Here is a 57,671-nt window from a genome sequence, read left to right on the forward strand (position 1 = left end):
AAATTACTCCAGTCTCAGGACAAGTTGGAACTTCAATTATCACTTTAAAAATTAATGATGATCAGGGTCTTATTACAACAGCTAGTTTTGAAGTTGAAGTATTGCCTTTAAGTATAATTCACAATGGTTGGGCAAAGATTAAATCAGTTGGTATAAAAACAGATAAGTTTGGTTTACCACTTGAAAAAAATACGACTTGTACTTACTCTTTGGATAAGTGTAATAATGGTTCGGCCTGTATTTCGACTTCTAGTGGTTCGCCTTCTGCGTCTGCAGACTTTACAGGTGTTGTTTATAAAACTTCGTCTGGCTGTTATGTTTCAACGGCACCAGGAAAAAATTCATGGTCTCCAATTAATTCAAGCTGCGCATTCTCTTCAAATCTTTGTGATGGTGGGGGAACGTGTTTTAGTTCAAGTTCTGGATCACCTTCGGCATCTGCGGATATTGCAGGCGCAATATACCAAACAGCTTCGGGATGTTATCGTTCACTTTCTTCAGGGTCGAGTTCATGGACAGCGATTCCTGCGACAAAATCTTTTTGTAATATTACTGAAGTTAAAAGATATGATGCTAACTCAATTGCAAAATGTACTTACTCTTTAAGTTCTTGTAATAGTGGTGGGGCTTGTGTGTCTAACGATGTTTATGCCGATCCAGCACTCCCAACAAGTGTAAGCGCTGATTCAGCAAATGCTATCTTTAGAGATGGGGCAGGAAATTGTTTCAAAGCAACAGCAGCAGGAACTTCAAGCTGGACCAGAATTTCTTCTTCATCTGATGCTGATCTCGATGATAGTACAAATACATGTGATACCGCACTGGGGGCTGCTCGTTCTGCGAGTTGTACATCAAACTTATCATCGACTACAGAAACAGATCTTATCGCAGAGCTAGATGCACTATTAGTTCCAGCAAATAATAAAAATGTTTATTTTTATAATACTTCTAGTCTCGCTCAAGATAATCAGCGTTGTTGGTATTCAGATGGAGCTAGCTGGAAGCCATATTCTTCAACTACTGAAATCAGTATCGAGTGGGAACCATTCCAAGTTTCTGGAAGTGGTACTGTTACAGGATACTATGTCTATCGTAAGGCATCAGGTGAAACATTTGACTATAAAAACCCTTTAAATAAAACTGTAATCGCGGCCAATGTCTTTGAGTATATTGATAATGGGACTAATTCTCATATCCCTCCTGCTCCAAATAGAGTCTATACTTACGAAGTAAGACCTGTTGTGACAGATGGAACAAATGTTGTAGAAGCGACTTCAAACTCGAACCTAAGTAAAGTTAGAATTATTTCTCCTCCTAATAACACGGTATTTGCACACCGTTGGATGATGAATAAGAAAATCTGTGATTACTATCCATCAACGACAAAGTCACCAGAACTTAATTATATATGTGAATATGTCGGTTTTGCAGATAGAAAGACAAGTACGATCTTCACAGACTCTGGTGGAACAATTGAGGCCTATCCTACAATTAGTTCTTCTACTGAGACTGTTTACGATATTGAAAATGATCTTATTATCAATCGTTTCGAAATGGGATGTCCTTATACTTCTAGTGGTTGTTCAACAACTGATGGAAGTTGTATTGATGGACGTGCTCCAGTTGATGGTTCTGATGGAATTGATGGGGATTACTTCTATGATCGAAGTACAGCAACTTGTTATTATAAAGATGCTGGAACTTGGGGAGAGGCCAATAGTCTTGCTACTAATGAAGGTCTGTCTGGTCTTGGGCAAGTGGCCTATCTACCTCCATTAACAAGAGTCGATAGAGATTTTGCTGCTAATTCTTGTGCTGATATTAGTTTGGAGCCAATAGCTGGACTTACTGGAGCTTCTATTACAAAGTCCCTGCCTACTAAGAAAGAACAATTTGTTTACTCTCAGTGGGAAATTACTTCAACTTTTACAAATAGTATTGCTTCTCAGTATGAACAAGGTCAGTCTTTAAATTCACAAAGTAAGTGTAACTCTTCAGGTGCTCATGGTATCACTTACGGATATACAGATAATCAACTTCCTGACTCATTTACATTCTATTCAATTCCTGGGACCGCATCTTCATCGATTCGTTCTGTTTATACAGGATCTCTACAAACGGCTGCATGTGTGTCTATGTTTGGAGTGCAAGATAGTATAGGAAACGTAGGGGAGTGGTTGAGTGCTTCCGATACATTTACTTACAATCAAACTGGTGATCCGTTTTATACATTTACTTCTACTTTTGCCACTGAAGATATTAATGCTTTTGGAGGTGGTGGATCGGCCGTGTCTTATGCTTTTGATGAAGCGACACAAACTGGTCCATGTAACAATATCGATGGATCTGTAGATAACTCTTGTGAAGGACTTATTGATGAGTGGCAGATCCAAAATCAGACCTATGATGCTTTAAAAATTGATATGGGAAGTGGACTTCCAATAACTAATGAATTTAGTACGTCTACTGATAACGCGTTTGCTTATATGCTTGCGGTTAATGATACAAACCTAAGCTTTAGAAATGATACTATCAAACTAAATATGTCAGTCTTTACACTTGGTGCAAGTGGTGCAAGTGCTGGAATTGTTAGTGGAGGTGGTTATACTGATAAGGAAGCGGCGGGGGTTTTCCACTTTGAGTTGGTATCTCCTACTAGTGCAGCACGTACAGACATAGGTTATCGTTGTATCGCAAGAATTCCTTATTATGAATACGATGCTGATTAAATCCTAATTTACCTTAACATAAATTTAGTGTTATCATATGACTTCCAATGGAGGTCATATGTTTTTCAAGGCTAAGACAGAGCAAAAGAAAGTAATCGCATTTTTGAATCAAAAAGGTGGAGTTGGTAAGACAACCATGTGCTTCAATAGTGCCCATGCTTTGGCCAGAAAAGGACATCGTGTTCTTTGTATTGACTTTGACCCTCAAGCAAACCTTTCCCTACTTTTTAATGTTGAAACTGAAAATAATATTCATCAATTACTTGTGAACTCTGTCCGTGAACTGAAGGCACTACATCGACCGTTACTTGTTGATGAAGTTCTTGTTAAAACAGATTCAAATGTAGATCTTATTCCTGCAGGACAAGAACTCTCTGGCTTTGAGCTTACTATGGCGGCGGTGAATGTACCTCGCCAATTAATACTTAAGAGATTTATTGAAAAGAATGATCTTTTAAACCGTTATGATTATATCCTCATCGATTGTCCTCCAACCCTTGGACTTCTTGTTATTAATACAATTTGTGCAGGCCATGGAACTATTGTTCCTTTTAGACCAGATGACTTTTCGAAGAAGGGTCTTCATAACTTCTATGAAATGCTTGAAGATGTTAGGGATATGGGGATTGTCGACGTTCCTGAAGTCATCGTTCATATTCCAAATCTTATGGACACGAGAAGAAAACAGGAAGAGTATGATCTTAATGAGATTGCGGACATGATTGAAGCTCGTTTTGGAAAGAGAAATATTCTCACTCCAATTTATAATAAGGCGCAAATTGTAAAGGCCCAAGCATCGAAAAAATCAGTTTATGACTACCAGGCCCAAGAGTTTTCACAAATTCATCAACAATTTAATGAAATTGCCGATATAATAGAGACATGGAATAGTTAAAAATTTTGGAGTTTATATGAGTTCAGCAAAAGCAAAAAATCCACTTTATGTTGTAACAAACGATGGTAAGGATGTTGAATCTGCTACTGGAGTATTTGATATGCTTATTAAAAAATTTGGTCTTGAGCCGCTAATGACAATTTTCCAATCAATTCTCGACATGATTTCTGGTCAGGTGGGGAACTACGGTTTCTTTTTATTCTTACAAGATCTTGTTGATCAATTTGTTGCTCTTCTTGAAGATATCAGAAACAAAGTCTCGCTCTTTGTTCCTGGCCTAAAATAATTTTCCAATAGGGATCCCAATTGAGATCCCTAGCATTTCTGCATTCTTTCTCTCTCTTGCCCATTTAATATAATTGATTTCCCAAAAATATTTCTTTCCCCAACGAAGCCATAAATTTTTATAGGTCTCATTCGTTTGAGTTGATAGAAACATTCCATAGGTAAAGTTGAAGTTTTTTATCCCAAGGGCATGATTGAAGGATGCCTCAAAGCCCTGAGGGTAGATAATTTTATTTGTTGTACTCGATCTCGAATCAAACTTATATGTCAAAATCTGCGCTCCAAGGAGAGGAACAATTTGAACTTTATTATCAAAGGCCGTAGCTAGCTCATAAGCGAAGTAGAGCCCTGTATTGCTAAAGAGCGACTTCTTATAAACTAATGCCTCAAAAAAACGAAATGAAGAAACATCACTGATATCTAATTTTGAATAGATCATTAGCGCTGGAGCAGCTTCTTCCTTCTCTGCTTTGTCTCCATCATGGGTGTTGAAAGTATAGGGACCTAGCCCTAACGCCAAGTGTACGCGATTGGCCCTTTTTGGAAATTTTGCTTTAAGTTTGACTTGTAGCTTTTCATTTGGATTTTGGAGAGTTGTAATGACAGGTCTTTCATTCATTAAAATTGCAAAATATGGAGCCGATGTATTAAGAGGAGAGCGAAGCTTATTCACTTTTGCAGTGACAATAATTCTATTTCTTTCGCTTCCAATTTTTCCAAGTCTCTCACGCACACACCCTAGTGTCGCGTATTCATTTTCAATTCCTTCGACTTCAAGGCCATAAGGCGCACATGAGTAGTCGATAACGACACCTTCATTATTTTGTGATTTGGCGTTAAACTCAAAATTAACTATTTCAATCAATCTTTCATCTTCAAAAATTTCAATCGGTTTTGGACTGTAAAGATCGATATAGACAACAGTATTTTTTACTCCTTCTCCTTGAGAGAGAAGAACTTGACTTTCATATTTAAGTGAGACCACTTTTGGACTTCTTACTGAAATTGAAACTAGCGCCTTTGGCGAAAGAATATTCCCTGCTTCTCGGGCCCATTCAGTCGAGTTGTTTACAACACGAATGCTCACATCTGGATTCGACTTCTCTTTAACTACCTTTACCTTATCTAGATTAAGAGAGAGACGCTTTTCGCCAAGATTAAGAGTACCAAGAGAAAACGAAAAGTCTTTGGCCGTGATATTTAGACTAATTGTCATTAACAAAATGGGTAGTAGTAATTTTCTTAACATAATATCAGTATATTACGGCATAACCTCCACCTGTGATAGATAGCAATTTTTACGTTTTTCAATAGGGTCTTATTATGCTATAAGTTATTGAATTAATTATTTGAAAATAGGATTTGTGATGGAAATAACAAAGAGAGTAGACAGTTTAGTTGAAGAGTTTTCTCATCTTGGAGATTGGGAAGACCGTTATAAATATATTATTGATCTTGGTAAAAGTCTTGAAGAAATGGAAGACGAGTATAAAACCGAAGCGAATAAAGTGAAGGGATGTCAATCTCAAGTTTGGTTACATGCTAGTGTTTCTGATGGAAAAGTTTATTTTAAAGCAGATAGTGACGCCTCAATTGTAAAAGGAATCGTTTCGGTTCTTGTTAGAATTTACTCCGGTGCAACTCCTGATGAGATCCTGGCAACAAAACCAGACTTCTTAGATACGATTGGTTTAAGACAACACTTATCAATGAGTCGCGCCAATGGTCTATCAAGTATGATCAAACAAATCTCAATGTATGCGATTGCATTTAAAACAAAGATTGAAATGGGGATTAACTAATGAGTTACTTAAATCTTAAGCGCCCAAGAAGAAATAGAAAGAATGATTCAATAAGATCATTAATTCGCGAAAACTCACTGACCACTAATGACCTTATTGCTCCATTGTTTTTAATTGATGGCAAAGATAAGCGTGTTCCTATCGAATCAATGCCTGGCTTTTCAAGGCTGTCGCGTGATCTTCTTTTAAAAGAAGTTAGAGAGTTATGGCAGATGGGAATCAAGTGTGTGTCTCTTTTTCCGGCCCTTGATGAATCTCTAAAAGATAAGTTTGCTACAGAATCAAAAAATCCAAACGGTCTTTTACAGCAAACAATCAAAGATATTAAAAACGCAATTCCTGACATGCTTATTATGACTGATGTGGCAATGGACCCTTATTCAAGCGATGGGCATGACGGTTTGGTTGATGATAAAACAGGTGAAATTCTAAATGATGAGACTCTTGATATTCTAAGTGCGATGGCCCTTAATCAGGCACAAGCGGGAAGTGATATCATTGGGCCAAGCGATATGATGGATGGTCGTATTCGCGCAATTAGAGAGACTCTTGATAATGAAGGTTTTCACAACACTCTTATCATGGCCTATACTGCAAAATATGCTTCATACTTCTATGGACCTTTTAGAGATGCTCTTGATAGTGCACCAAAGTCTGGTGATAAGAAAACATATCAAATGGACTATCATAATGTAAAAGAGGCGATTAGAGAGATTAAGCTTGATGAAGAAGAGGGGGCAGATATTCTAATGGTAAAGCCTGGTATCTCTTATCTCGACGTCATCAAAGAGATGAAAGAAAATACTACGCTTCCTGTTGCTGCCTATAATGTTTCTGGTGAGTATGCCATGGTTAAGGCCGCAAGTGAGAGGGGATGGCTTGATGGCGATATGGTTGCGCTTGAAATGCTAACTTCATTTAAGCGTGCTGGTGCAGATATGATCCTTACTTATTTCATTAGAGATGTGATTAAGTACCTAGCTTGATAGTATACTTATCTTGAATTTGATTTGATACGAACAGGGACCTTTTTAGGTTCCTTTTCTTTTGCAATAGAAGCACCGATAACACCAGCGATGATGCCAAAGATAATTCCTGCTGCGATTACTGATACTTCCATAATTAACCCTTAATTAAGGCCAAAACCTATGTTTTGACCTTCTCTAGTTAATTATACGGCATAAAGTGAGGAAAATGTTAATTCTTACATTTACTTATTCTTGCACTTTGCTAAGGGCTTGATTTTAGGTGGCTGATGAGATCTTCAATAGATTCTTTTGACAATTTTTTAAACCACTTATTTTCTGGATATATCACCGCATGAATACCCTCGTTACATACACCAAGGCAGCCCGCTGCATTTACCCTGATATCTTTTGTATTGAATTCTGTTTTTACGCGGCTTTTTAATTCCATCCGTAAGTCAGATGCATAGTTCAGGTCATCGCAATGATTGTCATTAGTGCACTTTGTGCAAACAAAAATATGTTTTGTAAAAGATGTTTTATTGTTTTCTTCCATAGACGCTTATCCTTCAAGCTTTATGTATTAGATATATTCTGTTAAACTAGTCATATCTTAAATTTACTAAAAATTGGAATTAAAATATGGATTTTTGTCAAATTTTAGAGCCTAAACAAAAGGCCCTACAAATCAATCTTGATAATAAAATATATGGAACCTTTGCTGAAATCGGTGCGGGCCAAGAAGTTGCAAGAAACTTCTTTCAGGCCGGTGGGGCAGCTGGAACGGTAGCAAAAACAATGTCTGCATATGACATGACTTTCTCTGATAGCATCTATGGAAAAGAGAAAAGTGGGCGTTATGTATGCCAGGACAGAGTGATGAAGATGCTTGATTATGAGTATGATCTGCTTGTCGATAGACTTGGCAAAGTTCGTGGTGATGATACTACTTTCTTTGTATTTGCTGATACTGTTGCGGCAAAGAGCTACTCAGGAAAAGGCGAGTGTCACGGATGGTTAGCTGTTCGTTTTCAACACGCTCCAAACGCAAAAGCATCAGAGCTTGTTCTTCACATCCGTATGCTTGATCAGGAAAATGTCCAACAACAAGAAGCAGTCGGACTTATCGGTGTTAATATGATTCATGCGTGTTTCTTTCACCGTGATGATAAGAATAAATTTGTTTCAGCACTAATGGATAATCTTTCAACAAGACGAATTGAAATCGATATGATTCATGTTAGCGGCGAGGCCCTCGATCATATGGATTCAAGAATCTTATCACTTGAACTTGTTAAGAGAAAATATACAAAAGTTGTTATGTTCGATGAGAATGGACACGTATTACAGGCGAGAGATTATCTTTACAAGAAAAATCTTGTTGTCCTGCGTGGATCTTTTAGACCGCCGACTCATGTGAATATGGATATGCTTAAGTGTGGACTTGAGATTTTAAAAGAAGAGGTTGCTGATGGTGAAGAAATCCTAGGACTTCCTGAAGTTTCAATGTCTAAACTAATTGAGCGTGGCGAAGTTTCTAACCGTGACTTCTTAGCAAGAGTTGATCTTCTCACTGCTTTAAAACAAGTTGTAATGATTTCTAATTTTGATAATTACTTCGAAGTTAACGAGTTTTTAGAGTCCGTAAGTCGTCGCAAAATTCTTTTTGTGACTGGTGTTTACAATCTTCAAGAAATTCTTGATATCAAAAAATATGAAGAGAATCCAAGTGGAATGCTGGGAGGATTAGGAGCTTTATTTGGAAAGCAAACAAAGCTTGCTATTTACCCTGCGCTTGATGACGATGATTCATCAAAACTAAATCATATTGACGATGTTAAGTATGATCCAAGCATTAAGAGTATCGTAAATTATTTCTTTGAAAATAAGAGACTAATTAATGTGACTAATTTCAATGAGGATTACTCGGCCATTTGGTCTCGAACTGTTCTTAAAATGATTGAGGACAATGAGAGTGGTTGGGAAGAAATGGTTCCGGAAGTGGTTGCAAATCATGTTAAGGCGAAGAAGTTATTTTCTAAATAGAATATTCTTCCGTCTATAATCTCATTCATATCCATGAAATTATATTAATATGAAAAATATAATTTTATGGATTACCCTATTTTTTAATTTTACAATTTTTGCAACAGAGATTCGTGTAATGAGTTTTAATACGACTTGTGCCTTATGTAATAAAGGTCAGTTTGATAAATTCTCTAAAAGAAAACATTGGATAGTTGATACGATAAAAAGAAATAATCCTGATATAATCTCTCTTCAAGAGGTTCTGACTTCACGCCAATTAAAATGGATTGCGAAGCAACTTAAAGACTACAAATTATTCTATGGTAACTATAGAGTTTTTAAATTTTCCGATTCGGCACTTCTTGTTCGTAGGGATCGTTTTTCTGTTGTAAAAGATGGTGGCTACTGGCTTGGACGCCGCGGAGGTAAGCGCTTTAGCTTTGGTTGGAGTTTCGCTCTACCACGTCGAGTTCAATGGGCGACAATGGTAGATAATAAAACGGGAAGAGAGTTCACTTTTGTTGGTGGACACTTTGACAATCGTACAAAGAATAAAGAAAAATCAGCACAGTTTGTAATTGATACTTTTTCAAAAGAAGCTATACCTATTCTTTTTGCAGGTGATACTAATTTGAAACCAACGACAGAAGGTTATAGTTTATTAAAAACTTTTTTCGATGATAGCTTCGATCTGGCAGATGAATTTTCTATGATTAGAAATACAGACACAGGATTGAACGATGGGTGTAATCTCGAAAAAGGAAAAATTTTTCCAGACTGTCGTGTTGATCATATTCTCTTGTCGAGCCGTGATAATTGGCAAGTTTCTAATTGGGGGATTGATCAATTTAAGTATGATGGAAAGTTTACGTCTGATCACAGGGCCATCTTTAGCGACATCAGTATCGAATAAAAATTGATTTTAATCATCATAATCAATAAGGCCCCTGCTAGAAGGGCCTTGTCTTTATCTCTTTTGCATTGCATTCTTTTATTTGTTTGACAGCTCAAACAACTTTACGCAAAAATAGTTGATCAACACAATTGGACATTTATGAGAACACTATTTTTACTTTTTATTGCAACAGTAACTTTTGCAAATAATACTCTTGATACAGAGCTTGATCGCTATATTAAGAAGTTTAACTTCAAGGCCGTTACTATTCCTTCTGGAAAAAATTCTAAAATTTACGCCCTTGGTGAGGCGCTTTTTTTCGAAGAGGCCATTTCAGGAAATAAGAATATTAGCTGCGCCACTTGTCATGATCCCAATTTCGGAACAAGTGATGCTCTTCCAACTTCAATTGGAGAAGGTGGTTATGGTTTAGGGAATAAAAGAGTTGCAACTAATTCTGAACAAATCGTTCCTCGAAATTCACCAGGTCTTTTTAACGTAGGTTCTGATGAACTTAGTTTTATGTTCTGGGATGGTCGTGTTCACTATAGTAAGCGCCGGTTAGAATTTACCACACCAGAACCAGGACTCAATGGTGATTATCCTGAGTTTTATGAGATTGTAGATGAGCTCGATTCTGTACTGGCAGCACAGGCGTTGTTTCCAATCACTAGTCATGCCGAAATGAGAGGGCTTCCTGGTACTAATGAGCTTGCGAATACTAATTCGAATCTCGAATTATGGGAAGCGGTGATGAAGCGTCTGATGGCAATGCCGAAGTATCAGAAGCTATTTAAAGAAGCTTTTAATATTGCAGACCTATCTAAGTTTAATATCGGTCACTTTGGTCGAGCTCTTGGGCACTATCAAAAATTTGCATTTGTGATCGCTCAAACACCTTGGGATAAATATTTACGAGGTGATAAAGGGGCACTATCAAATGATGAGAAAAAAGGGGCCATTGCTTTTGCTACTTCTGGTCTCTGTGCAAATTGTCACAATGGTGAGTTACTTGGTGGAATTGGCTTTTTTAATGTTGTGGCACCACAAACTGGTCCGGGAAAAGATATCAAACATAATGATGAGGGGTTATTCTTAACAACGGGAACTGATCAGCATAAATATCTTTTTAGGACTCCAATGCTTCGTAATGTTTCCAAAACAGCACCATATTTTCATAGTGGTGCGTACTCTACGTTAGAACAGGTTATCGAGCACTACTCGACTGGACCTAATGCTATTGATAACTATGACTTTAAGATACTCGAACCTTTTGAGAAGAATAATTACAAAGAACAGCTCTTTGTTGAAACAGATCGTTATATGCTCTTCAAAAAGAAAAATACCGCTCATCCTCTGATAAAGAGTCACATGATTCGTTTAACTAGCGAAGAAAAGAGGCTAATTGCTCTCTTTTTAAGAAAGTCTCTTACGGAGTAATCTAAAAATAGAAGAATTCTTTTATGCAAGCGAGAGAAATAATGCACTTATCTCTCGCTGTATTCTCTTATACTTTTTTGTCTTTCTCTATAAGATCTATGGAAGAACGATTCTGGCTCATCAGAGTACGCTCATTCTTAAGTCTATCAACTTGAGCTTTCATGAGATCATAGTTAATCTCGCTCTTTTCATAAACTGGTTTTGCCTCATTTAGTAGATGGAGAGTCTGAGTTGGGAAAGCAAAGTTGACATTCATATCTCTTGCTATTCGCATAATATCGAGAAGCAAATTGTGCTTCTCGCATAACTCTGCTGCAAGATCGGGAACGGCCCAAAATACACTGAGGTAAATATCTAATGAACTTGCTCCAAGATTATTGAAATAAACATGGAAGCTGTCTTTTCTTGTGTGTGGGTGAGCAATGATTACCTGTCGAATGGCCTCGCAAAAGTTTTCAATCGTTTCAACTGGAGTATCGTAGTCAATTCCAAGTGTCGTGATAAAGCGACGGTACTTTCTTTTTCCATAATTATCAATATTCGCGTTTGTTAACGTTCCATTTGGAACAGTTACGAGAGAGTCATATGCTGTCCTAATGCGAGTCGAGCGCAAGCCAACTTCTTCAACAGAGCCTGTGATATCCCCATTTATTACAACCCAGTCTCCAATTGAAAATGGACGATCTATAAGAACAGTGAAAGAGCCAAAGAGATTAGAGACGGTATCTTTTGCGGCAAGGGCAAAAGCAATACCACCGATTCCCATACCGGCAAGGATATTTTTCATATTCAGATCAAGTGCATCGCCTACATAAATGATACCAAAGCAATAGATGAAGAATTTAGCTGTTTTTTTTATGAGAGGTACTAAAACATCATCAAATTTATTTTCTGTTAACTTCGCCTTGCGCTCGAGAAAAACGCAGACAATATCCACAACAGAAGAGATGATAAGTACCATGGCAAATGCCATCCCAATATCTGCGAGCTTAAATAAGATTGAAAGTACTTCCTCATCGAGATTAATTTTTGCAACTAAGAGATTAAAAATAGCGATGAATGTAAATAATCCAAATGGGTAAGTGATTCGTTTTCTCTCTTTACTTGTGAAACTGATATTTTTATTTGCAAGAAATTGGATCAGTTTTGAAGCGATATAGAATCGAACAAGTCTATCAAATATGAAGGCCGTTAATATTATAAATAAGATCGCTATCCATTGATAATTTTTTAAAATGAGATTTTCTCTCTTTGTCCAGCTTGGAAGTTTCTGTAAAATTTCCTGACGTAGACTCTTGTCAGCTACAACATTGGAAATAATCTCTTTTGAAGCAAGAGCAGACTCGTAAAACTTTAAGGAATCATAGGTCGCTTTAGAAAATTTCCATTTACCATCTTCCTTCATCTTGATGATAGAAATTTCCACATCGTTATTTCCGTCTAGCTTTTCTTTTCTAAAGTACCAAATATCATATTCTGTCTTTTCTGGAATTTTGTTTACGTCGACATATTCAATTTTGTCTATTACTTGACTAAGGGAAACAGCAAAATCCTCTGATTTAACCTCTGCAATAGCTTTTGAAAAATGAGCGGTGTCAAGGGCCTTGGTTGCTAGCTTTATGGCCTCTTGGTCACCTAGCTTAAATCCTTTCATTGTTTTCAAAAAATAATTCATTGTATCTCGAGGAGAGCTAAGGCTTGCTTCGGGATACTTTGCTTCTGCGAAAGAAATGAGACAAATGAGTGAGATTATAAGGGCTTTAATTTGCATATTTTAGTCCATTTTTTATAAATTTTAAGCACCTAAAATATCATGGTTTAAAAATATTGGTCAACCAACCTTGACATGATCTTTACAAACACCATCTTATTTTTAGTTAGATGAATATTTGACTGGAGGTCAGTATGAATAAATTTGATTCGATTGTTGCTGGAGCTTTTGATATTGCACAGACGGAAGTATTAAAGAGAAAGAATTCTGAACTCTCAGAATATCACCTCTTACATGGATTAATGGCAAATCCTTCAAGCTTCTGTTCTCGTGCATTGAAAGAATATAAGAAAGATGTAAAAGGTAAAATTGATCAACTTCCTACTGTATCACATATCGATGCTCAAAATATTAGACCAAGCTCAAAATTGTCAGAGTGGCTAACATATGCTTCGAGTTATTCAATTCAAGAAGGACGTCAGGAAGTCATCGAAAAAGATCTTATTCGTTATATTCCACAAGTATTCACTGCGCTAAATATAAATCCAGAGATTTTTACTCAAGCCCATGGAGAAGAAACGGAAGTTCCAAGTTTCTTAACAAACCTTAATGACCTTGCCAATGAAGGTAAGTTAGACCCTGTAATTGGAAGAACAAAAGAAATACGTGCCGTGATGGAGATTTTAGGTCGTCGTGGGAAGAACAACCCTGTCCTTGTTGGTCCAGCGGGAGTTGGTAAAACAGCTATTGTTGAAGGTCTTGCTGAAGCGATTGTCGCTGGTAAAGTACCAGATGTTCTACTAGGTAAAACTGTGTACTCTCTAGATATGGGTGCGCTTATGGCCGGTACAAAATTTAGGGGAGAGTTTGAAGAGAGGCTTCAAGGACTTCTTAAATTTATAAAAGAAAACGCAAGTGACTCAATCCTCTTTATCGATGAAATGCACCAGCTTGTAGGCGCGGGTAAAACTGACGGCGCGATGGACGCTGCCAATCTTTTAAAACCAGCTCTCGCTCGAGGAGAGTTAAATTGTATAGGCGCAACAACGCCAGAAGAGTATCAAAAATATATTCTTGGGGATAGTGCTCTTGATAGAAGATTTAGAAGTGTTCCTGTTGAAGAACCAAGTGTTGAAGATGCCATTGAAATTCTTATGGGAGTAAGAGAAAAACTTGAAATGCACCATGGAATTAAAATTTCTGACGATGCAATTTATAACTCAGTTCTTTTATCTAACCAGTATATTACTGATAAGAATCTTCCTGATAAGGCGATTGATCTTGTCGATGAGGCGGCCTCTGCTTTAAAGCTTTCTGCTGAGGCGATGCCAGCATCTCTTGCTGAGCTTGAAGCAGATATTCGTTCGAAGAAAGTTTATCTTCAGATAGAACCTGATAATAAAAATTTAAAAGAAGAACTTGAGAAGCTTGAATCAGATTTTGCGCAGAGAAGAAGCTCGTGGGAACAGGAGGTTTTATCGCTTAAAAAAGTTTCTGAATTAAAGAACCAACTCGACCGCTACCGCTTTGAATTAGAGCAAAATGAGAGAAATCAAAATTATGAAGAAGCCTCGAAGCTTAAATACTCGATAATTCCAGAGATAGAAAAACAACTATCGCAGTGTCATCATGACTGGGTTTTAAATAAAGAGAATATCGCTCAGGTTATTTCAAGACAAAAAGGAATACCTGTTGAGAAAATTTTAAAATCTCGTCAGGATAAGATTTTAAAGCTTGAAAGCTTTTTAAATGATAGAGTCTTTGGACAGCAAGAATCATTAAAAGAAATTTCAGAAATTCTTCTGACTGCTCACGCAGGACTTTCTGACCCAACAAGGCCACTTGGTTCTTTCTTATTAAAAGGACCTTCTGGTGTAGGTAAAACTGAAACTGCAAAGGCCCTCTCAGAGTTCTTATTTGATACTCAGGATAATATCATACGTCTGGACTTGTCTGAATATAGTGAGAAGCATTCGGTGTCAAAACTTATTGGAGCAGCCCCTGGTTATATTGGATATGAGGAAGGAGGGGTACTAACTGAAGCTGTACGCCGTAGACCATATAGCGTGATTCTATTTGATGAGGTTGAAAAGGCCCATAGGGACTTCTCTGATATCTTGCTTCAGATCTTGGATGATGGACGCTTAACTGATAATAAAGGTCGAGTGATTGATTTTAAAAACACGATCATCCTTCTCACTACAAACTCTAAAGATCTAGAAGGAGACTTCAAGCCTGAGGTATTGGGTAGACTCGATGCTGTGGTTGATTATCATGCGCTTGATAAATCAGTAATGACTAGTCTGGTGACAAAACAGGTGAAATTATTAAACGAAAGACTTGCAGCAAAAAAAATTTCTGTAATCTTAAAAGAAGAAACGATCCAGAAACTTTGTGAACTTGGCTATGATGAACGTTATGGAGCACGACCATTACAGTCGGTCTTTAACCGTGAAATTGTGCGCCCACTTTCTAAGCAGGTTCTCTCTGGAGAAATTAAAGAAGGAAGCGTAAGCTTATAATATTCAATGGGGGGATTCTTCCCCCTTTTCTCGGTCGCTAAATTCCAATAAAATTTATAAGTAATTAAGGAGTTTTTGTGGCCGATACAATCAATCTGAAACCGAATGAATACTTACTTCGTGAAGGTGAAGAAAGTGCAAATATGTACTATCTACAAAGTGGAACTCTTTCTGTTTATAAACGAAAAGGCAATGCTGAACATCAGATAGGTACAATTTATTCAGGTGAGCTTGTTGGAGAAATGAGCTTTTTAGATAAAAAGCCACGAAGCGCATCTGTAAGAGCTATTCAAGAATGCACTCTTGTCATTGTTCCAATTGAAAAATTTCAAAAATATCTTGATAAGCAGCCAGCTTGGTTTGGTGCACTTATTACAACTTTATTAGATCGTTTAAGAAGAGCGAATACGAGAATTAAAATTGATATCTAAAACGTTATTACCTATCTTACTTTTACTTCAGGTTAATGCCCAAGAGATTTGCTCGGGCAAGAATATTGAGTCTTTTGATAGCTCTTGCCGTGAAGAACTCATGCCACTACCACTTGAAGTTTCTGACGATTCATTGTTACCATTAGCTAAATGGACATGGTTAAATAAGAAACTCGAAGATCATAAGGCCCTTTTAAGAGCTGAGCTTGATTCTAATAAAGATCTCTTTCGCTATGTTAGAGATGGAAAAGCTCCTGAAGATGAAAACCTAACTTGGTATGAAAATGAGTATAAGAATTTAGAAAGTGATTTTAAATTTCTGATGAATGTTGTCGAACAGCTAAATAAAATAACGTATCAATTAAATAACTGTATGGGCTGTTCAGCATCTTGGAGAATAGATAAAGAGAAGGAACAGCAATCTCTTCAAAAATTAAAGATTTCTCTACTTTCAAAAAATCCTATATTCGGTGCTGGTGAGTTTGAGAATATAGCATCTGAAGATTTTAATGAAGCAAAATTCAAAAAGGCTTTCGTTGTCGCTAGTTCAAGCTATCTTTCAAATCTTCAGGCCGGAATAAAAGAAGTTTCTAATTATAGTAACAAAGCTCAAAAGCAATATGAATTTCTAATGGCGTCAAGGCCTGCAGTTCAAAAATCAAGACAAGATGAATTTTTTAAATTAGCTTCATCCCAAAGTGAATTGAAAGATGACTTCGTCTCGAGAGTTCTTAGTGGCCTTGATTGGAAGAATGAGTCTGCCGATCCTATCTTTGGTAATATTGCTTGTTCTTATTATAATAAAAATAAAGACTTTGTAGATACTAAAGAGATGAAGGCAATGGCCATCGATGGGACGATGATCGTCGCTCCATTTTTACTTGGTCCTACTTTTAGACTAGGAGTTTGGGGGCTACGTGGCACAGGACTTTTAAAATGGGGAATGAGAAGCGAGGTTTATGAGGCCGCCGTATCAAGCGGAATGAAGGCATTATCTGCGGGATATTTTGTTAATAATCTCTCAGACCTCGAAGATTCTCGTAAAGAGTGTTCTAACTTATTTAGAGATTTCAATATCTCAAAAGATTCAAAAGTTTATGAAATGTATAAGTCATGTGAGAGTGATTTATCTAATTCTATTGCACTCTCACTAGTCGAAGTAGGAGTGAGTTCATTCGCCACATTCAAGTCAATAAGCAAGGCCATCCCTAAAATAAAAAATTATAATTTCACTGATAATATTTACGAAGTTAAGTCTTTGGATGATCTTGGACACCATCTTGTAGCTAATCCTTTAAATGGAGATTCTATTGCAGAGTCGGGATTTCGTTTTCGTTCAAAGGGGGAAGGTGATTTCCTCGCATTAAATCTATCTCATGCTAACACGAAGAAACCTTTTGAAAAATTAAGTGATAATTATTGGGGATTTGTTTCTGATGTATATTCAGAAAGGCTAAAATTAGGGCCCGAAGAAATAAAGGCCTTTATAAAATCTTCTAAAGAGATGGCGCCTCGAACAACTCTTGTTGTTAATACCGCTAAAGCAAGTGATTCAGAATTTCGCGGAGGAGTAGCAATGGTTACCTCTGCAAAGAAAGAAGAGCTCATGCCATTTGAAAAAGCAACAGGGTTTAAGGTTGATAGAATAGATGGGAAACGTGTCGCCGAAATCGTTCGACTCTCTGTTGATGAGAAGTTAAAAGACCCGAAGCTTTCTAAGAAGCTTATTTCAACTTTATTCTCCTCGATCAAAGGTGAAGGAAATATTGATAAGGTCTATGTCTATACTTCTAAATCTCATCAGGTCCTTTATAAACGCCTACGTGTCCCAATGAAACAGATTAAGGACCTTGGGCGAGATGTGGTTTTAGAAATAGATATAAATGATATTCCTTAGGAAGTGTCTAGTTTTTAGACGGCCTTGAAATTTGTACAAAATTCCTGATTATTACCCTTAAAAATTTTATGATAGTGACTATTATTTATCATTTTTCAGGGTTTGCTATGCTTAAATTTTTCAAATTTTGCTCATTACTTTCACTTATGCTTACATCTCCATTTGCTCTGGCCAACGGTACGACTCCAATTGATGAGATCGTCTCGAAAATGACACTTAAAGATCGTGTGGGTCAGCTCTTACTCATTGGATTTCGTGGTGATTCTGTTGAGAACTCAGAAAGTATTAAACGTGATATTCAAGATATTGGGGTAGGCTCAGTTATTCTCTTTGATTATGATGTGGCCCTTAAAGTTCGTGATAGAAATATTAAAAACCCTGCTCAGTTAAAGAAATTGAATCAAGATATGCAATCCCTTGCGAAGATACCTCTTTTTATTTCAGTCGATGAAGAGGGAGGTATGGTTTCACGCCTTAAGAGTCGTTATGGGTTTGAATCAAAACTTTCTCCAATGGAGCTTGGAACTTCTGAGAGTCGAGTTGTTCAAAAAGAAATGAGTAAACTTGCAGGAGAGTTACACGAGAATAATTTTAACATGAATTTCGCACCTCTCGTGGATGTCAATGTAAATCCAGAGAATCCAGTTATTGGAAAAATTAAAAGGAGCTTTTCTGAGGATGAGAATACAGTATCTCAATTAGCTTCTCAAATGATCGATATACAAAATAAGGCCGGAATTGTTTCTGTTCTAAAGCACTTTCCTGGTCATGGAAGTTCTGACTCTGACTCCCATCTTGGCATGGTTGATGTAACTGAGACTTGGCAGGACAGGGAGTTAACTCCTTATCGTGATCTAATTGAAGATGGTAAAGTAGATATGATCATGAGTGCTCATGTCTATCAAAGGAACCTTGACCCCGACTATCCAGCGACTCTAAGTAAGAAGATCCTTGGTGATCTACTACGTACTGATTTAGGATATGAAGGAGTTATTATCAGTGATGATATGAATATGGGGGCCATTAAAGATCATTATGGTTTTGAGCAGGCAATTGAATTAGCACTAAATGCTGGAATTGATATTTTACTTTTTGGAAATAATTTACATTACGACAAGGATACTGCCGCTAAAGCGAGTAATTTAATTATTCGCCTCGTAAATACAGGGAAAATATCAACGAAACAAATTAATGATAGTGTTACAAGAATTCTAAAACTTAAAAGAAAGGCCGGATTATTGTAATCCGGTTAATAGTTAGATTGTAATCTTAAAAACCTGGTTAATACGCAGAACTTCATCCTCATCAAATTGATTTCCATCAACAGAGAGGTGATTGAGCTTTGGTAAATCTTTTAAAAAGTTTGGAAGGTGAGTAAGTCTATTGTGGTCAAGATTTATTCTTCGTATTGCTTTTAACTCTTTTAAAAAATCTGGAAGTTCGCAAATTGCGTTTCCTTGCAGGTCGAGAGTCTCAAGCTCGTGACAAATTGCTAGCCACTTTGGTACTTCTTTTAATTCAAGGTTTGCTAGTTGCAAAGTTTTCAAGACATCAAAATCGTATTCATGGTTATCAAAGTTTATTTGAACGCAATTCTTAATCTTTAAAATTTCTAATCGTAAGCAGCTTCCTAGAAACGAAGGGAGTTTCTTCAAGGCCGGGCAGTTGAGTTCAACTGATTTAATTCTATCGGTTGGAAAATCTGTTGGACAGTTTATTGCTGCGAGGTCATTGGAAAAAATTTCAACGCGTGTGATGAAGTGATAATCGTACTTATCCCAATTTATTTCTGTCACACCTTTTCTAAGTTTTATTACTAAACTGCTCATTCTATAATTTTAATAGATTTAGCAAAAAGATAAAGAAGAAAAGATTTCTGTTAAATTAGAGAAATTGTACGAATTGGTTCTTTTCGTTAACAAGAATCTGTTTTGGTGTAACTGGGCTATCAGAAAAGGTGAAAGAGATGATGATGATTTCATCGCCTTTTTTTACAAGATGTGCTGCCGCTCCGTTTACACAGATCTCACCTGAGCCTCTTTCGCCTTTAATAACGTAAGTTTCTAGCCTTGCACCCGACGTATTTGATACAATAAGAACTTTTTGGCCTGGCCATAGATCTACTAGCTCGAGAAGCTCTTCATCAATTGTTATTGACCCGATGTAACCAAGATCAGCTTGGGTAACGTAGGCCTTATGAATTTTTGATTGTAATACTTCTCTCATAGTGGGCCAATTTATAATATATTTGGCCCATTTTCAAAGAAAAAAGAGGGAAAATACCAAATTTTCCCTATTAAATTTCAATTATTTAAGGCTTCCTGGAATTCCCAAGAAGTAAAGGATTGAGGTCATAGGCCCATGAGACATGTGGTTCTGAGCAGCTTTTTTGACAATGTCTTTAGCGTGGAAAGCAATTCCAAGTCCTGCTTGTGAAAGCATTGGAAGATCATTCGCACCATCACCGATTGCCACTACTTGCTCTAGTGAGATATTTTCCTGTTGAGCAATTAGGCTTACTAGAATTGCTTTTTGATCAGCATTAACTATTGTTCCTAAAACATTTCCAGTTAGTTTTCCATCAATAATTTCCAGTTCATTTGCAAAAGCGTAATCAAGTTTTAATTTCTCTTTTAAGGCATTTGCAAAGTATGTAAATCCTCCTGAGATGATGGCGACTTTGTAACCAAGCTTTTTAATTGTTTGAACAAATTCTTCAACACCTGGAGTTAGTGGAAGTTTTTCGAGAATGTCGTGCATGACTTTTGCATCAAGTCCTTTAAGCATTGAAACTCGTTTTGTCAGCGACTGATTAAAGTCTAACTCACCATTCATCGCTTGCTCTGTAATTTCTGAGATCTCATCACCAACTCCGTGGGCCTTTGCAAGTTCATCAATTACTTCGGCTTGAATGAGGGTAGAGTCCATATCAAATACGATGAGTCTCTTAGACCTTCTAAAAACATTATCTTTTAAAAATGCGATATCAATCTTATGGGTATTAGAAACTCCAATAAGTTCTTCTTTTAATTTCTTATGATCTGTACTTACTGGAACAATCGTCAGAATCTCTAGTGAAGTAAATTCAGTGGGAGACACTTTATCAATTCGAAGAATATTCACGTTAAATTTTGCCAGAGTTGACGAAATATCGCGTATAAAGTGCGGAGTGATATTTACCGGAGCAACACAGTTAAGGATAAATTTCTCTTCATCCTTAGCTACAGTATCAAGCAGGGACTCGACAACTTTATAATCAAGTGTCATTCCCATTTTATATGACTCGAAAAGAAGCTCTTTAATAACATGATCGCTACTTGCACAGTTTTCATCTATTTTTAAAACAAAGCTTAGTGATAGAAGTCCATGTGTAACAGACTGACCAATGTCGAGAACAGGAGTATTATTCTCACTGACGATCTTCATTAGTCGTGCAGTAATACCAGGATGGTCAGGCCCTGAGATTTTGATTAAAAGATTTTTTCCTTCGAAGTTATCTTTTGAAGTTATTGTCATTGTATTCCTAATGCGCTGAATTTTTCTTTTGAGCGCGCGCTGTTTTGATCTTCTGCAATAATCCTCCGGTATAAAGAATCGCCGAATAGACTGAGAAGAAGAATGATAAATAGATAAAAATAGTCCCTAAAAGTGGAAATGAAATTCCATAAGGTTTATCCCAGGCCATGAGCATCGGGATTGCTATCATTTGAAAGGTCGTTTTCCATTTTCCGAGACTGCTCACAGGTACTTTTATCCCACGCTCCATTGCAAGAAGCCTTAGGGCCGTCATGTACATTTCTCTAAGAACTAAAACAACCACTACGAGCACAGGAATGCGGCTAAGATTGTTTAAGAGAATTAGTGAAGAGACAACCAAGAATTTGTCGGCAATTGGATCGAGGAAAGAGCCAAATACGGTAACTATTTTTCTCTTTCGCGCAATATAGCCATCAAAGAAATCTGTGATTGAGGCCGCTACAAATGTCCATGCAGCGACGTAGCCTAGGGTCTTTTTCAGTTCCTCAGACCATGACAGTTCGAAAGTTGTTACATAGAGAGAGCCAATAATGACTGGAATCAAAAACATTCTCAAAATTGTAAGACGATTTGGAAGGTTATCGATTTCCCACTCATCTACGGGAGCATTTTTGTCAAGATTATCAATGTTAATTTGATTTGTTTGATTTTCCATTACTGCCTCAGGGTAGCACCATTGTATGCCCTCGTCCATTTAATGAGAACCATTTTCCTAATATATTCGCTTACTTTTTTGAGTTAAGCTATAAGAAGTTTTAGTTTTTAACAGAAAGGATTTTTTTAATGGAGAGACATCTTAATCTTATCAAAACTGGTCATCAAGAAATTGAAAAGCGTATTTTTCCACGTTTTCCATTCAGCTACCTAGTTTTTAGAGCAAATAGTAACGCAAAAAGTTATCAGGTTAAAGATATCTCTTATAATGGGATGAGCATTGCTCTTAAAGATGGAGAGTCTACTTTTTCCGAAGGAGATAGCATTTCTGGTGAAATTCACTGGCACGGTGTTAAAGTTGAAGTCTCAATGCTTGTGAGAAGAGTATCTGCTGATTCAATTGGTGTGGAGTTTACTGGTGGGCGTTCTACAGAAATTGCTATGAAGGATTTTCTTTCAATTTCTAATATTGCAAAAAGTATGAAACCGATTCATGAATACAAAGATCAAATGGAAATACCATCAAATCTATCTTTCTGGCTTCGTTGTGATGGGCCTTTCGAATTATTTATCTGGAAGCATGCTGATGGTGAAGTGAGTAAAATTCAAATTATTATGATGGCCAACTTCATTGAGTGGAACGATGGTAAAGGCTTAAGCAGTGGAAAAATTCTATCGGTGAGAAATACTGATACGCCACTGACGAATGAGGAAGAGTTTGAATTTCTGATTGATGATAAGTTAGATGAAGAAAAACTAGATTTTGCGAAGGAAATCATCAGAGAAATTAATCATGATTTACTCTCAAAAGAAGTGTATGACTTCATATGCTTAAAACTTAGTGTTTCTTAAATACGGTGCGTCGAAAGGCGCACTATCTTTTTCGCTTTGTCCTTTTAATTTCAAAAAAATATCCCTATAATTTAGCAAAATTAATTAAAAAAAGGATCATAGAATGAACAGAAACCTTGCTCTTGAATTTGTACGTGTTACAGAAATGGCCGCTATTGCTAGTGCGCGATTAATGGGAAGAGGTGATGAGAAGGCTGCAGACCAGGCAGCCGTGGATGCCATGAGAACAATGCTTGATTCTGTTGATTGTCATGCAACGGTTGTTATCGGAGAAGGTGAAAGAGATGAAGCGCCAATGCTATATATTGGAGAGAAAGTTGGTGCTGGTAATGGACCAGAACTTGAAATCGCTCTTGACCCACTAGAGGGAACAACAGTTTGTGCTACTGGTGGATATAATTCTATTTCAGTTATGGCCATCGCTGAAAAGGGATGCTTACTTCATGCTCCTGATACATATATGGAAAAAATCGCTGTTGGTCCGGAAGGAAAAGGCGTGATTGATATTAATGAATCTCCAGCTGAAAACTTAAAGAGACTTGCAGAAGCAAAAAAATGTCGCGTTCAAGATTTAACAGCTGTTGTTCTCGATAGACCAAGACACGAAAAACTAATCTCTGATATTAGAAATGCTGGAGCTCGTATTCAGCTTATTGGAGATGGGGACGTTTCAGCAGCTATCGCTTGTGCGGAACCTGAAAGTGGTATTGATATCCTTTTTGGTATCGGTGGAGCTCCTGAAGGTGTAATCGCTGCTGCAGCACTTCGTTGTGTTGGAGGTGATTTCCAAGGACGTTTAAAACCACGCAATGAAGAAGAAGTTAAGAGAGCACATGCAATGGGTGTGACAGATATTAACAAAGTATTCCAAATTGAAGAGCTTGCTTCAGGGCATGTCATGTTCTGTGCAACTGGTGTGACATCGGGGAGCTTTTTAAAAGGTGTACAATTTAAGTCATGGGGAGCAATTACTCATTCAATCGTAATGAGAAGTCAGTCTGGAACAATCAGAAAGATTACAGCTGAGCACCACTTTGATACAAAGCCGAGGTACTAAGGATGGCAAAGGCACAAAGAACAGAAGTTTTTGAAATTGATATTCAAAAATTCTACAATGTAATAATTGATTATAAGAGCTACCCAGATTTCGTTTTAGGCGTTAATTCTATCGAAGTTCTTGAACAAGATGATAATGGTGCAAGAGTAAAGTATTCAATCGATATGATTAAAAAGCTTACTTATATTCTAAATCTAAAGCACAAAGCACCTAATAGTGTTTCATGGACATTTGAGTCGGGTGATCTCTTTAAGATCAACCAAGGTGGTTGGGAACTTAAAGATCTTGGTAATGGGAAAACTGAAGTTACTTATTCAATCGAACTCGATATCAAAGGATTTATTCCAGGATCGGGAATGATTGTAAATAAACTGACTGAAACTTCACTGCCATCAATGATGAAATCTTATTTTGAGAGAGCGAAATCTTTATGAGTGATCCAAAGAAAGAATCAGGTCTAAGTGATGTCATAAAGAAAGTTGTTTCGATTGGCGTTGGAGCAGCTTTCATGACTGAGGAATCAGTCAAGAGCATTCTGGCGGATCTGCCTCTTCCTAAAGATATCGTGACAGGACTCGTGCAAAACGCGAAGGGTGTTAAGGAAGATTTCGTAAAACAAGTAAGAGAAGAGCTTTCTGAGCACATGTCTAAAGTGGACGTAAAAAGAGTACTTGAAGAAGTTCTCTCACAATACGATGTTGAAGTAAAAGCAAACTTCAGCTTCAAAAAGAAAGAAGATGGATCGCAAACTACTGATTCAAAAAAATCTTAAAAAAATAGAACAAGATATAGCGACTTATAAGCAAGTTGATAATGTCACATTAGTCGCCGTCACGAAGTACGGCGATTACAGTGATGTCGAGCGACTCTACGAGCTTGGCCATCGTGACTTCGGTGAGAATCGCGTTGAGGCCCTTGAAGAAAAGCAAGAATTTGTTAAAAGACTCGGTCACTCTGATCTTCGTTGGCACTTTATCGGAAATCTTCAAAGTAATAAGATTGAGCGCCTGATGAGTATTGAAAACCTTGTGGCCATTCATTCGATTTCTAAGTTCGATCATTTGACAAAGATTTCAAAACATCAAAAACACCCACTCGATATTTTTATTCAAGTTAACACTTCCCATGAAGATGAAAAGAGTGGCCTTGAAAACTTTGAAGAACTTCAAGAATTTTACGAAAGATTTCTAGAGTCTCATTTCCAAGGTTTAATTCTCAAGGGTTTGATGACAATGGGAAGAATTAGAACTGAAGATGTGGCCTTAAGTGCTAAGGAGTGTTTCAGTAAATTATCTGAGATGAAAATGAAACTAGATGAAGGCCTATCTCTCTCGATGGGAATGAGTTCAGACTATATTTATGCCCTTGAAAATGGTGCAAACTATCTGCGAATTGGCTCTACACTGTTTAAATCTATCTAATTTTGATATGATATCCATCTCTTTAATCTGCCTTTCTATGTTAACTTATTGATTTCTAAGAGTTTTGTTATGTATTAGCTCAACTTTATATTTATTATGAGTTTGACTTAAATTCTATTCTCAATTAAATATATTCAAACAATAAAACAACCTTTGGAGAGTAAGATGAACCAAACATTGAGAGAAGTACCAAGCTTGAGCTTGATGAGCTATATCAACGGTACAACTAATGACCAAATTAAATTCGTAGATAATTTAATGTTTGGTCTCAAAGAGTATGGTTTTATCATTCTTAATGATCATACTGTTGATCAAGCGAAAGTTGATGAAGCATATGAAATGGTTAAAACATTCTTCAAACTTCCTGTTGCTGAAAAATTAAAATATGCTGGTGTTGAAGGTGGACAACGTGGCTACACTCCATTTGGAATGGAGCATGCTAAAAATAATCCATATCCAGACTTAAAAGAATTCTGGCATGTTGGTAGAGATCTCGCAGCAACTTCTGCATACAAAGGTATATACCCAGAAAATGTTTGGCCATCAGAGGTTCCGAATTTTAAAGCGGCCTTTCAGTCTCTTTACCAATCAATGGACATCACTGCAAATACGCTTCTTGAAGCGATCGGGAAGGGGCTTGATGTTCCAGCTGGCTTCTTTGAAGACATGATTAATGATGGTAATTCAATCCTTAGAACTATTCATTACCCACCAACAAAGGGTCATGACACTGAAACTTCAATTAGAGCTGCAGCTCACGAAGATATTAACCTTATCACAATGCTTGTAGGTGCTACTTCTTCAGGTCTTCAACTTCTTGATAGAGATGGAACTTGGTTAGACGTTGATTCAAAGCCAGGTCAACTTGTTGTTGATAGTGGTGATATGATGGCAAGGCTGACAAATAATGTTCTTCCTGCAACAACTCACAGAGTAATCAATCCAGATAACGATGGAAGCGAGAGATTCTCAATGCCATACTTTGTTCATCCACATTCGAATGCAAGCCTTGCTTGTCTTCCATCTTGTATCGGAGAAGGGAAGAAATTTGAAGATATCACTGCAGGCGAGTTTCTAACTCAGAGACTTAGAGAAATCGGACTACTAAAATAATTCAGAAATCGTCAAAGAAGAATACACAACAAACAACACAACTACTTCAAGGGGCCAAAATTGGCTCCTTGTTGTTTTTATAAACTGGTCCCGTTAAATGGGGATAAGTTCTTTGTTTTTCCCTGCCATTTTGATTACTTAAGACCTCGGATTGCTTACTGCCGTGAAAGTAAACGCATAAGATAATGAAGTTGTTAAGGAGTTGAGAACGTTGTCCCCATTTAAGTAAGGCAGTTTAAAAAATAAAAAGGCACTCTTTCGAGTGCCTTCATTATTTCTTTTGTATTTAGAAATCTTAGTTAGCCGATGGCTTGTACCAACAAAGTGGTCTTACACCGTCAGTCATACCGTCAACTCTGTTGCAGAAACCGATTTTAGCATCTGTTTGAGAAGCGTCTACTTCGTGGTCAACTGTACAGATCGCTCCAGAGAAGTAAGTATCTAAGCGACACTGTGGCGCAGGGTGATTGTCATCAGTTGTAGTAACAACTCTTGAGTCTGGAGTATCAAACTTAAGTGGAGTTTGAAGGTTTCTTAGAGCGTGGAAAAGGTTTGCTAAAGACATACCGGCCATTGCTCCTCTTTGACACATTGCAATTTCATTTTCAGTTGTAAAAACAGAACATTTCTTTTCTACAGTAGTAGGAATTTCCATTTTTGATACGATAGTCGCGTTGTCATCAAGTTCCATGAATCTTCTTAAACATTTAGAAGTTCCAAAGTAATCAGCTTGACCTTCGTTTGATGCCCATGAAGATGACCAAAAGCTCTTCTTTTTTGGTGCTCCACCAATGTGGTGACCAATTTCGTGACAAATAACTGTAGCAAAACCATCTCTTGTGATTGTCTCGTGACGAGCTAAACCACCAAACATTGCTACTTTCCAGTTTCTTCCACTTTGACTTGCATAAGCGTTAACTGTTCCATCAGTCCAATTTCTTTCAACAGATAGAGTCGCGTTAAATTCTTGAGCAATAATTGGCTTGTAGATACTTTCTACCTTGTCAATAATGTCATTGAATTCTTCTTCTGTTAATCCACCATTACTTTTTTGTCCAACTGGGATGTATAGATCATTCTTTTCTACAATTCCTGTTACACCGTGTTCATCACAAGCGTTCGTAAACGTTGCCATCATCACTAATACTAGTGCTAGAAGTCCCTTTCTCATCTTCAATCCTCCTTGAGATTATAAGCAACTTTAAAAAGTTATATCTAATTAAAATTTTTAAAACACGTTTTGTCTAATTGTTATGTTAAAGTTAAGAAAATGTTAGAAATTGGTTAAAAATAGTGGAGTGTTTTAATATGGTAAAGCTTGTTTTTTATATCCCTAAAAATGAAGAAAAGCCTGTGCTGGACGCTATCTTCGCTGCTGGAGCAGGTCAAATTGGAAACTATATTAACTGTTGCTTCAAGACCGAAGGATTTGGCCAATTTATGGCAAAGGTTGGCGCCAACCCAAAAATTGGTAAAATTAATGAGCTTGAAACAGTTGTTGAGTATCGAATTGAGACAATCTGTCCCAAGAGTAAGCTTGATGACGTTCTCGTGGCCTTAAGGAAGACACATCCCTATGAAGAACCGGCCATTGATGTTTTTGAACTTTATAATAAGATCTAAGAATGAAAGTGATTCTTATCTTTTTAGTTATATATTCTCTTTCTTATGCTCAAGATGACAGTTTCGAGCAGTATAGAAAAATTCGTCAAGAGATGTTTGAGAAACTTTTGAAAGATGATAACGATAAGTTTGACAATACTGCCTTAGAGATTTTAAAAAAACTTCAAAATAGTGGGATGCAAATCCCAGAGAATGTCTTCTCTTATCATAAATTAGATTTCTCTTGGGAAGATAATAAGCTACTTATTTTTCCAGTGAATGAGAATGACAAAATTGAAATGAATATAAAGAACGGTGTGGTAGCGATAAATGGATTGTCTTCTAAGTCACGAAAGAAAATAAAACAATCCATCCCTATAATTCAAAAATACTTAAATTACAAAAACACTAAAGCTGATTTTAAAGACGAGAAACTCATCATTACTTTTATAAATTAAGCCGCGATATTTTTATTTTTAATTTCTTGAATAATGTCTGTTAGTTTTGAAACAAATTTCTTGGCGTTAAATGGTTTTGCTAGTACATGTTTGATTTTAAAGTCTGATGCTACTTGAACATTTTGATGATTGAATCCACCTGATATAAGAAGAATCTCGGGATTGTTTCCCGACTTCTCACGAATATATTTAATAACACTCAGACCATCAACCTTTGGCATGTTGATATCAACAACAACAAGATCAAAATCAAGCTTATCGATTTTCTTGCATGCATCTGATCCATCTGAAGCCTGAACAATATTTTTAAATAAAGTAGATTCTGCAAGAATCATGTGTAAAGAATCGATAATTATTTTTTCATCATCTACAATTAAAACGTTCATCTGTGTTCTTCTCCGATTTACTAAACTTATTTTAATTATCGGATGCCTTTTAAAAAAATGAATTTAAAAAAAGTTAAGATTTGTTCACTTTTCATTTAAGCGGCCAGCGATAAACTTCATTATGTCACTAATTGCTATCATTCCGGTAGGTTTGCCTTCGAGATTGACAATAGGTAAGTTCCTAAAGTTTCCGTTACTCATCATTTGTAGTGCAATAACCATGGATTCGTTGCCGCCAATCGTTTGTGGATTTCGTGTCATAAACTTCTCAACTGGCTGATCGAGGTACTCTGGCTTATCTATTATGTAGTTTAATACATCACGCTCGGTAAAGATTCCACAAAGATTCATAGAGGAATCAACCACGAGGCAACAGCCTGTTCGATTATCTCTCATGATATCAATGGCCTTCTTGACGGGATCTGTTTGGATCACATACTTAGCTTTTTGAGATGAGATTTCATCAATTGTATATTCCAGCACTTCAAATAATTCTGTCATGAGTGACTCCTAAGTTTCCTGGTGTATTTAGGCTTGAGTTTAGTTACCTATATTCTAGACCCAATGGAGCCTAAGAGTTAGTGTGAGTGTTAAGATCTCTTTTTAAAATCTTGAATTCAGCTACTTGAGGATGTGTAGAGTACAGTAGAAACAGTTATTTAGGATGGATAAAATATACTTTATTGACAACTATATTAGTCAGCTAAAGGTATTGGGCATTATAGCCGATATATTTAGTAGGTTTAAGGAGTTATCAATGAATAGAAAATCAATTCTCTTACTCTGCTTCTTTTCGCTTAGTAGTTTTGCTCTCGAACAGACATACTTCAATGGAAAAATCATGCCAACGGGCACGAGAGAGCTATCGATTATTGTTACAGATACTGGGTACTATCCAAAGAAGCCGATTGCCTTTGTAGGTGAGAAAGTGAAGATCTTTGTCACTAGTACGACAAAGATGCCATCGTGTTTAATTTTAAAAAATAAAGAAGTGTATCTCGAAGCTAAGAAAGGTGAACTAGCTGAAGGTGAGGTATTTCTAGATAAGGTTGGGGATATTGAGATTTATTGCCCGACGACCAAGCATCGTTCAACACTTGTCGTACTTGAGCACCCAAAAGATAAAGAAGATAGAATCCAGCGGCAGATTGCGTCTGAAAAGTTAAAAGGTCTCAAGATTTGGCGTCCAAAGGACGATTAGTAGAGGGTGTTAGTTAACTTTTATTTTTATTAGGATTAATGAATTATGTCTTCAGTATTTAACGATGCCATTGCCAGTTTGCTTTCTCCAATCGGTGATCTTCTTGCAGATGAGGGTGTCTCTGAAGTTATGATAAATGGACCGCACGAAATTTTCGTTGAAAAAAAAGGTCTCGTATATAAAGTTCCAAATCAATTTAATGACGAAGGACATTTATTATCAGCAATGAGAGCGATTGCTCAATCTGTTCATCGTACCATTGATGATGACAATCCACGTCTGGATGCACGTTTACCGGATGGTTCACGTATTCACGTTGTTTTGCCACCAATGGCAAAGAATGGAACAACGGTTGCGATTAGAAAATTTTCAAAAGAAAAGCTGACGTTGAAAGATATGATTGCCTTTGGTTCTCTCTCTGATATTGGTGCGCGCTTCTTAGATATTTGTGTGTTTCTAGGAAAGAATATTCTTGTCTCTGGTGGGACAGGCTCTGGAAAGACAACGATGCTAAATGTTTTAGGAAGTCGAATGCCTAAGACTCAACGTCTTATCATAATCGAAGATGCGGCCGAGCTTCAGGTGAAGGCCGATCACGTTGTGAACTTTGAAACTCGTAAGGCCGACCCTTTAAAAGGTGTTGATGAAGTTACGATTAGAGAGCTTGTTATATCTGCCATGAGATTAAGACCAGATAGAATTATCGTTGGAGAGGTTCGTGGTGATGAAGCACTTGATTTAGTGCAAGTAATGAATACAGGTCATGATGGCTCGATGGGAACGGTTCACGCGAACACTCCGCTTGACGCTTGTACTCGTCTTGAAACCCTTTGCTTAATGGGGGATACCAAAATTCCTCCAGACGCGATTCGAAAAATGGTCGGAAGTGCTTTGCAGATTATTGTTCAGTGTAATCGTTACCACGATGGTGGACGCCGAACTTCTGCAATTTCTGAGGTTTTAGGTGTTGATGAAAAAGGTCAATACATCGTGCGAGATATTTTCAAGTGGGTACAAAAAGGTAAGGACCCTGAAACTGGAAAATATATAGGTGAGATGGTTCCTTGTAACTATGTCCCAACTTTCTTCGAAGATATTGTCGTAAATAAGCTCCCATTTCCTAAAAACAATTTTCTTGCACCAGATTGGGCCAAAGAATTTGTTAAGAAGAAGGCCGCTTAGTTAGGCCTACTGTCATCCTCCAATACATCCCTGTAATTTTTTCACTGAAGGTCTAAACAGGCCTTCAAAAATGTCATAATGTCTCTTAACGGAGACTTATTATGAAGAAAATTTACTTAGCAGCAATGCTATCTGTGATGCTTGCTCATGGTGCTGAGGCATCAATTCTTGAGCAATTGAAGCCAGCTCATCTTAAAGAGAGAATCAAAGAAGAATTCGCTGATCTTGACGTCAGTCTTAGCCTGAAGCTTGCAGATATTGATATTGCTGAAGGTGTAGGTATTTCTTCTAAGTATAAGTATGAAGTTGAACAGTCCGACATCGCTGGTTTGCATGCTAGGATTGATAAGTGGAATATCAAAGTTGATTTGCGACCAGGTGATATTCTAAAAGATGTTATCGATTTTCCAATTTTTTTAAATATTAATAAAGGTGCTGAAGTTCATTTTGTAAGACAGTACGAAAAGAAATCAGAGGCCTTAAAGGCGATTCCATATACTCTTGCTAAGCTTCCTGTTACCGCTGATCATGCCCTCAAGCTTCATCCTGGAGACTTTGTTTCCATTCCTACTGCAATGTCGATTATTACTGGTGTGCAGGCCTCTGGACTAACTAACTATATTCATGCTGATGCCAAGGCCTATGGTGTATTTAGTGGAGAGTTTCTTGTTCATGTCTTTAGAATGAAGGATTCGAAAGTTCGTTTAAAAGTTATCGCGCAACGCTCTCAAAACTATGGTGCAAATACAGCAGTTAAATTTGATTATAAACTTTTTGGAATTGGTGTTCTTGATAAGCAGGTCGAAAGAGTCTTCGACTTTAAACTCGCTGATATTGGCCTTACTACAGGTGATGGGAATCAGCTTATTATTGATTACGTATTTGATCTTTCTAATGAACAGGCGAAGAAGGCCTATAATAATATTCTTGGGTCATCATTCAAGTTTAGAGATGTGGAAATTTTTAGAGAGTTTTTGAATGAAAGAGGCCTTGAGGACCGATTATTTGCTACTTATGAATTAGCAGACCAGCTTGCTACTCAAGACCTTGAAGGCACCGATAAAAAGCGTGTTGAGAGAATATTTAAAGGCTTCAATGATTACGATAAAGATACAAAAAAGTTCAAAATTAGTCTTCTCCTTGCTAAATATGACAAGAATTGGACTGAGCTAGAAAATCATATTTCATTTGATAATGATGAAGGAGAGAGAACTTCATATTACTACCCAACGTTTACTTATAGGAAAGAACAGAAAATTGGCGTAGGGATACTTTCATCGAAAGAAAAAACAGTTCAAACTTGGTTTGGTCTAGTTCCAACAAAGAATGCAGATGATTGGGGAGATTTCTCTGATTTTGGAATTACCTTTGATAGAAAAGATCAATTCTTTAGATACGATGAGCAAGTGCGTTTTCACCAATACCTATCAGATATCCTACCACCGGTTCTTTTTGAAAAAGTTGATCTGGGGGCGTGGGATAAGCTTGATGATAAGAAAGGTGCCAATACGCATGTTCAGGTTGTCATTAAACGTGAAGGATTTGAGCAACTAAAGCGTTACTCACAAAAAGAAATTACACAAAATCTTTATGACTATTATAAAAATCGTAAAATGGTTAACCTTACTTTTGTAGATGGATTCTTTAAGAAGTTATGGAAGCGTTTAACGTTGATTAAAAAAGATGAAAGATCTGATATTAAAGAAATTGGTGCAAAGATTTATCAATTTGTTAATGATGAAAAATTAAGTGGTAAAGAACGTTTACAATTAATTTTTGATCTTAGAGAGAGGTCTGTATTTAAAAAAGTTGGACTTGCATTTATGATCTCATTACTTGATGCAGAATCAATTGAACAAAATGTCTATGTGAATATCGGACTTGGTGCAAAAGATATGGAAAAGTTTGAATTTTCGTTTGGCCATCAATTCAATGCAGGCCTGTATAAGCAATTGCACTACGTAAATAGAGTATTAAATGATCGCTCATACGACCTGAGGCTTACAAATGAGCAAATAAGTTTTAAAGAAGAATCAAAGGTCGATTAAATATCGACCTCAATTCCTTCCTCTGAAATTTCAACTGTAAAAAATAGTTTTTGAAGCTCTTCGGTCTTATCAAGGATATCTTGCATATCCTCAACTTCAAGCTCGGGATCGAGCTCCATATCGTTTGAAAAGCATCTAATAATCTGAATTCCCATCTTAAAATCAGACTTTTCTTTGAATTCGTTAATTGGAAAGATGATTTTATAACCACCAGTAAATTTATCAATATCTACATCTATTTTCATATAGTTATGATTTCACAATTTCAAAATTTTGGGAAGATAGAAAATTAAGTACGTAGATTCCTGGCTTACGAGTTTTCAAATTGTCTACTTTTTTGACACCCCTTGAATCATTTTCAAACTGACCTAAGTTTCTGTAAAAATCCAGTAAGATAACTTTAATCAAATTAATTTTACGAGGGATTTCGTGATTAAGAATCTATTGCTTACAACAGCTATTTTATTTTCTGCACAGGCATTTGCATCATCGCAAATCAAGGCAAAGTATGAGGTGAAATCTTACTTTGATCTAAAAAAGTACAACTCTTCATTTGTTGAACTCGGTGATACGCGCGCTGTAAAAGGAAGTCTTGATATTAATCTTATTCACAGCGATAAGAAGAGTGAAAGGTATCAGGTGAAAATTGGATCATCTGATTTGAGACAACCAGAGCTTTTAAAAATAAAAAATGGAAGTTTCACAGTAGGAAGCAAGAGATCAAATATTACCTATAAGAACAAATATTCATCAGCTGAGGCGTACGCTCTTTTAGAAAGTTCATTGAAGCGAGATGTCTTTGAATTGATTAAATCACTTGATAAGAATGTAACGTTAAAAAATACAAAGATAAATGTGACCGATTTAAGTTTCTCGTGTACTGATGTCAATGTTCGAAACAAAGAGTGTGTGGCAACAGGTGTTGTTGTCGTTGTTGCAAAAAAGGGAGCTGTTGACAATATTAGCCTCTTGAAGAATCACTTGAATGACCTAAAGGTTGAGATGGTTAAGTCAAAAGAAGACTATGATATTCAAGGCTATCGTGAGTTTCTGGATAAGTGTGAAAAACTGGTGAAAGATGTTCTCGATGGTAATAATGGTAATAAGAAACTTCATTCTCTTGTCGAGATAAGAAGAAAAATTATCAACGAACGAGTCGATTCATACGAGTACACTGCAATTCGTTCTGCTTCGATCGCGAAGTTTGTCGATGAAATCCTGGCAATTATCTAGATCTATAGGAGCTCAATTTCTTTCTCTTTAATTACTTTTAAAATTTGAATAATATAATTAAAGAGATCATTGTATTGGGCCTTAATAAGCACATTATATACTGGTTGAAGATTTGTTTCCTTACTATCTTTGTAGTTGAAGGCCTTGAACATAACCTGGCCATTTACAACTTTAAGCTCGAGATCAACGTTGTAGGCGATTATTCTAATTGCTTCTGGCGTGAAGAATATTTTGTATTGCAAGATAGTGTCAATGCCATCAATTTTAGCAATTGCTCTTTTCAAAACCTCTGTGGAAACCCTTGTCCATTCAATGACTTTTTCTTCGCCTGGGTTTGCTTCTGGAGTTAGAGTTTCAAGTTTTGTGATAAATTTTGTAATGAGATGATCAATGACATATGCTTTTTTCTTTTCAAGCTTTTCTACCATGTCTCGGCCCTGAAATCTTTGATCACTATATTTCTTTACTATCAGTTTACGGCTAAGGGTAAAATCAACTTTCTTATCAGTTGTTTTATAGTCACAGCCGTAGTCAATCCCGTCATCTGAAAAAGTATACTTGCAAGCAAATGATCCGTAGAGTGGTTCTTCGTTCACACTAACTGCTAGCTTGGTGATATCTTTTGGAGCTAGAGTGAATTTATTCTTTAAGCGTTTTTTTGAATATAGTTTCGAATAAAAAAAAGATATCATATGGCAATTCCTTAAAGTTTTGATATTGTTTATCATAATTAATTGATGAGAATTGGTCTATGGTGAAAATCGGTATTTTTGATTCTGGAATCGGTGGTCTTAGCATCTTGCGTGAGATTGCTAAGTTGCGTCTTGGAATAGAGATGTTCTATTTTGCAGATTCTCTCAATAATCCGTATGGGCAAAAGGATGACTCCTTTGTTATCGCGCGTTGCGAGTTTATTGTGGAAACTCTTGAAGCCAAAGGGGCTAATCTTATTGTTGTCGCCTGTAATACAGCTACCGCAATAGCTATTGATCACCTCAGGGAGAAATATCCTCATTTGGTTTTCGTTGGAGTTGAGCCTTATATCAATGTAATCAATCAACGCCCTGAGCTAAAGACGCGACGAGGAGTGGTACTTGCCACGCCTCTAACAGGGAACTCAAAAAGATTTAAGGCACTGAAAGAAAGACTTGATCCAAATAATTTACTCGATGTATTTACTCCCATTCATTTGGCCAAATTAATTGAAGATAATTTCTTCAATAAAAGTCATGCATTCGAATTTGACGTCAAGAAAGAACTTTTAGGTCTATCAAACGACTATGATTACCTAATTCTTGGTTGTACGCATTATCCTCTTATTAAACCGCAGCTACTTTCTTTTCTTAAGGGAGAGATGATCTCACCATGTCCGATGGTTGCAATGCGTGTAAAGAACCTTCTACTTGGAAAGTTTGGGATGACCGAAGGTGATGCCTCTGCTACAAATTTTGCTTTCTATCAGAGTGGTGTGTCATCTGATTTTAAAACTTTAAATATTGATGAAGTCTTTATATAATTTTTGAAAATTTAATCTACAAAGGAAATATCATGAGTAAAATTACAAGTATCAAAGCAAGACAAATTCTTGACTCTCGTGGAAATCCAACTGTTGAAGTTGATGTGTTTACACAAGACGGTAATATGGGAAGAGCTGCTGTTCCTTCTGGAGCATCGACTGGTTCTAAAGAAGCGCTTGAACTTAGAGATGGTGATAAGTCATACTTTCTAGGAAAGTCTGTTCGTAAGGCCGTATCAAATATCAATGATAAAATTTCTTCTGTAGTTGTTGGAAGTGATAGCCATGACCTTGGTGGAATCGATAAGAAGATGCTTGAGCTTGATGGAACGGAAAATAAAGATAATCTAGGGGCCAATGCTCTTCTTGCTGTTTCAATGGCGACAGCACGCGCTGGTGCACTTGATGCGAAAAAAGATTTATACGATTATTTATATAACGATCTTAAAATTCCAAACGCAGTAGGGGACTTGAGACTACCTTGTCCACTAATGAATATTATCAATGGTGGAGAGCACGCTTCTAATAATCTTGATATTCAAGAATTTATGATCGTACCACATATCAAAGGGCCATTTTCTGAAAATCTAAGAGCAGGTGTAGAAGTTTTCCATCAGCTTAAGAAAGTTTTATCTGATGCGGGTCACTCAACTAACGTTGGTGATGAAGGTGGATTTGCTCCAAATCTTGGTTCTCACGAAGAAGCAATTGAGTGCATCTTAAAAGCTATCGAAGCTGCAGGTTATAGAGCAGGTGAGCAAATTAGTCTGTCTTTGGATGCTGCTGCAAGTGAGTTCTACAAGAATGGTCTATACAATATGCAAGGAAAGCAACTTTCTAGTGAAGAAATGATTGAATACTACTCAAATCTTTCGTCTAAATATCCGATATATTCAATTGAAGATGGACTTGATGAGGCAGACTTTGATGGTTGGCAAAAGCTGACTGCAAAGCTTGGTGATAAAGTTGTGCTAGTAGGGGATGATCTTTTTGTAACAAATAAGAAAATTCTTCAAACTGGTATTGAGCAAAAACAAGCGAATTCAATTCTTGTAAAAGTAAACCAAATTGGAACTTTAACAGAAACTTTTGAAACTCTTGATCTTGCTTTCAAGAATAACTTTAAAGCTATTATCTCGCATCGTTCAGGTGAGACAAGTGATTCATTCATCGCTGATCTTGCTGTTGCTTCTGGAAGTGGACACATTAAAACTGGTTCTGCTTCAAGAAGTGATCGTATGTCAAAATACAATCAACTACTAAGAATTGAAGAGGCCCTTGGTAGTAAAGCAAGATATGATCTTGTAAAATAGATTTTAATGAGGCCTCTTTTTAGAGGCCTTTTTTATGCCAGTAGACTTTGCTAAGAAATATTTTAATACATTATGGCCTATTGAGCTTTATAAGTTTACTGCATTCCTAACCTCATCTCTTTTATGGTGTGTTCTCTACTACAACGAAGCCAACTTTTTTGCACATGCACATTTTGTTTCTCTACTTGCTGTTGGAAATGGCATCGTATATTTTTCGACAAAAGAACTCTCTCATATTTTTAGAACAGGTTCGGACTTACCGGCTTACTTTCTTTTTCAATTCATTTGTTTTGTAGGAATGAGTTATGCTCACGCTCAGAGCGAGTATATCTATATGGCAATGATTCCTGCTATGATGTCGATGTATTTCATTACATTCGTTTCAACATCTAAAGAAACATTCGCGCAGAAAAAAAGCCTCTTCGTTTATACGGCAGTATTTTGCTCGATGATTCTGTTTGAAAGTTATAAAAAAGGTGAGTTCTTTAATAATGGCCAGTTAATTAGTTTTATGGCCTTTTCATTTTGGTCATTATCGACTGTCTTTTGGGGACTTGAGCAGTATTTAAAGGGAAGAAAAATTATTTTTTCAAAACTACTTTCAATTTCTAATGATGAAAATAAAATATCATCATCTCGCTATGATAGAATTTTCTTTCATGATGTGATTAATCACACACATTCGCTTTTGCTATTTTTGAGAACTAAAAAAGCTAATGGTATAGATCAAAATGAAGTTAATAATTTAATTGGTGAGTTAAAATTATTACAAGAAAATATCCAACATCACTTCGGTTTTAAGCATAAAGACCTTCTTTCTTCAAAAAAAGAAGTTCCATTTCAGATTGCTCTTGCAAGAGTTTATGGATTAATTGACGCTTTCTTTACTCATGGTGAGCAAGTTTATATTAGTCTTAAAGGTGAAATTTCTGAGCAAGAAAACTCAGATGCTTTAAGAAATTGCACCGTAAACATTATTATTTTTCATCGTATCATGACTAATATTATTAAGAACGTTTACGAGGCACAAAGTCAGCGTGTTGAATTCATTTTCGACTATAAACAGGATGGACTTCATACTACGGTCATAAATGAACCAAAAAAACTTAATCATGAAAAAATTAATCTTGATAAAGATCTTGGACGCGTAATACTTGACCTGGGGGCTCGACAAAGGAGCGGGCTGGGGCTGGATTCAATTAGTCGGATATGTGAAGAGGTCGGTGGAGACTTTACTTTTTCGTTTAACGACGGCCATTGGCATACATATTTCTTTCTGCCGCACGAAAATGCTGCTTCCAATAATACGGCAAAAAAGTCAGCTTAAGATTTAAATTTGTCATAAACTATTTTTTTAGTAATCTATCTATATAAGGAAAATTATATGGTTAGATTACTTTGTTTATTACTTTTTATTACACCGTTCACTTCTTCGGCATCCCCACGTACGGTTTATCCACTTAGTTCTTCAACGCTTAATCCTGGAGCTATGGGTGTAGAACTCTCGGCCCTCTACTCTCAGACTTTAAGCTATTTTGATGTTGATGGTAATGAAGTTGAGCTTGATGAAGATGATGATTATAAGCTAATGGATTATGATTTCTCTTTGACTTATGGGTATACTGCCCAAATTCAAATTGGAGTTAATGCAAAATTCCGACAAGTAACAAGTGTGAATTCTACAACTGAGAATTCAGCTTCTGGTCTGGAGTCTGTAGCTGCACTTTTTAAATATCAGTTTAAAAATAATAGTGATTATCACTTTGCAATTTCTGGAGAGTATCGCTATCGTCCATATGAGAATGAAGTCTACTCTAGTGCTTCCAATGTTCCTGCTGATGAAATTGTACTCGGTGATTCAGGGGCATCTTTTTTAGTTACGGCCCATCTTGATGCAGTTATTTCTAAATGGACAACAATCGAATCATCTTTAGGTTATCACATGCCCCCTAACGATCTATCTCCTGAGCTTCCTTACCGAATTTCCTTAATTAAGAATTTTAATACATGGGCTTTTTGGGGAGGAGTTAAAGGAATTTATTCTCTTGGTTCTGACGAATATGCTGATGCACCTTCGCTAAAGCCATTTAATGCAAATGGTGAAACAGCGAGATGGAATTCTATCAATAGAAGTTTTGCTATGCCTTTTGGTGGTGTACGTTTTCTTATGGGAAAGAAGTACCGACTATCATTTGAAGGTGGGCAGATTATGAGCGGTACATCTACAGATAAGACGATGGAAGGGCTCGTGTCTCTTTCATGGAATACTGGTGGTGTGAGTAAAGAAGAGCGTCTTGAGAATGCTTTCAAGGAATATACTTCAGAAGCAACTATCATCAAGGTTTCTCCACGTGGAAAATTCTTGAAAATTGATAAAGGACTAGTCCAGGACGTTGCAAAGGGCGCAGCTGTCGATATTTATAAGTCAGATTACTTCGGAGGGAATATTCTTATTGCCTCAGGGGTTGTTTATGAGAGTGGACCAAATTGGGCCATTGTCAGACTGACAAAAAGATATAAAGACATGCCAATTGAAAAAGGCTTAACTGTTAGGGTTAAATAGCCGAAATGTATTTAAATTTTGAAATTTAATAATACGCAATTAAGATATTGAGATTGTTTTGAAGAAAGGAATTTACATGAAGTTATTAATTACATTAATGATCACATTATTTACTTCTATGGGGTTTGCAAAAACTTTTACGAGTCAGTTTTGTGAGTTTCTTCTTCCTACGGGATGGGAATGTGACATGGAGGGCTCAGAGTGGGTTTGTCAGTCAGTTAACGAGGAAAGAAAAAAAGAAGCAATCATTATTCTTGCTGCAAAACTAAGAGGACCACAGGATGATCTGCCACAGTATCAGGCATATCTGCAGGCTCCGAAGTCGTTTAAACTTCCTGGTGGAAAAACACAGATCTCTGAAGCGAAGTATACAAAGCAGTTAAAAATAGCAACTCAAAACCACATGTGGATCGACTCTCTTCATCTTGCTTCCGAAGTGCCAGGTTTTTACACAAGATATTTAGCAACTGTAAAAGGTGAACTTGGTGTTGCTGTCACTTTCTCAGTATCAAAAGATCACTATGATAGCTATAGACCAATTTTTGATAAAATTGTTGAAACTCTAAAAGTATTTGCTGAAAAGAAAGCAGCTCCAACAGACTTTAAACTTGCAGGTTCTAAATCAGGTTCAATCCCAGGTGGTGAAGGTGACTTCATTGATGACAACGCTGGAAGACAAGATATTGGTGTAGGTAAGCAAGGTGCTGGAAAAGGTGGCTCTGGATCAGATGATATGATGTTGTATCTTATTATCGGTGCTGCAGTCGTAGCAGGTATTATTCTTAAAAAGAAGAAGGGTGCAGCTGGTGCGGGTAAGAAAAAGAAAAAGAAAACAAAGAAGTAGATAATTAGAAAGAGGACTTAATGTCCTCTTTTTTTTTGCATACAAAGCTAGAGCCTGGTGTTTTTAAACTTTCACAAAGAATACTAATAATGCTCTCAGGCCCTTCAATCATGAGAGAAAGTGGATCTTTTTCTATGCTAATTTTATTCGATTGAATTCTCCCTAATCCCGTTGGTAAATAACCGTCATCTAGTTTCTTGTAACGAAGTAGTGTGAAAAATTGGTGTATTTCTTCTTCATAATGTGAGAATGAGAGGTCGCGATCTTTGTTTCCTGAGTTAATCTCTAGTACAACTTGTCGAACTTTTTTTTCTAGTAAGGTAAGTGTGAATGAGAGACTAATGATCAGTGAGAAAATAGTGAGGGCCAATGAAGCCTTCCAATTAAGTAGAATAAGGGTTGTAATACAAATAATAGAAGTTAAGAGTATGCAGAATAGGGTAACAAGTCTTTGTGTCTTCATGACATTAGTTTAGACAAAAAAAAAGCTCCGGTTAAGGAGCTTTTTTATTTATCAGAGTTAAGACAAGACTTGATTGCTTGTGTTAATTCTGTGTGTTTTGCAATTAGTGTTCCTTGGTTAGCTCCACCCCATGAAGAACATCCTCCGTGAGTGTGAATACCAATGATTTTTTCATCAGACTCTCTAATGATTGTCGATCCTGAGTTACCACCCATTGTATCTACAGTGTGTGTAAGTCTTGAGTATGGTCTTCCGTTCCAGTTATCTTCATCGTCTGTATCTCTCGTTGCTGTACCAACAGATTGTAAAGCTCCTGTATGAGTTTGTTGAGCAAGGTTCTTTGATGGCTCTGAATCAAGTCCGTAACCTGTGATTCTTAATACATCACCAATTTCTGGGATTTCAAAAGATACATCGTATGTTCCTTGAACATCTCCTGCATATAATCCTGTTTCATTGTTTGGTAGTACTTTAAATACTGCCCAGTCATTACCTGGTCCACCATTTTTACTTTGAATAGATTTTTGATCAATATCGTATACGTCTTTAGCTTCAGGGTGTTGAATATTTCCATTTACAGATTCAGAAGTATTGAATTCAGCAACTTTTAAAACAGATAGACAGTGACCAGCAGAAACACCACATGATTTAGAAATCATCGTAAGTGTACATCCTCCATCTCCAGATCTTGAGTCTAGCAGTCTACCAATCTTTGGGTTAGTTGAAAGAGCTCTGTCATCAGTTTTTCCACAGATTGATTTATTACCAGCGAATGCCGTTAGGTTTGCCAAAGCTAAAATTGCTACTAGTCTCATCTTTTCTCCACTTCTTTGAACTTGTGGAAAAAATATTACACATAACATTAATTATCTGGCCAACAAAAACCTGACAATTTTAGTAGATGTTAGATAATGTTAAGTTTTTTGCCGTTTAGTGAAGCAAATGCGTGCTTTTGACTTGTTGTGTCAATGTCAATTTCACGAGTTTCCTCGTATGTTTTGACCTCCTTCCAGCTCGTTTCTTCAGGATTGCCTTTTACCGCCAATGGGTTTGAGTAGGCCCTGTCAGGAAAATAGGGGGAGTTTGTGGTTTGCTGAGGTGTTAATTTCTCGAGAACGACGCGTCTTTCAGTATCTTGGAGAGATTTTTTAATCTCTCTAAGTTCATCTAAAATACCTTTGTCAATTTGTTGTGATGATATCCTCATTAACTGACTTATCGGAATAACGGACTATTACTTGAGCAATATGTTTCTGATACTGCGTAAGTATTTGTTTCTATTAGTGTCGTGAATATTGTGAGAGGCATTTTCGACTGGGATGGCAATATCAAATTGATCAGCAATTAGTTTATATTTATGATCATTAACTCCATAAAGATAAATTGTTTTCTCCGTATTTTCAGTGAGAACACGTGGTGAAATAGCAGGCATTTTGGACTGACCCATTAGTTGCAGTGAGTACTTCCAGCCTTCAATATATTTTGTGTCTTTGTTTATCAAAGTTTCGAATTTCGGTGAGTTTTCAATTCCTGTGAAAATCGTTTGCTGATACCAATTTTTTAAAAATAAATTCAGTTCTTCATTTGTTGTAACACCATTAAATAGTTTTTCATCTCGCTCTGCACGATCTAACTTTTCTTCGTTAGGGATACCAAGCCCAGATGATTCAAGAATTAATTTTTTGATGGTGTTGTTATTCATCGCAAGTAGAGAAGCGACACGGCCACCTAGCGAGTAGCCAAGAGCATTAATTTTTTTCTTATAGCTGAGTTTTGTGACTGCTTCACTGAGTTTCGAAATATAATCGTTAAAATCACTGTAGAGATGAAGTCCTTCTCCGTTGTGACCTGGTAGGTTTACAAAAATCAAGAGAAAATCTTCTTCAAGTTCTGGAATTAGAAATTCAAAGTCCTTATCACTACCCATGAATCCGTGAAAAACGAGGAGTATATCTTTTGAAAGATCTCCTCTGATGAGAGGATTGCCAAGTATCTCCTTGACTTCATAAAGTGAAGAGCCAAGCGACTCAAGTTCTTTTCTTGGTATTTTAATTCCTGCTTTAATGGAATCGAAACTTTTAGATTGAATGAGAAGTTTTGGTTCATGGTATTTTGGAAGATTTTCTTTGATTTTGTGAAGGACCTCTCGATGAGAAAGAACCTCTACTGCTTCAATGAAACTTACGCCTACTTGTCCAAGTCTTGAATCAGTAACAGCGACTGTCTTACTTGAAGTGATGCCTTTCATACTCTGTTGAATTTCATGGTCAATGGAGTGGGGGCTAATATTTTTTCCTCCACTGATATAGATATCATCGGCTCTTCCAAAAACAGTTAAATTATTATGAATATCAAATTTACCGATATCACTTGTTATAATAGTTCCATTGAAATTCTCTTTGGAAAAAATACCGTGAGCGATAGTCTCTCCAGAAATTTCTATAATATTTTTGTCATTGAAGCGAATCTTTGTGTTGCCAAGTGGGGAACCTACAGTTTCAAGTAGTTTTAAGTCTGTTGTAAAAGGAGTTGCGCAAATTTGGGAGCACGTCTCTGTTTGTCCGTAGGAATTGGATAATTTTATCCCAAGTGCGACAGATTTTTGCAAGGTGTGAAGGCTTGTTTTTGCTCCACCGAGTACGACTCCCTTAAGTTTTTTAAGTCTATCGCATGAGTATTCATCCGTTAATAACTTTTGAAGCTGAAGATCAATTAGCGAGAGAATTGTGATTTCTGGATTCATGTCTAGAGATGAAGCAATATTTTTTGGATCACAGAAAACCGTTTTTGCTTTTGCCAGGATCGTTCGATAAATAATCATCAGACCACCAATGTGAAAGAATGGGAGAGTCATCCCCCAGCAGTCATTGATGTTCATTTGATAGTGCTCTATTGTCTGCTTTGCACTTGTTAAAAAGTTAAAATGAGTGAGCTCAATAGGTTTTGGTTTTCCACTTGATCCTGAAGTAAAAATAATGGTCGAAGTGTTTGAGAGCACTACTTCTTTTTCTTTGAAATCATAGTTTAAAGCATTTTCAAAATTTATATTAAATGATGTTAGAAGTTCATCTCTTTGTTTCTGTGGCAGTGATGGGTCGATCATTATCGCCACCTTGCCACTTGCAATGATTGCAAAGTATTTAACAAGATCGTGAGGAGAGTTGCACTCTACGACTTGGTACTTTTCGTCAGAAACTTTTTGAGCGCAAACTTCACTCCAAAAGGATGTATAGGTGTAGTAATCCTTGATAAAGGTAGTCTTTAATGAAAAAAAATCTGAATATAGTTTCATGCTATTTCACTTAGTGGCAGAGGAATTTGCACACTCTCTCTGTCTTTTAACTTAATCCCTGTTCCCATCAATCGAATACCTTTTGGAGAGCTATTGATGAAAGATTCGATGGCATTTCTTATCATAGATATGGCCTGATCATCTAGGCACAGATGATCAAGAATTTTCTTGGCATGGATTGAGTCTAGCATTAATTCTTTGGTATGAGATTCAAAGTCGCTATATCTTATTTTTATCACAAGATGTGAAATGGTTCGATTATGAATATGAAATTGATCTATTTCTTTAAAGCGCTCACCAAATTCCTCAATCAGATCATCAATATAATCTAAGGCCATCGATTTTGTCGTTTCCGAGAAGAATGTTCGTTCAATGCTAAAACTTTTTCGCTGACGACGATTGATGACTTCTGAATTATCAATTCCAAGGCATGATTCGTATAGATCAATGGCGTAGCGTTTACCAATTTTGATGATGAGCTCATGAAGATCATACTTTAAAACATCGGAGCAGGTTCTTAGGCCAATTCTTTCAAGATTTGTTGCACTGACTTTACCAATTCCTGAAATTTTCTTTAAAGGAAGGTCTTTCAAAAAATCCTGCGCCGAATCTGGCGTGACACAATATTGTCCATTAGGTTTATTCCAGTCTGATGCAATCTTTGCGAGCATTTTATTATATGAAATTCCAGCAGAGGCAGTAAGTCCTGTCCTCTCATATATTTTCTTTCTAATCTCATTGGCCATCAGTGAAGCCGAACCCTCAAAATGTTTTGAGTCCGTAACATCAAGAAATGCTTCATCAAGTGAAATCATTTGTACTTTGTCTGTATATTCATAAAAAATATCACGAACAATTTTAGATGCGGCTTCATACTTTGCAAAATTTGGTCTAACTAGAATGAGACTTGGGCATAGCTGAAAAGCTTTAAAGGTAGGCATTGCAGCTCTTACACCAAATTCACGTGCCTTGTAATTACTTGTGCAAAGAACACCCTTCGTTTTCGAAGGGCCGCCGATGGCCATAGGGACATTTTTTAATTTGGGGTTATCTCTCATTTCAACAGCAGCATAGAAACAATCCATGTCAATATGGATAATTTTAAATGTCTTCTGATGAAAGATGTTATTCATAGTTTCTAAGTAGCCCTACAACAACTCCTGCTATTCTGAAGTCTTGATCTTCTCTGATTGAGAATGGCTTCAGTCGTTCGTTTGCAGGGTGAAGTTCGATAACTCTGTTTTTTTGATAAAATCTCTTAACTGTTGCTTCGTTGTCGATTATGGCGATGACTGTTTGACCTTGGTTTGCCTGGGCCTGATAGCGACAAATTAGTACATCTCCCTCAAAAATTCCGTCTTCAATCATCGAGTCACCTTGCACATTCAGTGCATAGTATTTTCCTGGGCGATTGACCATTGTTTTTGGAACAGAAGTAAGGCTATCAGGGTTTTCAAGGGCCTCAATAGGATTACCTGCGGCAACATCCCCAAGAAGAGGGATTTCTTCATAAAGATCATTTTGAGCTGTGATTGTTGATTTTGCTTCAAGCTCAAGCACACGAATTCCTCGGCGGGCATTCCAGTCCATCTCAATAAGATTTGCTTCCTGAAGGTACTTCATATATTTATTTACAGAGCCAAAAGACTTAAGGCCAAAGTGGTCTTTAATTTCTTTCTGTGTAGGAGAAACCTCCTGCTCGAGAGTGTAAGTCTTAATATATTCGTATACTTCTTTCTGTTTTTTAGTTAGTGCCATATAAATATAATGTGCGTAAGTAGGGCGTAAGTCAAGTATATTTTTCAATGGCTAATTTTTTGACACGATTGAAAGTTCTACAGGTTTTGCCCATTTGGGCCACTGCAATTGATATGATGTTGTCTTATCGCTACCAAGCTTTTTAGGAGTATTAATGTCACCAAAAAATGGTCTTTTCCTTTTAACTTTCATCATTTCTCAATATTCATTTGCAACAACTTGTCCAAGTGTGAAGGAGAGAACCGAGGGAGTTTGGAAAACGGTTTCATATTGTGAAAAGGACATCCTTACTAAGGAGCTCGAGTACTATATTCCGACAGGTTCAAAGACAAAGGAAATTCATTTCAACTCTAAGGGGCAAGAGGTTTCTGTAGATTCATGGAGTACCGATGGAATACATCGTTACTCTTCAGTGATCGAACATAAGGATGAATCCCATTATACAGAGACATCTTACTCTACAGATGGGAAACGTTCTCTTGTCTCTAAAGAGGAACATACTTTGCTCGAAGGTGATGATTTTATTACTAAAGAATGGGTGATAACAAAGTCATCACACATTCCACAAGCAATTAAACATTATAAAATTGCTGCTGAGAAACCATATCGAATTGATGTGCTAAATAAAGAAGGTGAGGTCGTTAAATATTATCTTGTTACTTTTAACATGGATGCACCATTGGCAAATCTTGTAAATGAGTTCCAAGCATATACACCAGAAGGTGCATTGATTGGAAGTTATGATGAAAGTAGTGATTTTGATATTGTTTCACACATTAAGCGCACTTCTAAAACAGAAGCAGAAGCTACTGAGAAAATAAGAATATTTGAAAATAAATATCGTGAGCCTGTCGTCATTATTGATACTGGTTTTGATATCATGCACCCTACAATTACACATAAACTCTATAATTCGCCAGTTGAGATTTCTGGTGATGGAATTGATAATGATGGCAATGGGCGAATTGATGATTCTTGGGGATGGCAAAGACAAGATGATGCAGGTTTAAGTCTTTTACGCGATGACAATAATATTAGAGAGACTCATTCTCTTATTCATACTCCTTATCCTGTTTCTCATGGAACACATGTTGCATCTCTTGCTCTACGTGATCTTGATAGCTATGGTCTAGTTGGATTTGCTGGAGACGTGGCCATTGCTGATCATCTCGAAAAGGCAGGCGATTATATAGCAGATAAGAATATTAGATTTGTGAATATGAGCTTCGCGATAGGGTTTCCAGGTGTTCCTATGTCGGCACCCCGTGAGTCTTTTTATTATCTTGAAAATATTTTTATTCAAAATCCAAATGCTTTATTCACAGTAGCAGCAGGCAATGGAAGAGGGGAACTCGACTTAGATCAAAAGGGGAATGATAACTTTCCTGCAAGCTACAATTATAATAATATGATTAAGGTTGGTGCTATCAATACTTCTGAACTTTCTATTAATGACTATCCTAATTATAAGATGGCCTCTTTTTCTAAGTATGGAATTAGCAAGGTTCAAATTTTTGCTCCTGGGCAAGGAGTGGTTTCTGCACAATCTGGTGGTGGGGATATTGCTCTTAATGGAACGTCAATGGCATCGCCATATGTAATGAACGTGCTACTGAAAGGACATGAGTTAAACAAAAAATTGGATACACAGTCTTTGAAAGAGTTATTACTAAAAACTGTTTACATACCAAAGGGGAATCCATTTCCATGCCAAAGCGGTGGGATCGTCGTTCCAGAGCGTTTCTACCATGCTATTAAAAATGTCTCAAATGATGGGTCATTAATAAGCGCAATTGAAAGCGCACGTAAGACAATAGCAATCGCTGGCGAAGAAAGATCATTAGAAGTTATATCTAAGATGTGGAGAGAGAGAGGCCTGTAATTTTTACAGACTATTCGTTAATAGAACTAATATATTATTTAAAGAATATTAAAGTTTCTTAGAAATAGGCATGTTAGAAAATTTTATTTGACTACTGTAAATACACAAAAGTATTGTCTCCTCAATAATAATTCAAAGGGGGAGATTGATGAAGTATTTACTATCAGTATTCATGTTAGCTCAACTAACTTTTGCCAATGTCAGCGTGACAAAAATTGCTGTTAACGAAAACAATGATCCTTATTTTGAAATTTCAGAAATCCAAGTAAAAGAACTTCCACCGTTAAAAGCAAATCATGAAGCTCTTGATGAACAGAAAGTGGATTTAAAACAAATCGCGATGGTTATTGACGGTATTATCGCAATAGGAAAGAAAATTTGGCCTATTATCGAAGCTGGGAAGCCAGTGGTAGATGTAAATATGGGACAAGGTGTTTCAGTAATTCCATTTAAAAAGGGAGATGATCTTAATGCCACATTTATGGATATGGAAAATTGGTCTGCTCCAGTAGCAAAAAGATACAATGTTACATATAAGAATGGTTTTGGGGCAAAAGTTATATCTTTTGATTACACTGTAATGTTTCAGCACAGTGGTTCTTTTGAAGAGAAAGGAAAGTATCTTACAGGTGTTAATGTTGTTGCTTCGAATATCTCCGTAGCATGGGGATTCGATTTTAAGGCATCTACTGAGCTTGTTCAAATTTCAAACCACGGGAGTAAAGACGATCGTGTAGCAGGTGCAACTTTTAAAGTTAATTACACAGCTGAAACTGTTTTCAAAACTATTCAATCTGCTGACACTTTCCATGTCATGGGTAATGGTCAATTAACAAAGTATTAGTTCATGCTTAAACTAGGCCTACTTTTCGTAGGCCTTTTTATTCTTAACCAAATCATAATAAAACATATACAAGTCAAAAAAATCTTTTAATTTCCATAAGATATCGCGCAAACTTATTTTATAACTTTTACACGTTTAGCCATGCATTGTGGATAAATACACTCAAGTGAAGTATAAGGGGGGCAAATCGATTTTATACACTTAAGGGGTTTGTTGTGCATTTTAAAAAGTTGCCCGCTATTGCTGTTCTAGCTACTAGTTATCTTTGTTCGTTTAATTCGTCTGCAAAAGACTTAGAAAAATTTTATTTTAAGAATTTCTCTTATGAGGAGTATGTTTACTCTGATTCAAAGAAAACTGAAGTTGGAGATACTGTAGAACTTGAATTAGATGTTGCTTACGATTATTCAGAAAACACGAAATTCACCCTTGGTTTTGAAACATATCCAGAAGACAATCGCTTTAATAATAAGACGTCAAAATTTGAATTAGTAGCTTCTCATAAATATGAAAATGTTAAATTTTCAATCGATGGCGAACTTCAAACTAATGAACCAGATAATAATTCTGGTGGCACTAGTATAGGTGCTGATCTTGACTCAGACAAAACTTATATTAAATATAATATGAGTAAATCAGTTGCTCTTACTTACTTTCCATTTAACTTTGATGGTGAAGTCGGTGAAGAATTCAATACTTGGGATGTGACAAGAATTTACTACTTTGAAGGAACTCCTAGTTCTATTAGTGGAACAATTAGTGATGATGAGAAAGTCGCGCAAAAAACAATCCCTGGACTCGTTTTAAGCTATGAGGGTGAAAATGGTTTAGATGTATACGCAGGGATTGGAAAAGCAACATTCTTATATCCTGGTAACGCGAACTTTAATCTTAGTTCAAACCCAAATGCGACGAGATGGGAGAGAAAAGAGACAACTGGGATTAAGGCCGGAATTTCTTATGCGCAAGCAAAAGAGATGAAAGTAGAATTGAAATACGTAACTCAAGATAAGTCTGAACAAACTGGTGCTCTTTTACAGTCTGCTGCTTCTGTTTATGGATTATTTAATATTTTGGATTCATTTCTGTTTGAAGCAGAAGTTACTTACTCAAAAGCTGGAAAAGCACCTTGGAATGTAAATAGATCTAAGAGCTGGTTCGACAAGACTGCTCCTTTTCAACCAATCTATGCTGATAGCACAAATAAACTTCAAGACTGGATTGGGAAGAGTGATACTGCGTATGCAGTAAAACTTGCATATATGCTTGATGATGTAACACCATATGTTTTTTATCGTTATCAAGGTGAACACTTCATCTTTAGAGAAAGAGAGTCTGCACATATCTTAAGAACTGCAGATGACTCTAAGTCACACGGTGGTCTAAGTCGTTTTGGTCTTGGGAGTTACTTTAAAAAAGGTAAGTTCACAATCAATCCTGAGTTTGAAATGTTAAGAGCGAAGAATCCTGTTTTTAGTAGCAGTTCTGACGTTCGTGATGATCGTCTTTTAAGTACATTTAAAAAGAATGATTATCTACTTTATATAAAAGTTGATTACAACTTTGATGGATCTAAATTATTTGCACTTTAATATTGGGGAACCTATGAGGCCACTACTTTTAGTTTTTGTTTTATCACTTTCATCACTATCTTTTGTTTCTTGTTCGAAAGAAGAGAGTGTTGAAGTTACGAATCTTGCTCCTGAGTTTTCTGAGCTACAGAGCATGGCGTTTAATCTTGAAGAGGATGTGGCCAAAGGCAGAATTCTTTCAAACTCTACTGAAGCCGACAGAAATATCATCATCTCAGCCGTGAAAAGATCAAAGACAGCTGTTTTGGCCTTAAATAAAGATTCAACCAATATTAGTTACATTAAAGTTCTTGTTGAATCTGTGCGCGAGTATCAAAGTGCTTCTAAAATTACACGTGATGAAGCGAAGCTTGATAGATACTTTAAAAGAGTCGCCGAGCTAGCATCTAAATATGCCCAAATTGCAGGTCTTGATATTGCTTCTCTTAAATGGAAACAATTTGAGTATTCATTTAGCGATGGAATTGCTCCTTTTGGATCATATGCAGATGCTGCAAACTGGACAACTGACTGGCAACAAGACATGCCCCTTGCTCTTATAAAAGGAACTGGCACTGATGCTTGGTTAATCTCTCCTGAATTTGATCTAACCGATGTTGATAGCATCTCGCTTGAAATCAATCATATGTTTGGAGTTGATAGCAACGCTCGTGAAACAGGGGTTGAGTTTAATAGAGCTAAATTCATTAGAGATGTTTACAATCTTGTCGTTTCTACTGATTACCAAGGTGGTGACCCTTCGAGTGCAAAGTGGACAAAGATTTCAATGGGGAAGCTTCCTACTTCGGTTGATTTTCATAAGGTCAAAAGTGGTGAGATTTCTCTCGATCGTTTTGCTGGAGAAAAAATTACAATTGCATTTCACTATGCTGCCGATTCAAAAAAAGTTGGTCGTCATTACCTAAACTGGAATATTTACGATTTCAAATTATCTGCAAATAAATCTATCGGCCCAGTTGAAAGCCGTCCAAGTTCAATTCTTACTGATAAGGTTCAAGGTAGCCTTGGAAACTTTCAGTCGGTATCAAGCTCTGCAGAGGGCGCCCAGTGGACATATGGTAGTGGTGGAGGAAATGAATTCGCTGTTATTAATAGTAATGGTACAGACTCAACTACATGGCTAATCTCATCGAAGTATGACTTATCCAAAGTTGAGAGTGCGTCACTCGTTATTAGAGAAATTGCAAAAAATATCGACTTAAGAAATGCCAAGATTCTTATTTCTAGTGACTATAGTGGTGGTAATCCTACTGAAGCTTCATGGGAGTCGATCAACCATAAGAGTGCAAAAGACGTTCTTGATGATAGCTGGAATGATTTAACGGCAGGTCCATTTGATCTTAAAGATTATATCGGTAAAGAAATTGTTGTTGCTTTTGAATTTACTCAAAAGGCAAATGATAGATCAACTTGGGAAATTATCTCTCTTGATTTCATTGGAAAGGGAGAGGCAATTTCAAGGACTAAGTTAAGTCTAAGTTATGAGACACCAAAACCTATCGAAGTCGGTGAAACTGTCAAAGAAGTTAACCTCGCTGAAGTATTCGCTGATCTCTCGCAAGTTACAGTTAGTGGTACTCCTGCAGACTTCTTTGTAAACAAAAGAGGTGATTCTCAAAATATTCGTATCTCAGGATATAAGAATAAGAATGATGGTGTAATTCGTTTGATTTCACCAAAGTTTGATCTTTCATCTGTAGATGCAGATTCTATCTTAGTAGAACACTCATTAAACTTTGCAAAAGGTATTGATCCAAAAGAGCTTGTAAAGATTTATGTAAGAGAAGCAGGAAAAGATGAGACATTAACTCAATTATCTTTTGATGACTTTCCACTTGGAAATTCTTTTAATGTTGTGAAATCTGGTCCAGCTGCAATTCCTGCTGAGTTGGGTGGAAGACAAATCGAAGTTGTTTTTGAGTATAAATCATTCGATCCTAACTTTACGACATGGGATATCTATAATCTTCAATTGAAGAAAATGAAATAGGTTTGGTTACTATGAAATATACTATTAGTTTACTTTTTATATCGCTCTTCTTCACTTCTTGCTCAGACAAGGGGTATCGTTTACAAAATGATGAGGTGGCTATCACTGCAAGTGCAAGTATGATGCAGTCTTCAAAAATTGGAAATCTTGTTACGAGTGCGATGAAGGAAACTAATGGGCTCGATATGGTTCTCTTTCCGAGTGAACTTCTTCCTCAAGATATATTTTCTCTTGTTTACCCAGGAATGACAGCAACTGAGATTACTGAGTTTGTTAACGAATTTTCATCTGGAGTTAAAGACCAATTTCGTGTTGGTGTGATGAGTGGTAAAGATATCAAGGCCCTTATTGCAGCTCGTGCAAAAGAAAAATATTACGCTGCTTTTCAGGTTGCGGGAATCAAATATCATATTCATTATGTTGGTGGAATGGCCCGTTTTGAAAACTTTGAGGGAGACGAAGGTGTCCGCCTTGAAGACAAAAGAAAGTACAGAATTGCAGTCAGTGAGTACTTCTATTTTAGTGGGACAACATTCCCAAGTTATAAGTACAAAAATGGCATGAACCGCACCCTTCGCGAAACTGGTGAGACGATCTCAGTAAAAGAATCGCTTACAAAATACCTTAGGAATGTTGAGTTTCTTCCATATCTTGACGAAATAAGAGCTCTTGTAACTACTAAGATCATAGGTGATGTCGGATTTAAAACAATCCCTCAAATCCAAGGAGAAACTCATCTATCTCCTTATTATGGAAACAAAGTAAAGACAACAGGTATAATTACGGCCGTTGCTGCTGCAGACTGGTTTCCTGGTGGAACTGATTTATATATTCAAACTAAAACTCCTGATGCTAATCCAAAAACATCGGAAGCAGTTTTCGTTCATCTCGATAGCGAATCACTTGTTTTAGATATTGGTGATGAGATTGAATTATCAGGTGTGGTTTACGAGGATATGACAACTTCAGGTCTGTCGCTAACTTCCATAAAAGAAGTTTCTTCTTTAAAAATTATTTCAAAGGACAATCTCCTACCGGCCCCTGTCAAACTTGGACATGGGGGACTTGAAATTCCTTCGAAGCACTTTTCTACTTTCATTGGAAACTTAAACGATAAGAAAACTTTAAACCTTGATGATGCCATTGATTTTTATGAGTCGCTAGAGGGAATGAGAATCAATTTCAATTCTCCTCGTGTTGTTGGATTTAGAGGTGGAAATGAAGAGTTTGAGGAGTTAAGTGCTAAAGGGCATCTTACTCTCTACGTTAAAGTTGATGGTGATCAACAACTTGTTAATGAGACTCCAGACGGTGGAGTAATTGTTGATGAAATAAACGATCTTCATAATCCAGATATTTTACAAATCATATCAAGTCACCTTTCGACTGGTATTCCTATCGATTACTACTATCAAGTTGGACAAACTATTGAAGGCCAGATTGAAGGGGTACTTACATATAGTAAAAACCTTTTTGGAGGTGGAGAATTCGCTGTAGTTATCCCTCAGAAACAAAACACTCTAACGACCCTGGTATCTACTGAAGCTCCACGCACACAGATGGTTCCACTTGAAAAAAGACCAATTGCTCCTTTTGATAATGAAGATGATGCTCTAACTGTTGCTACTTATAATGTTGAAAACCTAGCAGGTAATCAACAGCGAAGAATCGATGAGATTGGAAAATCTATTCGCGTAAACCTTAAATGTCCAGATATTGTTAATCTTGTTGAGATACAAGACTTTAATGGAATTGATTTTAAAGGTGGTGCATCGGCGGTAAAGACACTTCAAAAGCTCATAGCAGCAACAGGATGTAGTGGTGTTGATTATGGTTATATTAATATCGATCCAATAGAAAATGGTGAGGGGGGACAACCTGGTGGAAATATCCGTGTTGCCATGATCTATAATAAGAAAAAGCTTGGTTTTAGTGAAAGAAAGATGCCGACTTCAATTTCTGATACATACGTATTAGAGAATGGATCAATTAATTATAATCCTGGTCGTGTTTATGCTAACGATGATGCTTTCGAGCACACAAGAAGAAGTATCGTTGCTGAATTCTCTTATAAAGGAAAAAGATTATATGTAGTTGGTAACCACTTTAACTCCAAACTTGGAGACTCCGATCGAATGGGTGCAGTACAACCCTTTGTCTCTGGATCAGAAACCAAACGTGTAAAGCTTGCAAAGATGATCAATAATTTTGTTCAAAGAATTCAGCACTACGATTCTGAAGCTATCGTTTTTGTTATGGGTGACTTTAATGCTAATCTCAACGAAAACTCAATGAAGGTTCTCGCTGGAGATCATATGACAAACCTTGTTGGCGTGGATGCTCTGGTTGACTTTAATGATCGTTACACAACGAATCATAACGGAACTTCTCAGCCTCTTGATTATATTTTTGCAACCAATAATGTTTTCAAATACGAACTTCAGGTAGCTCCTCTGCATATCAATTCAGACTATATGGGACGATTGTCTGATCATGATCCTGTGGTTGCAAAAATCAAAGTTAAACTGGACCAGTAAATTGGGGATGTCATATCCCCTTTGTAAATTCAATTTTTGAACTAATCAACAATTTGCTTCATTAAAATTAGGTGTTTAGCGTTCTTGTATCCTGGCATGGCCTGCATTAAACATGTCATGATATACCGCTGCCCAAATTTTGACTGTCACTCAACAACCAAAAACAAACATATTTCAAAGGATGGCTTCTTTTTTAGACGGAATGATTCAAGAATGATTCAACGTTTTGTCTGTAAGACCTGTGGGAAAAAATTCTCTCGCGCAACCTCAACGCTTGAGAAGTAATCAGAAAAAAAGAAGGATCAATCGAAGACTTTTTCTTGATCTCGCTACAAATAATACAATGAGATCATGTGCACGAAAGTATAAGGTTAACTACAAAACGATTTATAATCGAATTAATTATTTTGCAATCAAGGCCAGAAAGAATAATAACAAATTTCTCAAAAAGCTAGAGAAGTCAAAAGTTCAAGCAATGCAATTTGATGATTTAATTACAGTCGAGCATACAAAGATGAAGCCTCTTACAATTACAATAGCAGTCGATAGAAAACGCCGGTACATCCTCGCTGCAGAAGTTTCAAGGATTCCCGCCTTTGGTTTACTAGCTGAGAAATCACGAAGAAATATGGATATCGAAAAAGTGAACATGAAAGAGGATTAGAAAATGTATTTGAAAAAATTAAAAATGTTGTTGCTAAAGACGCAAGAATACAATCAGATGAGCATCAAGCTTATCCAAAATTTGTGAGTAAATATTTTCCAGAAGCAGAGTATAGAAGATATAAAGGAGGTAGAGGTTGTATCGCCGGTCAAGGAGAACTTAAGAAACTTCGATTTGATCCTCTTTTTACACTAAACCACACTTGCGCGATGTTTAGATCAAATATAAATCGACTTGCGAGCGAGAAAAAGTTGGTGCACAACAAAGAGAATCGACATGCTTCAAAGGCATGTCGATATTTTTATAAGTTACTTTAATTTGATTTATCTGAAAGGGTCTCTCCCCATTTAACTGGAGCAGTTTAGAACCAGAAAGAGGCCGAAAGATTAGCTCCATAAGCATTATAATCTTCAAGTTCAGTTTTATAATCTACGTTTCTGTACTGTCTCTCCCAGATGAGTCCGTAGTTAAGTTGTGCTCTTTGTGCTATCTTATACTGAAATCCTGGGTTAACTTTGTATGAGTAGTAAGTTGATGTTTTCCCATCGTTGTAGCTACTCTGTCCTTCAATATTTGCATCGTAATTATTTTTATCATGATGTTGTTTTCTAACAAATGCTGCTTCTAGGTTAATCCCTGTTGCCCACTTATCTGAGATTCTATAAAGATATCCAAGTTGAATTAGGTTGTCGTACTGCTTCTTTGATGTGTATTTGTCGTTTGGATGTTTTGAAGTGTAAGCAAATACATATTCAAACCATACTTCATATGATTCAGTGTTTTTGTTATAAGCAATATCAAATGCCCAGTCAGCATCTGGATCAATGTCTCTCCAGTAGTAAAGACCTGCAATTGAATATTGTGTCTCATAGTCTGGAGTGAGATTGAATTGGTACGCAAGACCTCTTTCATTTTTTGAGTTGAATGTCTTCTCTTGAGTGTATTCAATTGTTGACTTACTGTCTTTTAAATATGGCTTAGATTCATCGTCTCTGTCACGTTTAATTGATTGGCTATTACCAAAGAAAGTAATATTTTGGTAGTAACCATTTTTTCTTCTTCCTATCTCTAAGTTTGCAAGATATTTTCTATCCTGATCTCTAAAAGAGTGGTTTGTGTTGATTAAGTAACCACCATCTGTGTACGTGATATCTGAGATACCATAGTGCATTTGGTGGAAACGAATTTTTCCTTTTCCAAAAGTCATTTTGTAGTTTTCGTCGAAACGATACATGACAAGTACTTCTTCCATAAGGTCAGTTGATCCATCGATGTCGAGTTTAATCTTTGAAGAGAAATCTTCGTGATTAAAGTAAACTTTTACATCTGCTGTTCCATAACCGAGACCGATTGAACCGTCTGAACTTTCAACTTTCTCAAGATTTAGTAAATCAAGAGCAACGAAACCTTTGACTTTGAAGTCTGCTCCAAGAGCACACAATGTCATTAATGAGATGAGAATTGATTTTCTTAACATGATTATGCTCCTAGAATTTTGGATTATCTAGTTAAGCATGTATCAGAAAAAACACGTTTCTTAAAGGACTAACTTATTAATCAATGTAGAATCACCTAATATTAGGATCTCGTTAAAATATAATCACTGACTATATTAGGGGGGACGCTAAGATGATAGTTTATTTTAATTTCTTACTGTCTATGAACTGCTCTACTTAAATGGGGATAATTATCTTGAATCTTCAATAACTACATACTGTTAGGTAAGCGTATTTGTCGCAGCAAAAAAAAATCTTAATTAACTATTTAAAATTGCCAAAGACAGCCTAAAATTTATCCCCATTTAAATGGACCAGTTTATTTAGAGATCATGGCACATTTCGTAATACTCGAAATAATTGTACTCATTTACGAAATATCTTTCAGCGCACGGATCACTTGCCATTGAACGGTTTTTCTTATCAACTTGGTAAGAAGAACAAGAAGAAAGGGCCATTAAAATTATTGCTATTGGAATTAATTTTTTCATAGATACCTTCATAAATTGCCGATAGATTTACTCTCATAAACCTATCGGTAAATTACATGCTATCCTTCACAAAAAGAATGGA

At 36.6% G+C, this 57,671-nt stretch carries 57 protein-coding genes (1 of these 57 only partly in view); 36 read left to right on the forward strand and 21 right to left on the reverse strand.

Features of this window, described 5'->3' with window-relative positions; all coding sequences use genetic code 11:
* The 3 genes in view from M900_RS11680 to M900_RS11690 are tightly spaced (at most 58 nt apart) and all read left to right on the forward strand, a layout consistent with a single transcriptional unit that may run on beyond the window.
* Positions 1–2,729 carry the 3' portion of a hypothetical protein gene (locus M900_RS11680; RefSeq protein WP_034732564.1) on the forward strand. 2,269 nt of this gene lie to the left of the window's left edge, so the window shows 2,729 of its 4,998 coding nt (coding positions 2,270–4,998); the start codon falls outside the window, past its left edge; it ends in the stop codon at positions 2,727–2,729.
* A 58-nt stretch (positions 2,730–2,787) separates the two neighbouring features.
* Complete coding sequence (locus M900_RS17265; RefSeq protein WP_021275229.1) at positions 2,788–3,624, forward strand: ParA family protein; 837 nt, start codon at positions 2,788–2,790, stop codon at positions 3,622–3,624.
* 16 nt (positions 3,625–3,640) lie between these two features.
* Entirely contained in the window at positions 3,641–3,910 is a 270-nt protein-coding gene (locus M900_RS11690; RefSeq protein ID WP_021275199.1) for a hypothetical protein, read from the forward strand.
* Here M900_RS11690 and M900_RS11695 read toward each other — a convergent pair.
* On the reverse strand, positions 3,902–5,158 hold the full coding sequence (locus M900_RS11695; RefSeq protein ID WP_198296010.1) for a hypothetical protein: 1,257 nt from the start codon (positions 5,156–5,158) through the stop codon (positions 3,902–3,904). The genes M900_RS11690 and M900_RS11695 overlap by 9 nt on opposite strands.
* 118 nt (positions 5,159–5,276) lie before the next feature.
* Here M900_RS11695 and M900_RS11700 point away from each other — a divergent pair, with 118 nt between their 5' ends.
* Together M900_RS11700 and hemB are read left to right on the forward strand one after the other, a co-directional pair.
* Positions 5,277–5,711, forward strand: a complete 435-nt coding sequence (locus tag M900_RS11700; protein ID WP_021275122.1) for a SufE family protein — start codon at positions 5,277–5,279, stop codon at positions 5,709–5,711.
* Positions 5,711–6,697 (forward strand): porphobilinogen synthase, encoded by a 987-nt coding sequence (gene hemB, locus M900_RS11705; RefSeq protein WP_021275134.1) that lies wholly within the window; start codon positions 5,711–5,713, stop codon positions 6,695–6,697. Before M900_RS11700 ends, hemB begins: the two co-directional genes overlap by 1 nt.
* 8 nt (positions 6,698–6,705) lie before the next feature.
* On the opposite strand, the gene M900_RS17975 is transcribed toward hemB, so the two are convergent.
* Both M900_RS17975 and M900_RS11710 read right to left on the reverse strand, forming a co-directional pair.
* The gene (locus tag M900_RS17975) at positions 6,706–6,831 is read right to left on the reverse strand and encodes a hypothetical protein (RefSeq protein WP_021275263.1); all 126 of its coding nucleotides are present in this window, start codon (positions 6,829–6,831) and stop codon (positions 6,706–6,708) included.
* A gap of 110 nt (positions 6,832–6,941) precedes the next feature.
* The gene (locus tag M900_RS11710) at positions 6,942–7,232 is read right to left on the reverse strand and encodes a ferredoxin (RefSeq protein ID WP_034732567.1); all 291 of its coding nucleotides are present in this window, start codon (positions 7,230–7,232) and stop codon (positions 6,942–6,944) included.
* A gap of 86 nt (positions 7,233–7,318) precedes the next feature.
* Here M900_RS11710 and M900_RS11715 point away from each other — a divergent pair, with 86 nt between their 5' ends.
* From M900_RS11715 to M900_RS11725, 3 genes are all read left to right on the forward strand, one after another.
* Positions 7,319–8,722, forward strand: a complete 1,404-nt coding sequence (locus M900_RS11715; RefSeq protein ID WP_021275194.1) for a hypothetical protein — start codon at positions 7,319–7,321, stop codon at positions 8,720–8,722.
* A 49-nt stretch (positions 8,723–8,771) separates the two neighbouring features.
* Positions 8,772–9,617 carry an endonuclease/exonuclease/phosphatase family protein gene (locus tag M900_RS11720; RefSeq protein ID WP_021275140.1) on the forward strand — a complete coding sequence of 282 codons (846 nt, stop codon included), beginning with the start codon at positions 8,772–8,774 and terminating at the stop codon, positions 9,615–9,617.
* 141 nt (positions 9,618–9,758) lie between these two features.
* Positions 9,759–11,039 (forward strand): cytochrome-c peroxidase, encoded by a 1,281-nt coding sequence (locus tag M900_RS11725; protein ID WP_021275272.1) that lies wholly within the window; start codon positions 9,759–9,761, stop codon positions 11,037–11,039.
* Between the two features lie 67 nt (positions 11,040–11,106).
* On the opposite strand, the gene M900_RS11730 is transcribed toward M900_RS11725, so the two are convergent.
* The gene (locus tag M900_RS11730; protein ID WP_021275044.1) at positions 11,107–12,810 is read right to left on the reverse strand and encodes a mechanosensitive ion channel family protein; all 1,704 of its coding nucleotides are present in this window, start codon (positions 12,808–12,810) and stop codon (positions 11,107–11,109) included.
* Between the two features lie 134 nt (positions 12,811–12,944).
* On the opposite strand from M900_RS11730, the gene M900_RS11735 reads away from it, so the two are divergent.
* From M900_RS11735 to M900_RS11750, 4 genes are all read left to right on the forward strand, one after another.
* Positions 12,945–15,272 carry an ATP-dependent Clp protease ATP-binding subunit gene (locus M900_RS11735; RefSeq protein WP_021275089.1) on the forward strand — a complete coding sequence of 776 codons (2,328 nt, stop codon included), beginning with the start codon at positions 12,945–12,947 and terminating at the stop codon, positions 15,270–15,272.
* 77 nt (positions 15,273–15,349) lie between these two features.
* Positions 15,350–15,703: a Crp/Fnr family transcriptional regulator gene (locus M900_RS17270; protein ID WP_021275124.1), complete on the forward strand. Its 354-nt coding sequence runs from the start codon at positions 15,350–15,352 to the stop codon at positions 15,701–15,703.
* Positions 15,693–17,600: a hypothetical protein gene (locus M900_RS11745; protein WP_021275209.1), complete on the forward strand. Its 1,908-nt coding sequence runs from the start codon at positions 15,693–15,695 to the stop codon at positions 17,598–17,600. The genes M900_RS17270 and M900_RS11745 overlap by 11 nt, the downstream gene beginning before the upstream one ends.
* Positions 17,601–17,707: 107 nt before the next feature.
* Positions 17,708–18,844 carry a glycoside hydrolase family 3 protein gene (locus M900_RS11750; protein WP_021275091.1) on the forward strand — a complete coding sequence of 379 codons (1,137 nt, stop codon included), beginning with the start codon at positions 17,708–17,710 and terminating at the stop codon, positions 18,842–18,844.
* 12 nt (positions 18,845–18,856) lie between these two features.
* Here M900_RS11750 and M900_RS11755 read toward each other — a convergent pair whose 3' ends face one another.
* From M900_RS11755 to pgsA, 4 genes are all read right to left on the reverse strand, one after another.
* Positions 18,857–19,429: a leucine-rich repeat domain-containing protein gene (locus M900_RS11755; RefSeq protein WP_021275104.1), complete on the reverse strand. Its 573-nt coding sequence runs from the start codon at positions 19,427–19,429 to the stop codon at positions 18,857–18,859.
* Between the two features lie 55 nt (positions 19,430–19,484).
* On the reverse strand, positions 19,485–19,826 hold the full coding sequence (panD, locus tag M900_RS11760; RefSeq protein WP_021275037.1) for an aspartate 1-decarboxylase: 342 nt from the start codon (positions 19,824–19,826) through the stop codon (positions 19,485–19,487).
* A gap of 81 nt (positions 19,827–19,907) precedes the next feature.
* Positions 19,908–21,116 (reverse strand): phosphoserine phosphatase SerB, encoded by a 1,209-nt coding sequence (gene serB, locus M900_RS17980; RefSeq protein ID WP_021275227.1) that lies wholly within the window; start codon positions 21,114–21,116, stop codon positions 19,908–19,910.
* Between the two features lie 7 nt (positions 21,117–21,123).
* Entirely contained in the window at positions 21,124–21,792 is a 669-nt protein-coding gene (gene pgsA / locus M900_RS11770; protein ID WP_052600815.1) for a CDP-diacylglycerol--glycerol-3-phosphate 3-phosphatidyltransferase, read from the reverse strand.
* 128 nt (positions 21,793–21,920) lie between these two features.
* Here pgsA and M900_RS11775 point away from each other — a divergent pair, with 128 nt between their 5' ends.
* From M900_RS11775 to M900_RS11800, 6 genes are all read left to right on the forward strand, one after another.
* Positions 21,921–22,643, forward strand: a complete 723-nt coding sequence (locus M900_RS11775; RefSeq protein ID WP_021275174.1) for a PilZ domain-containing protein — start codon at positions 21,921–21,923, stop codon at positions 22,641–22,643.
* A 103-nt stretch (positions 22,644–22,746) separates the two neighbouring features.
* The gene (glpX, locus tag M900_RS11780; RefSeq protein WP_021275079.1) at positions 22,747–23,700 is read left to right on the forward strand and encodes a class II fructose-bisphosphatase; all 954 of its coding nucleotides are present in this window, start codon (positions 22,747–22,749) and stop codon (positions 23,698–23,700) included.
* 2 nt (positions 23,701–23,702) lie between these two features.
* Positions 23,703–24,134 carry a type II toxin-antitoxin system RatA family toxin gene (locus M900_RS11785; protein WP_021275115.1) on the forward strand — a complete coding sequence of 144 codons (432 nt, stop codon included), beginning with the start codon at positions 23,703–23,705 and terminating at the stop codon, positions 24,132–24,134.
* Positions 24,131–24,472: a hypothetical protein gene (locus M900_RS11790; protein WP_021275233.1), complete on the forward strand. Its 342-nt coding sequence runs from the start codon at positions 24,131–24,133 to the stop codon at positions 24,470–24,472. Before M900_RS11785 ends, M900_RS11790 begins: the two co-directional genes overlap by 4 nt.
* On the forward strand, positions 24,438–25,121 hold the full coding sequence (locus M900_RS11795) for a YggS family pyridoxal phosphate-dependent enzyme (RefSeq protein WP_021275075.1): 684 nt from the start codon (positions 24,438–24,440) through the stop codon (positions 25,119–25,121). The genes M900_RS11790 and M900_RS11795 overlap by 35 nt, the downstream gene beginning before the upstream one ends.
* Before the next feature lie 165 nt (positions 25,122–25,286).
* Entirely contained in the window at positions 25,287–26,234 is a 948-nt protein-coding gene (locus tag M900_RS11800) for an isopenicillin N synthase family oxygenase (RefSeq protein WP_021275176.1), read from the forward strand.
* 295 nt (positions 26,235–26,529) lie between these two features.
* Here the strand turns inward: M900_RS11800 and M900_RS11805 are convergent, their stop codons facing one another.
* On the reverse strand, positions 26,530–27,405 hold the full coding sequence (locus M900_RS11805; protein WP_021275256.1) for a M48 family metalloprotease: 876 nt from the start codon (positions 27,403–27,405) through the stop codon (positions 26,530–26,532).
* 137 nt (positions 27,406–27,542) lie between these two features.
* Here M900_RS11805 and M900_RS11810 point away from each other — a divergent pair, with 137 nt between their 5' ends.
* Both M900_RS11810 and M900_RS11815 read left to right on the forward strand, forming a co-directional pair.
* Entirely contained in the window at positions 27,543–27,857 is a 315-nt protein-coding gene (locus M900_RS11810) for a hypothetical protein (RefSeq protein ID WP_021275133.1), read from the forward strand.
* Positions 27,858–27,859: 2 nt separating this feature from the next.
* Positions 27,860–28,294 carry a hypothetical protein gene (locus tag M900_RS11815; RefSeq protein WP_021275052.1) on the forward strand — a complete coding sequence of 145 codons (435 nt, stop codon included), beginning with the start codon at positions 27,860–27,862 and terminating at the stop codon, positions 28,292–28,294.
* On the opposite strand, the gene M900_RS11820 is transcribed toward M900_RS11815, so the two are convergent.
* Both M900_RS11820 and M900_RS11825 read right to left on the reverse strand, forming a co-directional pair.
* Positions 28,291–28,680, reverse strand: a complete 390-nt coding sequence (locus M900_RS11820; protein WP_021275266.1) for a response regulator — start codon at positions 28,678–28,680, stop codon at positions 28,291–28,293. The genes M900_RS11815 and M900_RS11820 overlap by 4 nt on opposite strands.
* A gap of 84 nt (positions 28,681–28,764) precedes the next feature.
* A complete protein-coding gene (locus tag M900_RS11825; protein WP_021275248.1) occupies positions 28,765–29,181 on the reverse strand; it encodes a cyclic nucleotide-binding/CBS domain-containing protein in 417 nt (138 codons plus the stop codon).
* Between the two features lie 256 nt (positions 29,182–29,437).
* Between M900_RS11825 and M900_RS11830 the strand changes: the two genes are divergently transcribed.
* From M900_RS11830 to M900_RS11840, 3 genes are all read left to right on the forward strand, one after another.
* Positions 29,438–29,881 carry a hypothetical protein gene (locus tag M900_RS11830; protein WP_021275192.1) on the forward strand — a complete coding sequence of 148 codons (444 nt, stop codon included), beginning with the start codon at positions 29,438–29,440 and terminating at the stop codon, positions 29,879–29,881.
* 45 nt (positions 29,882–29,926) lie between these two features.
* Positions 29,927–31,063: a CpaF family protein gene (locus tag M900_RS11835; RefSeq protein WP_021275147.1), complete on the forward strand. Its 1,137-nt coding sequence runs from the start codon at positions 29,927–29,929 to the stop codon at positions 31,061–31,063.
* Positions 31,064–31,164: 101 nt separating this feature from the next.
* The gene (locus tag M900_RS11840; RefSeq protein WP_021275121.1) at positions 31,165–33,111 is read left to right on the forward strand and encodes a hypothetical protein; all 1,947 of its coding nucleotides are present in this window, start codon (positions 31,165–31,167) and stop codon (positions 33,109–33,111) included.
* Here M900_RS11840 and M900_RS11845 read toward each other — a convergent pair.
* On the reverse strand, positions 33,108–33,356 hold the full coding sequence (locus tag M900_RS11845) for a hypothetical protein (RefSeq protein ID WP_034732572.1): 249 nt from the start codon (positions 33,354–33,356) through the stop codon (positions 33,108–33,110). The genes M900_RS11840 and M900_RS11845 overlap by 4 nt on opposite strands.
* Before the next feature lie 184 nt (positions 33,357–33,540).
* Between M900_RS11845 and M900_RS11850 the strand changes: the two genes are divergently transcribed.
* Complete coding sequence (locus tag M900_RS11850; protein WP_034732574.1) at positions 33,541–34,344, forward strand: hypothetical protein; 804 nt, start codon at positions 33,541–33,543, stop codon at positions 34,342–34,344.
* Between the two features lie 2 nt (positions 34,345–34,346).
* Here M900_RS11850 and M900_RS11855 read toward each other — a convergent pair whose 3' ends face one another.
* The gene (locus M900_RS11855) at positions 34,347–35,036 is read right to left on the reverse strand and encodes a hypothetical protein (RefSeq protein WP_021275224.1); all 690 of its coding nucleotides are present in this window, start codon (positions 35,034–35,036) and stop codon (positions 34,347–34,349) included.
* A 59-nt stretch (positions 35,037–35,095) separates the two neighbouring features.
* On the opposite strand from M900_RS11855, the gene murI reads away from it, so the two are divergent.
* The 5 genes from murI to M900_RS11880 all read left to right on the forward strand — a co-directional run bounded on the left by murI (position 35,096) and on the right by M900_RS11880 (position 40,580).
* On the forward strand, positions 35,096–35,860 hold the full coding sequence (gene murI, locus M900_RS11860; protein ID WP_021275107.1) for a glutamate racemase: 765 nt from the start codon (positions 35,096–35,098) through the stop codon (positions 35,858–35,860).
* A 32-nt stretch (positions 35,861–35,892) separates the two neighbouring features.
* Positions 35,893–37,173 carry a phosphopyruvate hydratase gene (gene eno, locus M900_RS11865; RefSeq protein WP_021275232.1) on the forward strand — a complete coding sequence of 427 codons (1,281 nt, stop codon included), beginning with the start codon at positions 35,893–35,895 and terminating at the stop codon, positions 37,171–37,173.
* A 34-nt stretch (positions 37,174–37,207) separates the two neighbouring features.
* Positions 37,208–38,500 carry a GHKL domain-containing protein gene (locus tag M900_RS11870; protein WP_021275038.1) on the forward strand — a complete coding sequence of 431 codons (1,293 nt, stop codon included), beginning with the start codon at positions 37,208–37,210 and terminating at the stop codon, positions 38,498–38,500.
* Positions 38,501–38,557: 57 nt separating this feature from the next.
* Positions 38,558–39,736: a hypothetical protein gene (locus M900_RS11875; protein ID WP_034732576.1), complete on the forward strand. Its 1,179-nt coding sequence runs from the start codon at positions 38,558–38,560 to the stop codon at positions 39,734–39,736.
* Positions 39,737–39,812: 76 nt separating this feature from the next.
* A complete protein-coding gene (locus M900_RS11880; protein ID WP_021275159.1) occupies positions 39,813–40,580 on the forward strand; it encodes a hypothetical protein in 768 nt (255 codons plus the stop codon).
* Between the two features lie 4 nt (positions 40,581–40,584).
* On the opposite strand, the gene M900_RS11885 is transcribed toward M900_RS11880, so the two are convergent.
* The 6 genes from M900_RS11885 to lexA form a co-directional block, all read right to left on the reverse strand.
* Positions 40,585–41,043: a hypothetical protein gene (locus M900_RS11885; RefSeq protein ID WP_034732578.1), complete on the reverse strand. Its 459-nt coding sequence runs from the start codon at positions 41,041–41,043 to the stop codon at positions 40,585–40,587.
* Between the two features lie 44 nt (positions 41,044–41,087).
* Complete coding sequence (locus M900_RS11890) at positions 41,088–41,858, reverse strand: serine protease (protein ID WP_021275170.1); 771 nt, start codon at positions 41,856–41,858, stop codon at positions 41,088–41,090.
* An 89-nt stretch (positions 41,859–41,947) separates the two neighbouring features.
* Entirely contained in the window at positions 41,948–42,250 is a 303-nt protein-coding gene (locus M900_RS11895) for a hypothetical protein (protein ID WP_021275127.1), read from the reverse strand.
* Between the two features lie 27 nt (positions 42,251–42,277).
* Positions 42,278–44,335 (reverse strand): alpha/beta fold hydrolase, encoded by a 2,058-nt coding sequence (locus tag M900_RS11900; protein WP_021275274.1) that lies wholly within the window; start codon positions 44,333–44,335, stop codon positions 42,278–42,280.
* Positions 44,332–45,468, reverse strand: a complete 1,137-nt coding sequence (gene dinB / locus M900_RS11905) for a DNA polymerase IV (RefSeq protein ID WP_021275151.1) — start codon at positions 45,466–45,468, stop codon at positions 44,332–44,334. The genes M900_RS11900 and dinB overlap by 4 nt, the downstream gene beginning before the upstream one ends.
* On the reverse strand, positions 45,461–46,093 hold the full coding sequence (lexA, locus tag M900_RS11910) for a transcriptional repressor LexA (protein ID WP_021275069.1): 633 nt from the start codon (positions 46,091–46,093) through the stop codon (positions 45,461–45,463). The genes dinB and lexA overlap by 8 nt, the downstream gene beginning before the upstream one ends.
* Positions 46,094–46,247: 154 nt before the next feature.
* On the opposite strand from lexA, the gene M900_RS11915 reads away from it, so the two are divergent.
* The 7 genes from M900_RS11915 (at position 46,248) to M900_RS17815 (ending at position 55,919) form a co-directional block, all read left to right on the forward strand.
* On the forward strand, positions 46,248–47,975 hold the full coding sequence (locus tag M900_RS11915; protein ID WP_021275193.1) for a S8 family serine peptidase: 1,728 nt from the start codon (positions 46,248–46,250) through the stop codon (positions 47,973–47,975).
* A gap of 148 nt (positions 47,976–48,123) precedes the next feature.
* A complete protein-coding gene (locus M900_RS11920; protein WP_021275076.1) occupies positions 48,124–48,819 on the forward strand; it encodes a hypothetical protein in 696 nt (231 codons plus the stop codon).
* Between the two features lie 215 nt (positions 48,820–49,034).
* The gene (locus M900_RS11925; RefSeq protein WP_021275119.1) at positions 49,035–50,411 is read left to right on the forward strand and encodes a hypothetical protein; all 1,377 of its coding nucleotides are present in this window, start codon (positions 49,035–49,037) and stop codon (positions 50,409–50,411) included.
* 13 nt (positions 50,412–50,424) lie between these two features.
* Positions 50,425–52,401 carry a DUF5017 domain-containing protein gene (locus M900_RS11930; protein WP_021275238.1) on the forward strand — a complete coding sequence of 659 codons (1,977 nt, stop codon included), beginning with the start codon at positions 50,425–50,427 and terminating at the stop codon, positions 52,399–52,401.
* An 11-nt stretch (positions 52,402–52,412) separates the two neighbouring features.
* Positions 52,413–54,938: a 5'-nucleotidase C-terminal domain-containing protein gene (locus M900_RS11935; RefSeq protein ID WP_021275103.1), complete on the forward strand. Its 2,526-nt coding sequence runs from the start codon at positions 52,413–52,415 to the stop codon at positions 54,936–54,938.
* Between the two features lie 274 nt (positions 54,939–55,212).
* Positions 55,213–55,602: a hypothetical protein gene (locus tag M900_RS11940; RefSeq protein ID WP_198296012.1), complete on the forward strand. Its 390-nt coding sequence runs from the start codon at positions 55,213–55,215 to the stop codon at positions 55,600–55,602.
* An 83-nt stretch (positions 55,603–55,685) separates the two neighbouring features.
* On the forward strand, positions 55,686–55,919 hold the full coding sequence (locus tag M900_RS17815; protein ID WP_021275068.1) for a hypothetical protein: 234 nt from the start codon (positions 55,686–55,688) through the stop codon (positions 55,917–55,919).
* A 44-nt stretch (positions 55,920–55,963) separates the two neighbouring features.
* Here the strand turns inward: M900_RS17815 and M900_RS11950 are convergent, their stop codons facing one another.
* Together M900_RS11950 and M900_RS17750 are read right to left on the reverse strand one after the other, a co-directional pair.
* Entirely contained in the window at positions 55,964–57,079 is a 1,116-nt protein-coding gene (locus M900_RS11950) for a hypothetical protein (protein WP_021275198.1), read from the reverse strand.
* Between the two features lie 342 nt (positions 57,080–57,421).
* Positions 57,422–57,589 carry a putative lipoprotein gene (locus M900_RS17750; RefSeq protein ID WP_021275080.1) on the reverse strand — a complete coding sequence of 56 codons (168 nt, stop codon included), beginning with the start codon at positions 57,587–57,589 and terminating at the stop codon, positions 57,422–57,424.
* Positions 57,590–57,671 lie beyond the last annotated feature (82 nt).

The organism is Bacteriovorax sp. Seq25_V (assembly GCF_000447795.1).
Lineage (GTDB): Bacteria > Bdellovibrionota > Bacteriovoracia > Bacteriovoracales > Bacteriovoracaceae > Halobacteriovorax_A.

Bases quoted from the DNA above. Each gene is read 5' to 3' on its own strand.
- M900_RS11720 (WP_021275140.1), top strand. From the start codon at position 8,772: ATGAAAAATATAATTTTATGGATTACCCTATTTTTTAATTTTACAATT.
- M900_RS11885 (WP_034732578.1), bottom strand. From the start codon at position 41,043: ATGAAGACACAAAGACTTGTTACCCTATTCTGCATACTCTTAACTTCT.
- M900_RS11935 (WP_021275103.1), top strand. From the start codon at position 52,413: ATGAAATATACTATTAGTTTACTTTTTATATCGCTCTTCTTCACTTCT.
- M900_RS11710 (WP_034732567.1), bottom strand. From the start codon at position 7,232: ATGGAAGAAAACAATAAAACATCTTTTACAAAACATATTTTTGTTTGC.
- M900_RS11895 (WP_021275127.1), bottom strand. From the start codon at position 42,250: ATGAGGATATCATCACAACAAATTGACAAAGGTATTTTAGATGAACTT.
- M900_RS11750 (WP_021275091.1), top strand. From the start codon at position 17,708: ATGCTTAAATTTTTCAAATTTTGCTCATTACTTTCACTTATGCTTACA.
- M900_RS17750 (WP_021275080.1), bottom strand. From the start codon at position 57,589: ATGAAAAAATTAATTCCAATAGCAATAATTTTAATGGCCCTTTCTTCT.
- dinB (WP_021275151.1), bottom strand. From the start codon at position 45,468: ATGAATAACATCTTTCATCAGAAGACATTTAAAATTATCCATATTGAC.
- M900_RS11920 (WP_021275076.1), top strand. From the start codon at position 48,124: ATGAAGTATTTACTATCAGTATTCATGTTAGCTCAACTAACTTTTGCC.
- M900_RS11790 (WP_021275233.1), top strand. From the start codon at position 24,131: ATGAGTGATCCAAAGAAAGAATCAGGTCTAAGTGATGTCATAAAGAAA.
- M900_RS11875 (WP_034732576.1), top strand. From the start codon at position 38,558: ATGGTTAGATTACTTTGTTTATTACTTTTTATTACACCGTTCACTTCT.
- M900_RS11690 (WP_021275199.1), top strand. From the start codon at position 3,641: ATGAGTTCAGCAAAAGCAAAAAATCCACTTTATGTTGTAACAAACGAT.
- M900_RS11855 (WP_021275224.1), bottom strand. From the start codon at position 35,036: ATGATATCTTTTTTTTATTCGAAACTATATTCAAAAAAACGCTTAAAG.
- M900_RS11725 (WP_021275272.1), top strand. From the start codon at position 9,759: ATGAGAACACTATTTTTACTTTTTATTGCAACAGTAACTTTTGCAAAT.
- M900_RS11730 (WP_021275044.1), bottom strand. From the start codon at position 12,810: ATGCAAATTAAAGCCCTTATAATCTCACTCATTTGTCTCATTTCTTTC.
- M900_RS11735 (WP_021275089.1), top strand. From the start codon at position 12,945: ATGAATAAATTTGATTCGATTGTTGCTGGAGCTTTTGATATTGCACAG.
- M900_RS11785 (WP_021275115.1), top strand. From the start codon at position 23,703: ATGGCAAAGGCACAAAGAACAGAAGTTTTTGAAATTGATATTCAAAAA.
- lexA (WP_021275069.1), bottom strand. From the start codon at position 46,093: ATGGCACTAACTAAAAAACAGAAAGAAGTATACGAATATATTAAGACT.
- M900_RS17975 (WP_021275263.1), bottom strand. From the start codon at position 6,831: ATGGAAGTATCAGTAATCGCAGCAGGAATTATCTTTGGCATCATCGCT.
- M900_RS11825 (WP_021275248.1), bottom strand. From the start codon at position 29,181: ATGACAGAATTATTTGAAGTGCTGGAATATACAATTGATGAAATCTCA.
- M900_RS11900 (WP_021275274.1), bottom strand. From the start codon at position 44,335: ATGAAACTATATTCAGATTTTTTTTCATTAAAGACTACCTTTATCAAG.
- M900_RS11915 (WP_021275193.1), top strand. From the start codon at position 46,248: ATGTCACCAAAAAATGGTCTTTTCCTTTTAACTTTCATCATTTCTCAA.
- M900_RS11835 (WP_021275147.1), top strand. From the start codon at position 29,927: ATGTCTTCAGTATTTAACGATGCCATTGCCAGTTTGCTTTCTCCAATC.
- M900_RS11755 (WP_021275104.1), bottom strand. From the start codon at position 19,429: ATGAGCAGTTTAGTAATAAAACTTAGAAAAGGTGTGACAGAAATAAAT.
- M900_RS11890 (WP_021275170.1), bottom strand. From the start codon at position 41,858: ATGAGACTAGTAGCAATTTTAGCTTTGGCAAACCTAACGGCATTCGCT.
- M900_RS11820 (WP_021275266.1), bottom strand. From the start codon at position 28,680: ATGAACGTTTTAATTGTAGATGATGAAAAAATAATTATCGATTCTTTA.
- M900_RS11800 (WP_021275176.1), top strand. From the start codon at position 25,287: ATGAACCAAACATTGAGAGAAGTACCAAGCTTGAGCTTGATGAGCTAT.
- M900_RS11795 (WP_021275075.1), top strand. From the start codon at position 24,438: ATGGATCGCAAACTACTGATTCAAAAAAATCTTAAAAAAATAGAACAA.
- M900_RS11870 (WP_021275038.1), top strand. From the start codon at position 37,208: ATGCCAGTAGACTTTGCTAAGAAATATTTTAATACATTATGGCCTATT.
- M900_RS11700 (WP_021275122.1), top strand. From the start codon at position 5,277: ATGGAAATAACAAAGAGAGTAGACAGTTTAGTTGAAGAGTTTTCTCAT.
- M900_RS11840 (WP_021275121.1), top strand. From the start codon at position 31,165: ATGAAGAAAATTTACTTAGCAGCAATGCTATCTGTGATGCTTGCTCAT.
- M900_RS11805 (WP_021275256.1), bottom strand. From the start codon at position 27,405: ATGAGAAAGGGACTTCTAGCACTAGTATTAGTGATGATGGCAACGTTT.
- M900_RS11695 (WP_198296010.1), bottom strand. From the start codon at position 5,158: ATGTTAAGAAAATTACTACTACCCATTTTGTTAATGACAATTAGTCTA.
- M900_RS11880 (WP_021275159.1), top strand. From the start codon at position 39,813: ATGAAGTTATTAATTACATTAATGATCACATTATTTACTTCTATGGGG.
- serB (WP_021275227.1), bottom strand. From the start codon at position 21,116: ATGACAATAACTTCAAAAGATAACTTCGAAGGAAAAAATCTTTTAATC.
- M900_RS11830 (WP_021275192.1), top strand. From the start codon at position 29,438: ATGAATAGAAAATCAATTCTCTTACTCTGCTTCTTTTCGCTTAGTAGT.
- murI (WP_021275107.1), top strand. From the start codon at position 35,096: ATGGTGAAAATCGGTATTTTTGATTCTGGAATCGGTGGTCTTAGCATC.
- pgsA (WP_052600815.1), bottom strand. From the start codon at position 21,792: ATGGAAAATCAAACAAATCAAATTAACATTGATAATCTTGACAAAAAT.
- hemB (WP_021275134.1), top strand. From the start codon at position 5,711: ATGAGTTACTTAAATCTTAAGCGCCCAAGAAGAAATAGAAAGAATGAT.
- M900_RS11810 (WP_021275133.1), top strand. From the start codon at position 27,543: ATGGTAAAGCTTGTTTTTTATATCCCTAAAAATGAAGAAAAGCCTGTG.
- M900_RS11845 (WP_034732572.1), bottom strand. From the start codon at position 33,356: ATGAAAATAGATGTAGATATTGATAAATTTACTGGTGGTTATAAAATC.
- M900_RS11930 (WP_021275238.1), top strand. From the start codon at position 50,425: ATGAGGCCACTACTTTTAGTTTTTGTTTTATCACTTTCATCACTATCT.
- M900_RS11775 (WP_021275174.1), top strand. From the start codon at position 21,921: ATGGAGAGACATCTTAATCTTATCAAAACTGGTCATCAAGAAATTGAA.
- panD (WP_021275037.1), bottom strand. From the start codon at position 19,826: ATGAGAGAAGTATTACAATCAAAAATTCATAAGGCCTACGTTACCCAA.
- M900_RS17265 (WP_021275229.1), top strand. From the start codon at position 2,788: ATGTTTTTCAAGGCTAAGACAGAGCAAAAGAAAGTAATCGCATTTTTG.
- eno (WP_021275232.1), top strand. From the start codon at position 35,893: ATGAGTAAAATTACAAGTATCAAAGCAAGACAAATTCTTGACTCTCGT.
- glpX (WP_021275079.1), top strand. From the start codon at position 22,747: ATGAACAGAAACCTTGCTCTTGAATTTGTACGTGTTACAGAAATGGCC.
- M900_RS11950 (WP_021275198.1), bottom strand. From the start codon at position 57,079: ATGTTAAGAAAATCAATTCTCATCTCATTAATGACATTGTGTGCTCTT.
- M900_RS11815 (WP_021275052.1), top strand. From the start codon at position 27,860: ATGAAAGTGATTCTTATCTTTTTAGTTATATATTCTCTTTCTTATGCT.
- M900_RS11715 (WP_021275194.1), top strand. From the start codon at position 7,319: ATGGATTTTTGTCAAATTTTAGAGCCTAAACAAAAGGCCCTACAAATC.